Below are 55591 nucleotides of genomic sequence, written 5' to 3'. Positions count from 1 at the left end.
GAAGCCGAAGCCGAAGCCGAAGCCGAAGCCGAAGCCGAAGCCGAAGCCGAAGCCGAAGCCGAAGCCGAAGCCGAAGCAGAAGCCGAAGCAGAAGCAGAAGCCGAAGCAGAAGCCGCTGTGGAATTGACCCAGGAAGAGAACTCTGCTCCGCCGGAAGAAGCGCATCGTGAAGAGCCGCAGCAGGAAGAAAAACGCAGTGGATTTGTCCCCGCTTTGCTCGGTGGTGTGATCGCGGCGGGAATTGGATTTGCAGCTGGCAGCGCGGGCTTGTTTGGATCTGGCGATACAGATGCGCTTACCACGCTTGAGGCGAAGCTCAACGATCAGTCCACACAGATCGAGGCACTAACCAAGTCCCTGTCCGACACATCTGGCGTCGACAGCAAGATTGCAGCGCTGACCGATCAGGTGACACCGATCACCTCCGATCTGGATACGCTCAAATCCAGTGTCGATGAGTTGGCGGGCAAGATTGATCCTTTGGCCAGCCGCCTAAGTAAAATTGAAAGCGACGCGCTGACCCAAGGCGCGTCCCCCGAAGCGTCGGCAGCCTTTGAGGCCGAACTGAAGAAATTACAGGACTCACTGGCGGCGCAGCGGGCCGAAGTGGAAAAAATGGTGTCGGACGCACAAACGCTTGAGGCGAAAGCCTCGGCAGAGGCTCTGGCAGCGACCAACGCGGCGATCCTGTCGCGCCTGCATGGTCAACTGGATGCTGGTCAGCCTTACGCAGACCTTGTCGCCGAACTGAAGGCAGGCGGCGTTGATGTGCCTGAGGCGCTATCGGGCCCTGCCGATAAGGGCGTTGCAAGCGTATCGACCTTGCGGGCATCGTTCTCACCTGCTGCGCGAACCGCGTTGGCGGAGGCACGGGATGCGGACAAAGCCACCGGTCTGGTGGCATTCCTGCAGCGACAGACCGGGGCGCGTTCGGTCACCCCACAAGATGGCGATGGCCCGGATGCGATCCTGTCTCGTGCCGAGTCGGCTCTGTCCAGTGGCGACGTCTCAACGGCCCTGACCGAACTTAAATCCCTGCCCGAAGCGGCGCAGGCAGCTATGGCTGATTGGGAGCAGGCAGCACAGGCGCGGGTTTCCGCGGTGGATGCTGCCAATGCGCTTCAGCCTAGCGTGAACTCGAACTGAAGGACCTGCCATGCTGTGGTCACTGTTTAAGATTCTAGTTTTTGTTGCGATTATCGGTCTTCTGGCCGTGGGTGCCGGGCTCCTCATGGAAACCAGCGGTGGTGTACAGATCACAGCTGGCGGGACGGAGTACACTCTGGGGCCGTTGCAATCGGTCATCGCGCTGGGCGTTCTGGTTTTTGCAGTTTGGCTTTTGTTCAAGCTGCTGACCCTGTTGATCGCCACGCTGAAGTTCCTCAACGGGGACGAAACCGCCCTGTCGCGCTATTTCGACCGCAGCCGCGAGCAGCGCGGTTATCAAGCGTTGTCTGATGGGCTGATGGCGCTGGCCTCGGGCGAAGGTCGTGTGGCTTTGAACAAGGCCACCAAGGCGGAGCGGCTTTTGAACAAACCCGAGCTGACCAACCTGCTGGTGGCCCAGGCTGCCGAGATGAACGGCGATACCCAAAAGGCGGCTGACACCTACAAGAAACTGGTGACGGATAATGCAACTCGCTTTGTCGGTGTGCGCGGGATCATGAAGCAGAAACTGGCCGAAGGGGATGACGAAACCGCCCGCAAACTGGCCGAAAAAGCGTTGGCGATGAAACCGCGTCATCTGGAAACACAGGACATTCTGCTGGGTCTGCAGACCAAGGCGCAAGATTGGGCAGGCGCGCGGTCGACACTGACAGCCAAGTTGAAATCCGGCCACCTGCCGCGTGACGTGTTCAAGCGCCGTGATGCTGTGCTGGCCCTGTCCGAGGCCAAGGGGATTCTGGACGAGAACGCCACGGTTGAACAGCAAGAGCGCGCGATTGAGGCGAACCGCCTGTCTCCTGATCTGGTGCCGGCGGCTGCAATGGCAGCGCGCGCCTATATCGAGAAAGGCAAACCGCGCAATGCGACCAAGATCCTGAAAAAAGCGTGGGAGGTGCAGCCGCACCCCGATCTGGCCCATGTCTTTGCCGAGATTGCGCCGGATGAAACGCCACATGAACGGATCAAACGCTTTACCGCGCTAACCCGCATTCACCCTGAGAATATGGAAACCCGTCTGATTTTGGCGGAGCTGAACATCGTGGCCGAAGACTTCCCCGAGGCGCGCCGCGCGCTGGGCGATGTGGTCGAAAAGCAGGCGGATGCGCGCGGTTACACGTTGATGGCCGCTATTGAACGGGGCGAGGGGTCCTCGGACGCAGTGGTACAGGGTTGGCTGGCCAAGGCGCTGACTGCTCCGCGCGGGCCACAATGGGTCTGCGACAATTGTCATGACATTCAGCCCGAGTGGGCTCCGGTCTGTCAGAACTGCAGCAGCTTTGACACGCTAAGCTGGCAAACACCGCAAACGCCGGAAATCGCAAGCGCGACGGGTGTCCATATGCTGCCTCTGATTGTTGGTGCGTTGGAAGACAGCAGCGAGCCGGAAGCTGAGGTCGAGGTTGAAGTGGAAGACGTCGAGGAACCGGTTGATCCCGAGATCATCGAATTGGATGTGGAACCAGTCCGCCCCGACGTCGAACCCGTGGTCGAGAAACAGGCCTGACGCGCTATTCCTCAGGCGAGTTCCTGACATAAGTCCAGCGGTACGTCGGAGGTGTGGGGCCTTTGTTGCGGCCACCTTGCTGCATTTGCTCCCACGCATGTGCCAGTATGCCGACTGACCGGGAGAGGCAAAACAAACCACGCGCAAGCGGTGGTTCGAACCCAAGCTCTGCGTAGATGACAGCCGTGGCCCCGTCGATGTTCATCGGGACGGGTTTGCCTTTGCGACGTGCAAGCTCTGCTTCGATATCCAACGCGATTTTCCGGAAACGTCCGTCACAGGCGCCGCGTTCTACGGCCTCAGCGACCAGAGCCATCAGTCGCGGTGCGCGTGGATCGGTCGGTGTGTGAAACCGGTGGCCGAAACCCGGCAGTATCTTTCCGTGGTCGTCGATCCAGTTGTCAATCGCTGCACCGATCCCGCCCGAGTGGGACCCGACAAAGTGATACAGCTCAACCGCCTGCTCACCGGCGCCGCCGTGGATGTCGCCCAGCATGTTCACCGCGCTGGCCATTGCGTTGTTCAAAGGCAAACCGCAGGTCACTGCCATCCGAGCCGTCGCAATAGAAGGTGCCTGTGGTCCATGATCCACGGCGGCAACCAGGGCCGCTTCGAACAGATCTGCCTGTGCGGGTAACGGGCGGTTGCCGCGAACCAGAAACCAGATCATTTCAGCGAAACTGAGGTTGCCGATCAGGTCCTCGATGGGTTCACCGCGCAGGGCGATGCGTCCGGGTTCCATGTCAATGATAGATGTGCTCCACCAGTCGGAAACATCGCTCATATCACACCGTCCTTAGCCAGTTCCTTGATCTCATTCGGTGACAAGCCAAGTTCGGACCAGATTGAATCGTTGTCCGCGCCCAATTCCGGCGGTGAGACTTTCGGCATATTTCGCTGCCCGTCCATCACCACGGGGCTGCCTGCCAGCTGCATGTCCTCTCCGTGCACGTGCAGAGATCCAATCAGCCCCCGGTTAGAGAGTTGTTCGTCCGCCAACGCCTCGGGGACTGTCAGCACTTGCCCCGTGGGAACGCCCAAGCCATTCAATTCGCTGACCCACTCGCTCGCGGGACGCAATTTCAGGGATTTCTCCAGCTCACCCCGCAAAGCGTGGCGGTTTCGTTTGCGATCTTCGCGTGTTGCATAGTCAGGGTCATCAAACAGGTCCTCGCGGCCAAGATGCCGGGCAAGCGCCTGCCATTGTTCATCGCGATTGGCGGCGATGTTGATCGGGCTGTCGGATGTGGCGAAGGTACCGGACGGTGCCGAGGTTGTGTTTTCATTGCCATGCGCGCCGGGCATCACACCGCCGACAAGGTAGTTGGACACAACCCATCCCATGGTCGAGATCACGGCCTCGGACATGGCAATATCCAGAAACGCGCCACGGGGATTTGCGTTCAATGCGGCACTCACCGCAAAGGCGGCCGTCAGCCCCCCGACCGTATCAGCCAGCGGATAGCCAACGCGGTAGGGCGCGGTGTCTGGTGCGCCGGTGATCGACATGACCCCGCTGATGCCCTGAACGATCTGGTCATAGGCCGGGTCGTCGCGGCGCGGACCGTCCTGCCCGAACCCACTTATTGCGCAATAGATCAAGGCAGGGTTTTCGGTACGAAGAACGTCATACCCCAGACCCAACCGATCCATCACGCCGGGCCGGAAGTTTTCAACCAGAACATCCGCCGTTTTAACAAGCTGCTTTAGCAGAGCCTTGCCCCGACTGGATTTCATATCCAGCGTGACCGATTTCTTCTGCGCGTTCTGCGCCAGAAAGCTGACCCCCATACCGGCTTTGTTCCGGTCAGGATCAGCCCCAAGCACACGCGCCAGATCACCGCTATTGGGGCGTTCGACCTTGATCACCTCGGCCCCCATCAGAGCCAGTTGGTAACAACAATACGGGCCAGCAAGCACGTTTGTCAGATCAAGGATCCGAACACCCCTAAGCGGTTCAGTCCCCATCAGCCACACCAGCGGCCCGTGCCCGTGCACGACGTGCGCGGTAGCTGGGCAGCAGAACCAGCAGGACGGCAATGGCAAGCAGTCCCAGGGTCATCGGACGTTCCCAGATAAACGCGATGCCATCATAGAGCTGCATCGAACGCGAAAAGTTATCCTCCATCATGCCGCCAAGGATGAACCCGATTAGCAAGGGGGCCAGCGGATAGTCTGCGAATTTCAACGCCGTTGCGCATACGCCGAAACCCACCAAGATCAGCAATTCGGTGGCATTGTTCTGCCCAATATAGGCCCCCATCAGCGTGAAGAACAAAATGAACGGGATCAAATAGTTGCGCGGAACTGCCAGCACTTTGGCAATGTAGGGGATCAGCGGCAGGTTCAGGATCAGTAGGACGAGGTTGCCAATGAACATCGACATGATCACCGCCCAAAAGATCTGAGGTTCATCCAGCATAAGACGCGGACCCGGGGTGACGTTCAGGGCAATCAAGGCACCCAGAAGGATCGCCGTTGTCCCGGATCCGGGAATGCCCAGTGTCAGCAGCGGCACAAAAGATCCGGTACAAGCCGCGTTATTCGCCGATTCGGGTGCGGCCAGACCTTTGATCGAGCCTTTGCCGAATTCCTCCTGCTCATCCTTGGGGGCAATGTTCCGTTCCACCGCATAGCCGAGGAAACTGGCAATTGTCGCGCCCGCACCGGGCAAGACGCCAATAAAGAAGCCCTGCACCGATTGACGGCCAATGACCGGGGTGATGGCCTTCGCCTCGGCCTTGGTAATGCGCAGATCCTTGATCTTGCCGTCGTCCCCTTTCAGGTCCTTGGGTTTAAGCACCAGGAACAACGCCTCGGGCAAGGCGAACATCGCCATAGCCAGGGTGATGAAGCCAAATCCGGATTGCAGGTCCATGATGCCCATTGTGAAACGCGGAAGATTGAACAGCGCCCCCTCTCCGACGGTGGCCATGATCAACCCCATGGTCGTCATGATGATGGCCTTGGCCACTTGCCCCGAACCGGCAAAGGCTGCGATGGCCGAAAGACCCACCACCATCAGCGCGAAATATTCGGCGGAATGGAACAGCAGAGCGACCGAAGACAGCGCCGGAGCAAAGACCATCAGCAGGATAGCCCCTATTGTGCCGCCTGCGAAACTGGCGATTGCTGCGATGGTCAGGGCCTTGCCCGCCTTGCCCTGCCGGGCCATTGGATAGCCATCAAAGCTTGAGGCCACGGTCCCCGCGACCCCCGGCGCATTCAGCAGAATGGACGAGGTCGAACCACCAAAGATCGCGCCATAATAAACCCCCGCCAAAAGGATCAGTGCGGCGGATGGATCGCCCATCGAGATCGCAACCGGGATCATGATTGCGATGATCGACATTGGGCCCAGACCCGGAAGCATGCCGATAAACGTGCCGATCAGGCATCCGGCTACGACCATCAGCAGGTTTTGAATTGAGAATGCCGTTTGCAGGCCGATCAGAAGTCCTTCTAGCATGTCAGCCTCCGAACACGCCCGGCAGGGGGCGCATATAAATTCCAAGAACTTCCTGAACCAGATACCAGACGGATCCGGTTGCCACGAACGCGACAGGCAGCATGATGTGCCACTTGCGTTCGCCCAGAATGAAGGACCCGAGGATCAGGAAACTGGATGTCGCGATCAGAAAACCGACCGGGCGCAGGCACAGGGCATAGACAACCATCAGCACCAGAAGAGAAATTGCCTGACCCAGGTGATACTCCCCAAGTCTGCGGTAATCGATATCGGCCTCTTTGACTTCGCTCTTTTCCAAGCCAAGCAGGATGATTGAACACGCGACCACGCCCAGAATAGACAGCACCTTTGGAAACGTGCTGGGCCAAATCGGATTTCTCTGCATGAAAGGAGGAAGACTTCCGTCCATCGTGAACCAGGCGGTGTACCCATATGTTAGGCAAACACCTAGCAAAATAAGCGCGATCCAGCGATCCAGCGCCATAACGTCCCCTCCCGTGTATCTTGGTTCTTTGGGACGGCAGAGCGACCGAACGCTCTGCCGTAGATTGCTTTAGAGGAAGCCCAGCTTCTTCATCAGGTCGCTGATCTGCTGTTCCTGACCTTCCAGAAACGCTTCGAAATCGGCACCCGAGTTGTGGATGTTGACCCAGCCGTTACGGGCACGAACCTCTTCCCATTCGGGCGTATCGTACATCTTGGCAATGGCTTGCTGATAGGCGGCCAGCTTGTCCTCGGGCAGGCCGGGGGCAGCAAAGAACCCACGCCAGTTCACGAAAGTGGTGTCGATGCCCTGTTCTTTCATGGTCTGTGCGTCAGGTGCTGCATCAACGCGTTCCTCTGCGGTCACACCGATGATTTTAACCTCACCCGCGTTGGCCAGATCGACGGCTTCCGAGAAACCGGTCGACAGTGCGGCGATCTCACCCGACAGCAAGGCAGCCATAGCTTTTCCGCCCGCGTCATAAGGGATGTATTTAACGCCCAACGCGTCCTTGCCAGCGGCTTCCATAACCATTGCAGCGACCAGATGGTCCATGCCGCCCGGAACCGAGCCGCCACCGATTGCGGTCGCACCCGGATCAGCGTCATAGGCGGCCAGCAGGTCCGCCATCGAGTTGATAGGACTGTCTTTGCCCACAACAATCGCCGCGTAGTCGCCGATTGTGCCCGAGACCAGTGTCAGATCGCGGAAGTTATGTGGGAACACGCCAGTCAACGAACGGATCACGATGGGGGTCGAGTTGACCATCAGTGTGCCGTGGTTGCTGTCGGCGTTTTCGATCAGGAAGCCGATGGCCTTGCCACCGCCGCCGCCCGACATGTTCTCATAAGATGCTGTGCCGACCAGACCAGCATTGGTCAAGGCCTCGCCAGTTCCACGGGCGGTACCGTCCCAGCCACCGCCGGCGCCGCCGGGGATCAGAAAGTGGATGCTGTCGACGACTTCTTCGGATGCGGCAGGTCCAACCAGACCAATTGCTGCAACAGCTGCGATCAGGGCCCGACGGCCCAGGTTAAATGTTGTCATTATGTCCTCCCATTTGACAACTGGCCGCTCAGCGGCACAGATTATCCTGCACCTAAACACGTCAACCTGACATCAACCTGTCATGTAAAAAGAAACTGTCCGCAGCCCATGAAATTTCTGCTTGTCGAAGACAATCTCGACCTCGCGAATGCGATCAGGTCCCGTATGCAGCTGGATGGCCATGTCGTTGATCACGCAGCGAATTTAGAGGACGCCCGGGCCTTTGTTTCGACTGAGGAATACGATCTAATCCTTCTGGACATTATGCTGCCCGATGGGGACGGGCGCGAGTTCCTCAGACAGCATCGCGCCAGCCGTTTGGATACTCCGGTGATCGTTCTGACCGCGCGCAGTCAGGTTTCGGATCGAATCGGTTCGCTTGATCTGGGGGCGGATGACTACGTCACCAAGCCTTTCGATCATGCGGAACTTGAGGCCCGCTGCCGCGCCGTTCTGCGTCGGAAGTCCGGAAGCGCGAAATCGACGATTGAAATCGGCGGTATCGTTTTTGACCCGGTTGCTGGTCATTTGATCGTCGACGGTGCAACACTGTCGCTTCGCAATCGCGAGCTGAGAATGATCGAACTGTTCATCAACGCGCCGGGTCAGGTGTTTTCCAAGCAAAAACTCGCAGACAGGCTCTTTTCGTATGATGACAACGTGTCGGACAATGCGATTGAGGTTTATGTTGGACGCCTGCGCAAGCATCTTGAAAAATCCGGCATGAAAATCACTACGTTGCGCGGGCTGGGATACAGGTTGGATCATGACGACTAGTCCAACCGTTTCGGGATCATTAAGAAACCGACTGGTGTTGACGCTGATCGGCGGAGCAGCGGTCCTGGCGATCCTCCTGTTCCTGACGGTGCGCAGCTATGCTGCAAAGGTCGCCCAGCAGGGTCAGGACGACATTCTGGGGGCGTCCGTCTCTTCGATCCTTGATGCTGCCGCACTCAGGGATGGTCAGCTTGAGGTGGACATCCCCTATGCCGCGTTTTCTATGCTCAGCACGCCGTCGGATGACCGGGTGTTCTATGCCATTTATCAGGATGGAGAATTCCTGTCCGGCTACGATGATCTGAGCCTAACAGATGGCCCGATTGAAGGTAGATGGGCCTTTCAAACCGGCGAGGTGCGGGGCGAACGCGTCCGCCAGGTCAGCGCCAGCCGAACGCTTGTCGGCTTGGGCCGCCAGACTGAGATTGAGGTCGCGTTGGGGCAAACACAAGACGCGTTGTCGGATACGCTGGACCAGATTTCACGCAACGCGGCATATTTGGGGATCGGGTTCTTTCTGCTGACCGCCGCGCTGTCATTCTGGGTGACATCATCAACGATCGGCCAGTTGAACAAACTGACGACCTCGGTCACACGCAGAGGTCCGCAGGATCTAAGCCCGTTCAAGAAACCCGTGCCAAAAGAGATGGCGCCACTGGTGACGTCGCTGAATTCGCTCATGGGTCGTCTGGACCAATCGCTTAGCCAATCCGAGGACTTTATCGCCGAAGCCGCGCACCGGGTTCGAACACCGCTTGCCACCGTCAGGTCTTATGCCGAGGCAACCCTTCACCGCGTGGAACGGGAAGACAACCGCGAGGCCTTGAAGGCCATGGTACGTGCCATCGACGAAAGCTCGCGCGCGGCAGGGCAGTTGCTGGATCACGCGATGATCACCTTCCGAGCGGATCATCTGGAACGGGAAGAGATTGATTTGGTCGTTCTGATCCGCGATCTGGTGCAGCGCCTGATCCCGATTGCCGAAATGAAAGAGTTGACACTTTCCTTGTCGGGTGAGCCGTCGGTTCCGTACTCGGGCGACTCGATCCTGATCCAGAATGCTGTGCGAAATATGGTCGATAACGCGATGAAATACGCACCATCTGACAGTGCTGTTGAGATCACAATCATTGCACATCCCGAACCCCAGATTCAGGTGCGCGACTCGGGTCCTGGCTTTCCGCCTGATGAAATCGACACGTTGACGCGCCGGTTTGAACGCGGACAGAACGCGGTTGGGACCATCGGGTCCGGGCTGGGGTTGACGATCGCGCAGGATGTGGCAACGGCGCATGGAGGTTCGTTGATCCTCAAAAACCGATCAAAGGGGGGCGCATGCGTTATCTTATCGCTCTAGTTTTGATGGCTGTTCCTTGCCTCGGATGGGCCGACGATTGGGAAGACCGTCTGGTCTTTAATGAAAGCGCTGAAGGACCACGCCTTCGTGTGATTTCCAGCACCGATACTGTTTTGTTCGCTCCGGTGATCGAGGGTTTTGTCGCTGAAAACCCTATGGTTAGTGTCGAATACCTCGTTTCCGGAACCGCTGACATAAACAGGCGGGTCCGCGCAACGCCCGATGCCTTCGACGTGATCATTTCCAGTGCCATGGACCTGCAATTGAAGTTGGCAAATGACGGCTTTGCCCTGCCTATTGACGATGTACAGGTGCCACACTGGGCACAATGGCACCACAGCCTTTTCGCATTCACCTCGGAACCCGCGACAATCGTGATCAACCGAACCGCGTTTGAAGGACAGCCTATCCCCCAGACCCGGCAAGGTTTGATCGAGGCCTTGCGCAAACGACCCGAAGAATTTCGCGGCAAGGTCGGCACCTATGACGTGCGCCAGTCTGGTTTGGGATATCTGTTTGCAACCCAGGATGCGCGCGCGTCTGAGACGTATTGGCGCTTGATGGAGGTTATGGGCGGCCTGGATGTGCGGCTTTATTGCTGTTCGGGCGAAATGATCAATGACCTAGCGGATGGCTCGATCCTGGTTGCTTACAATGTTCTGGGCAGTTACGCCGCCGTCCGCACCGAGGGCAAAGACGCACTTGAGGTCGTGTTACCGTCTGATTTTCAAACAATTATGATGCGCACGGCAATGGTTTCGAATGCCACCCCAGAACCCAAAGCTGCGGAGATGCTGTTACGTTACCTCGTAACTGAGCGACCAGCCGTGGTCGAAGGGGCCAGCCCGCTTCCTCTTTTGCAGCCGAGTGATGGTTCAGACGGGCGCGAGACAATCGGTCTTGATCCCGCGTTACTGACCTTTCTTGACGGATTGAAACGAACAAAGTTCCTTTCTGCGTGGGAAGATGCCGTTATTCAGGAGTAACACCGCAACCTAAGCCCGGCGGGTCGGTAAAAAACCGAAAGCGGCACCGATCCTGTTGGAATTCCTTTCCAACATGTAATTGTCCCAACTAAATCCGTTTGCTAACGTCACCCACGCGTCGGGGAGGGCGTGTAAATCCAAATGTTGGACTACTCTCATAACACGTGGCTTGTGGCGGCGTCTTTGGCCGTTGCGATGATGGCCGGGTTCACCGGGCTTTATCTGACGCATGGGGCCTCAAAACTGGACGACCAAAAACGCAAGCTGGTCGTGGCGTTGGCCGCGATCATTCTGGGCGGTGGAATATGGTCGATGCATTTTGTGGCCATGCTGGGGCTGCAGTTGCCGATCCTGTTTTATTATGACGCCCTGATCACCCTGATTTCCGCACTGGTTGCGATCCTGATGGTTGGTTTGGCACTGCTGATACTGCATTTCCGTCCCCGTACGATGGGAACGATTGTCGGTGCGGGAGTGATCGTGGGGCTTGGAATTGTCGTTATGCACTATGTCGGCATGGCCGGGATGGAGCTGTGCCGCCCAGTCTACAACGCTTGGGATGTCGTGATTTCGACCCTAGCCTCGGTCGTTCTGTCGGTGCTGGCAATCTGGGCGGCCTATGACAACCGAACGCAACGCAATATTCTGCTGGGAACGGTGTGTTTCGGGTTGGCGGTCTTCACCATGCATTTCGTCGCCACCGGCCTGACTGACTTTGTCGCAAGCGATACCACCGGTCGCGCCGGACCTGCGCTAAACAATCAAGTGCTGGCGATGGGGGTCACGGTTTCAGTGTTCCTGATCTGTGGTGCATTCCTGCTAACGGGCATCACCTTCATCGAACCTGCGGCAGCAGAGATATCGCCCAGCGCGCCGGAACCTGCCCCGGAACCAGAGCCCACATTGCGGGCCGGGGTTCCATTTGAGCGGGAAGGACAAACCTTTTTCGCCCAGCCTTCCAATATCGCAGCCATCCGGGCCGAAGGGCATTACACCGTTCTTTATATAAACACCGAGAAACTGTTTTGTCCGTGGTCCATTACCGAAGCTGAATCGCGCTTGGCGCCTGACGGGTTTTTGCGGGCTCATCGCAGTTATCTGGTGAACCCCAAACAGGTCTCGCGGTTCGAGAGGCACAAGGATAACGGCACCTGCTATTTTGATAGTGTCGATGCGCTAGCCAAGGTGCCGGTCAGCCGATCCCGCCTGACGGACATTCGCGAGGCGCTGGGCCTTTGATCGCAGCTCGTGCAGCGCATTCGCATTTCGTGAAATAAGCCGCGCTCTCCGTTTCCACTGGCTGGAACGGATGGCTTCAGCGTTCTTTCCTTACCGCAGGTCCCCCAAGGCATACCGCTTGGACCCAGGGAGGAAAAACATGATACCAGCCGGTTTTGAGTATCACCGGCCAGGCGATATCGCCTCGGCCATTGGCATTTTGCAGGAACACGGAGATGAGGCGCGCGTGATCGCGGGCGGGCACAGCCTGATCCCGATGATGAAACTGCGCATGGCCGAAATGGGCCACCTAGTCGATCTGCAAGCTATCGAGGAGCTGAAGGGCATCGAGGTTGGTGCCAACACGGTTTCGCTTGGCGCAATGGTGACCCAGCATGAGCTGATCACTCATGACGGCTTGGCTACAGCCATTCCGTTGATCCGAGAGGCCGCGCTGCAGATCGCGGATCCTCAAGTGCGATATGTGGGAACTGTTGGTGGGAACGTCGCCAATGGTGATCCGGGCAATGATATGCCGGGGTTGATGCAATGCCTGAACGCGACGTTCGAACTGTCTGGCCCCGATGGTCGCCGCAGTGTCGCTGCGCGTGAGTTTTATGAGGCCGCTTACTTCACTGCGCGTGACGATGAGGAAATCCTGACCCGGATTTCGATCCCGGTGCCGGGCGCGGGTGTGGGTCAGGCCTATGAAAAGCAGAAACGCAAGATCGGTGATTATGCGACAGCGGCAGCTGCGGTGATGGTTGGCAATGGTCAGGCCTCGGTAGCGATGACCAATCTGGCGGACACACCCGTCTGGTCTGAAAGCGCAAGCAATGCGCTGGCGGATGGGGATGTCAGCGGTTGTGTCGCCGCGATGCTCGATGCGATCGACCCGGTGGCCGACAATCGCGGCCCGGTCGAATTCAAGAAACACGTGGCCGCTGTGATGCTGCGCCGCGCCATCGAACGCGCGCAAAGCCGCGCGGATTGAGGGGAGGAACAACGATGTCAAAAATGCACGTAAAACTCACCGTGAACGGCAAGCAGGTCGAAGGTCTGGCCGAGCCGCGCACGCTGTTGATCCATTTCCTGCGGGAAGATTTGAAAATCACAGGCCCGCATATCGGATGCGAAACCAGCCATTGCGGGGCCTGTACCGTGGATATCGACGGCAAGTCCGTCAAGTCCTGTACGACCTTTGTGGCACAGGTGAACGGGGCCGATATCACTACTGTCGAAGGGCTGACCAATGACGACGGCAGCCTCGGGGTTCTGCAAGAGATGTTCCGCGAACATCACGGGCTGCAATGCGGCTTTTGCACGCCGGGCATGATCACCCGCGCGCATCGTCTTCTGCAAGAAAACCCGAACCCGTCCGAGGAAGACATCCGCTTTGGCATGTCCGGCAACCTGTGCCGCTGCACCGGATATCAGAACATCGTCAAGGCGATCGCGGCATCTGCCGACATGCTAAACGCTCAGAAGGAGGCTGCGGAATGAACGACCAGACTCTGACCCCCGAAGAACGCGTCGCCAACCTCAAAGGGATGGGCAGTTCGCGCAAGCGCGTCGAAGATGTGCGCTTTACCCAAGGCAAGGGCAACTACGTCGATGACATCAAGATGGACGGGATGCTGTTCGGTGCCTTTGTCCGTTCGCCTTATGCCCACGCCCGCGTTGTCAGTGTGAACAAAGACGCCGCACTGGCCGTGCCTGGCGTTGTTGCTGTGTTGACGGCCGAGGACCTGGCTCCGCTGGGTTTGCACTGGATGCCGACGCTGGCAGGTGACAAGCAGATGGTGTTGGCCGATGGCAAAGTTCTGTTCCAGGGTCAGGAAGTCGCCTATGTCGTCGCCGAAAATCGGTACATCGCAGCAGATGCGGCAGAGCTGGTCGAGGTTGACTACGAAGAACTGCCTGTTCTGACCGATCCTTTCGAGGCGCTGAATTCGGACGTTGTCCTGCGTGAAGACCTTGCGGGTCAGACCGAGGGTGCCCATGGCCCGCGCAAGCATCACAACCACATCTTCACGTGGGAACAGGGCGACAAGGACGCCACCGAAGCAGTTCTGGGTGAGGCCGATGTCGTGGCCGAAGAGATGGTTTACTACCATCGGACCCACCCATGCCCGCTGGAGACCTGCGGCTGCGTCGCTTCAATGGATAAAGTCACCGGCAAGCTGACGCTCTATGGCACCTTCCAAGCCCCCCATGCGATCCGGACTGTTGTGTCGCTGATCTCGGGTCTGGCCGAGCACAATATCCGAGTCATCAGCCCTGATATCGGTGGTGGCTTTGGTAACAAGGTTGGTGCCTATGCCGGCTATGTCTGCTCGGTCGTCGCCTCGATTGTCACCGGCCAACCAGTGAAATGGGTTGAGAACCGGATGGAAAACCTGATGTCCACCGCCTTTGCCCGCGATTACTGGATGCAGGGCAAGATCGCTGCGACCAAGGATGGCAAAATCACTGGCCTTTGGTGTCATACCACGGCGGATCATGGTGGATTTGACGCCTGTGCCGACCCGACCAAATTCCCGGCTGGTTTCATGAACATCTGCACTGGGTCATATGACATCCCAACTGCCTATCTGGCTGTGGATGGGGTTTACACCAACAAGGCACCGGGCGGTGTTGCCTATCGTTGTTCCTTCCGCGTGACCGAGGCGGCCTATTTCATCGAACGGATGATCGAGGTTCTGGCCATCAAGCTGAACATGGACGCGGCCGAGCTGCGCCGGATCAACTTTATCCGCAAAGATCAGTTCCCGTATCAATCGGCGCTGGGTTGGGAATATGACTCGGGCGACTATCACACCGCTTGGGACAAGGCACTGAAGGCCGTCGATTATGACGGCTTGCGCGCAGAACAGGCTCAACGGATTGAGGACTTCAAAGCCGGAAAGACCCGCAAACTGCTGGGCATCGGCCTGACGCATTTCACCGAAATCGTCGGGGCCGGACCGGTTAAGAACTGCGATATCCTTGGGTTGGGTATGTTCGACTCATGCGAAATCCGGATTCACCCAACCGGTTCCGCCATTGCAAGGTTGGGGACCATCAGCCAGGGTCAGGGTCACGCCACGACTTTTGCCCAGATCATCGCTAGTGAGATCGGCTTGCCTGCCGACGACATCACGCTGGAGGAAGGTGACACGGACACCGCGCCTTACGGCCTTGGGACGTACGGCTCTCGTTCCACGCCTGTGGCGGGTGCTGCAACAGCGATGGCAGCGCGTAAAATCCGCGCCAAGGCGCAGATGATCGCGGCTTACCTGCTTGAGGTCCATGACGACGATGTCGAGTGGGACGTAGACCGGTTCTCGGTCAAAGGTGCGCCAGAGCGATTCAAGACGATGAAGGAAATCGCTTTCGCCGCTTACAATCAGGCGATCCCAGGGCTGGAACCCGGTTTGGAGGCCGTCAGCTACTATGACCCGCCAAACATGACCTACCCGTTCGGCGCCTATGTCTGCGTTATGGAGATCGACGTGGATACCGGCGAATGGGACGTTCGGCAGTTCTACGCACTGGACGACTGTGGAACCCGGATCAACCCGATGATCATCGAAGGGCAGGTCCATGGTGGCGTGACCGAGGCGCTGGCCATCGCGATGGGTCAGGAGATTGCCTATGATGAGATGGGCAACGTGAAGACCGGAACCCTGATGGACTTCTTCCTGCCCACGGCATGGGAGACGCCCAACTACACCACTGATCACACGGTGACGCCGTCCCCGCATCATCCGATCGGTGCCAAGGGCGTGGGTGAGAGCCCGAACGTCGGCGGTGTACCTGCGTTCTCGAACGCGGTGCATGATGCGTTCCGGCCCTTTGGGTTGGTGCAAAGCCATATGCCGCATGATCATTGGCGGATCTGGAAGATCGCCAATGGGTTGGGGATGCACGGGTAAACGGTTTCGAACCGGCTGTTGCCGGTCCGACCGAACGGAGGGGGTTTTACCCCCTCCGAACCTCCCCCGGGATATTTTTGGCCAGATGAAGATTGGATCCTGGTTTTGACTTTGAGTGATGTTCAGAATGGATTGGCCGCGCAGGGCTATGTTTCCGATGACCGGTTGGCGATGGCGCTGCATTTGGCACAGCAACTTGGGCGGCCATTGTTGTTGGAAGGTCCTGCTGGCGTTGGAAAGACCGAAGTGGCCAAGGCCCTCGCTGCGTGGCAGGACGCCCGGCTGATCCGGCTGCAATGTTATGAGGGGCTCGATGCCAGTCATGCCATTTATGAATGGAACTATCAGCGTCAGCTTCTGGCGATCCGAGCGAGCGAGGCGCAGGGTGGAACGAGCGAAGCACAGCTTTTCTCAGATGAATATCTGCTGAAACGTCCCTTGTTAGAGGCCATCTCGCAAGATGCCCCTCCGGTTTTGCTAATTGATGAAATTGACCGGGCCGACGAAGAGTTCGAGGCGTATTTGTTGGAAATCCTCTCGGACTTCCAAATCACAATTCCCGAACTGGGCACGATCCCGGCGCGTACAAAGCCGACCGTTATTCTGACGGCGAATGGCACGCGGGACTTGTCCGATGCACTGCGCCGCCGGTGCCTGTACAGTTTCCTTGACTACCCGTCGCGTGAAACCGAAATAGCAATCTTGACAGCCCGCATGCCCCAGGTTGAAGGGCAGTTGGCACGCCAGATTGTTGGCGTCGTGCAGGCTTTGCGCAAAGAAGACTTGGAGAAGACTCCCGGCATTGCCGAGATGCTGGACTGGGCGGCAGCCCTTTCAGGATTGGGTGTTAACGACATGGCGCAGTCCCGCGAAGAGGTTCAGGCGACTCTTGTCTGTCTTCTGAAAACAGCAGCCGATTATGACGCGGCCCCGCCTGAAGTGATGGATCGCCTGATTGGAAAGGTGGCGTGATGCAGGTCACCCGGTTCCCTTCTCGTGCCTCTGGTCTGGCGGACCGCATGTCTGGTTTCATTGCACATTTGCGCATGAACGGGATGCGCGTCGGACCGGCAGAGACCGGGGATGCCTTGGCGGTGCTGGCGGAAGTAGAGGCGACGGATCTGCCGCAGGCCAGACAGGCCCTGTGTGTATTGCTGGCCGGTGACGCGGAAGACTGGCGACGGTTTGACGATCTTTTCGATGCATATTGGCTAAATGCCGGGAAACAACGGACCGGAATGGCGCACACCGCGCATGTTCGGGTGCAATCCGCCCAGCCGATGATCTGGCAGCAAGAAAGCCAAGACATTCCGGAAACCAGTTCCGATTCGGATCAGGACGTAACCCCTGATCCGGGCGACGGGGAGGCCGTGGGGAGAGACGGTAAGCTGATTGCGACCCGTACGGCCAACCTTTCGCGTCGGGATTTGCGTGAGCTGATGGATGAAGACGTGCTGAAGCAGGCCGAACAGGCCGCAACTGCTCTGGCGCGTGCCATCCGCGATCGCCGCTCGCGCAGGCGGAAAAAAGCGTTGCGGGGGCCTGCTCTGGACATGCGTCGCATACAGCGCGCCAGCCTTGCAAGAGGCGGCGAGCCGATGGACCTGTATCGTCGCGCCCGCCCACCGCGTCCGATGCGGATCGTTGCACTGTGCGATGTAAGCGGCTCGATGACGGTATATTCGCGGGTTTTTCTGGCCTTCCTCAAGGGTCTGATCGGCAGTGGAACAGAGGCGGACGCATATCTGTTCCATACGCGCTTGATGCGCGTCACGGATGCGTTGCGCGACCACGATTCGCTGCGCGCAGCAGGGCGGTTGTCGCTGATGGCCGAAGGGTTTGGCGGAGGCACGGATATCTCAGGCAGTCTTGAGCATTTTCTAAATGGTTATGGCGCGCGCGCACTGAACGGTCGGACCATCGTACTGATCCTGTCTGACGGGTATTGCAGCTCGGACCCGCAAGCGTTGGGCGATGTATTGGCCCGGATTCGACGCAAGGCGCGACGGATCGTCTGGCTGAACCCGCTGAAGGGTTGGCGCGACTACCAGCCCATTGCCGCCGCAATGCAGGCAGCTGAGCCGTATCTGGACGCGCACCTGCCCGCAAATACGCTTGAGGCGCTGGCGGCGCTGGAACCGCAATTCCGTAAGCTGTGAAAGGAGCCCACATGGCAAGCTTCGACATATTCGACACGATTGAGCAGCTGCGCAAAACTGATGAAGCCTTTTGCGTGGCCACGGTGTTGCGGACTGCGGATGCAACTTCGGCGAAAGCCGGGGGCAAGGCTGCGATTACAAAAGATGGACGGATCCTGGGCCATTTGGGCGGGGGCTGCGTTCAACGTGCGGTTCGATCCTCGGCCCAGCAGGCGTTGGCCAGTGGTTCGCCGCAAATGATCCGGGTCAAACCTTCGGAAAAGGTGGTGAACATGGCCGATCCTGATGGCATTCAGACGTTCAAAAGCGGTTGCCCGTCCGGCGGCACTGTCGATCTGCTTGTCGAGCCGTATCAGCACGCACCGCGATTGGTGATTTTTGGCGAGTCGGTGATTGCAGTGGCTCTGGCGGTCCATGGGGCACTGGCTGGGTTTCGCGTGTGTCTCAGTGACGCGTCAGAGACAGAAGGTGACTTTCAACGGTTCACTCTGGATTCCGTCCAAAACCTGGGGGTCGAGCCGCGGGATTTCGTTGTCGTGGCTTCGCAAGGACAGGGGGATGCCGCGGCCCTAGCCGCCGCTCTGCAAACGGACGCCAAGCGGGTTTCGATGGTGGCCAGCCATCGCAAGGCCGAAACGCTGGTGGCCAAGCTGATATCGCAAGGTTTGGACCCGATACGAGCTGCGCGGCTGAAGTCACCGGCAGGTTTGAACATCCACGCGATCGACCCGCATGAGATCGCCGTGTCGATCCTGGCTGAAATTGTACTTTGGCGAAACAGTGACAAATCCAAAACGGAGTCCCATGATGAGAAACGTGCTTAAGCGCCTGAGGTCCCTGTGGCCCGCGCGTCCCGAACAAACTCCGGAAGAGGCGACAGAGACCGCACTTCTGGTTTATCCAAGATGCTGTTGAACAAAGGAAAATTGAATGGAACTGAGTGACGAAGTCCGCATCTCTGCACCGCGGGATGTGGTTTACAAGGCTCTGAATAACCCCGAAATCCTGCAGGAATGCATCCCGGGATGCGAAGAGCTGATCCAGAATTCACCCGAAGATCTGGAAGCCAAGGTGGTTCTGAAGATCGGCCCTGTCAAAGCCCGGTTTGCGGGCGCTGTGACGCTGGACAACAGCAATGCACCTGACGGGTTTTCACTGACGGGTGAGGGTAAAGGCGGCGCCGCCGGATTTGCCAAGGGCGGTGCCGACGTGACGCTGACCGAAGACGGGGACGAAACTGTTTTGGCTTATACTGCCAAAGTCGATGTTGGTGGAAAAATCGCCCAATTGGGCAGCCGCCTGATCGCTGGCACGGCAAAAAAGCTGTCGGGCAAGTTCTTTACCCGTTTTGGCGAGGTTGTTTCTGAACAATCCGTTACTTGAAGCCAAGTCCTACGCTGACGCTCTTTTTGGAATAAACAGACAAGATATGCGAAGCTGCCGCGACAGGGATAAACCCCTGTCGCGCTTTTCTTTCGGGCGTAAACTAAGGCTGGCTTACAAGGTTAAACTGATTTCAATAAAGTAATTTGTTTCGCAATTCTCAATTGGCTCTGTTGTCTTAGTTCCGGTACTTATTTGCGTCAGTTTTTGGTCGCGTGCTAGAATAGAAAATCGTCCGATCGGCCTTCAAGGTAGCCATGGTTTATGAAATGCTCGGTCGCTGCTTGATGGTCATTTCCGAATGCAGCCTGTAGGTCCGCATAGTTTGCCAGGTAAGTTTCAGCGTCAAAGGTGTCTTTGCTTCGCCCCTCCTGAACACCATGTGCAATAAAATGTGTCGATCCCGCATCTGAATCAGCCCCAAAGGCATTGATCAAATCGACGTGCGAAGCAATATACTCCAAACCATCGAATGCGGTTTCGCGACCCTCTGCGCGACCGTGGAAAATAAAGTGATTTGCACCTGCTTCGGCATTTGCTCCGAATGCTTGGATGAGATCAGAATACGACGCAATGTATTCCAACCCGTCAAAAGTGACTTTGCGTTGTTCAAAATACCCATGATCCGCGTAGTGCCGCAAACCCGCGTCGGCGTTAGTTCCGAATGCCGCTATTAAGTCGGAGTAAGACGCGATATATTCTAGTGCTTCAGTGCCATCGGCGAGATTGCGTGGGAGGCCATGTGGTGCGGCAGATGGTTGGTTTGAAGGAGAGGGTGTCTCGCCGCTGCCTCCGGACGCTGGGGCACCGACACCGGTGTCCAAATCGACTGATCCTCCGGTTCGGGCAAAATTCTGGGTTACAAATGCCCAAGTGCGCCCTTGATACTCTCCAATCTCGATACCGATTCCAACGTAGTCAAAATCGGGGTTCAGCAGGTTGGCCCTGTGTCCATCGCTGTTCATCAGTTGATTGTGAAGCCCGATAACCTCGTCATCGAAACCGTCAGGAGCTCGGACGGACCTTCCTGCTATGTTTTCTGCCCAGCTGTAACTTCCGCTAAAATTGAACCCGGCGTCATCCATGCGTGCTCCCGGATTCGAGTTGTTCACACCGGTATGAGAAAAAATGTCCGTCGCAATCATCCACCTACTGTGATCTTCGGACGCTTCGTTGAGATTAAGTTCCAGAACAAGCGGCGGCGCGCCAACTTTAGCTCTCTCCGCGTTAATCAGATCCAACATATCTCGTTCTAGAGAGTCTGCCTGTGACATCGACTTACCTAAAGTGTTTCGCGTTTTTTGTATTGTCGGTTGGGATAGCGGCAGAACTGTGGCACTAATAATCTGGATATAGATGTAGGAGAAAAACAGCGGGTCTCTGCTACATTTCGTTTGCAGTTAGGCGGAAAACCGCAAGAAAACCTATGTACCAGTGTGGCAATGATATACCGCGACTTGCCGCAGTTTCGCAGAGGATTCTCAAAGGTTCAAGGAATGCGCTAACAACGACCAAGCGCAAGTAAACTCGAGTAAATAAAACAGCATGCCGTGGCCTGCTTTTCTACTGAATGTAGGGGATTTGGTGCCCAGGAGAGGACTCGAACCTCCACGTCCATACGGACACTAGCACCTGAAGCTAGCGCGTCTACCAATTCCGCCACCTGGGCAGGTGTCGTGGAGGGGCGTTTAAGCCCACTGGCAGGGAGGGTCAACCAGATTCGGGAAGATTTTTGAAAGTTTTTTTCGCACATCTAAATTCAGTTTGAATTGGTTGGTCTTTTCACTGACGCGCGGCGTTATTGCGCCTTGTTTGACAAGCCTCAGAGCGCTAGATCGATAGAGGACCCACAAGCAGGAGCCCTCTCATGTCTAAAATGGTCACGATTTATGGCGGATCGGGATTTGTAGGCCGGTATATTACGCGGCGCATGGCGAATGAAGGGTGGCGTGTCCGTGTGGCGGTTCGGCGTCCGAATGAGGCGATGTTCGTCAGGCCCTACGGTGTGGTCGGCCAGGTCGAACCCATTTTGTGCAACATCCGTGATGATGCCTCGGTCGCTGCTGCAATGCACGGGGCAGACGCGGTGGTGAATTGCGTCGGCGTTCTGAACGAGCTGGGCAAGAACGCCTTTGACGCCGTGCAGGCCGATGGGGCCGAGCGGATCGCGCGTTTGGCGGCCGATCAGGGCATTTCCCAAATGGTTCATATCTCGGCCATCGGAGCGGACGCTGAGTCCGACAGCGAATATTCGCGAACCAAGGCGCATGGTGAGGCCGGTGTGCTGACCCATATGCCAGATGCAATTATTCTGCGGCCGTCTGTGATTTTCGGAACCGAAGATCAGTTCTTTAATCGTTTTGCCGGGATGACCCGGATGGGACCTTTCCTGCCGCTAGTCGGAGCCGAAACCAAATTCCAGCCGGTCTATGTGGATGATGTGGCCAAGGCCGCTGTTCAGGGCGTCCTGGGCCAAGCTGAAGCCGGTGCGTATGAGCTGGGCGGACCCGAGGTGAAAACCTTCCGCGCGTTGATGCAGCAGATGCTTGATGTGATCTACCGACGCCGAGTGATCATCGGAATGCCCTTCTTTGTGGCCCGGATCATGGCGGGCGTGTTGGACATCTTAAAGTTCGTCAGCTTCCAACTGTTCCCGAACCACATCCTGACGCGCGATCAGCTGAAGAACCTCCGCCGCGACAATGTCGTGTCCGACGAGGCCAAAGGGTTCGCGGATCTTGGGATCGAGCCAGCGACGCTGGAATCCGTGCTGCCGGATTACCTGTGGAAGTTCCGCCCTTCGGGTCAGTACGACGACATCCAGAACTCGGCCAACAATTTGCGGACCTGATCAGCTGTAGGCGATCAAAAGCAGGATTGCGCCCAGCATCACGCGGTAGATGACATAAGGTGTAAAGCTGACACTGCGCAGCAGGCGCATCATCAGGGTCAGAGCCAGCAGAGCTGAGATAAACGCAAAGAAGGCCGCGATTGCCCCGTCTCGGGCCAATTGGGCGTCAGCTTCGCGGATCACATCGACTGACAGCAGAACACCTGAGGCCAGAATGGTCGGGATCGACATCAACATCGCGATCCGCGCGCCATCCTCTCGCGTATAGCCCAATTGGCGCGCGCCGGTGATGGTAATGCCGGACCGGGATGTTCCGGGTATCAGGGCGAGAACCTGCCACAGCCCCATGATCAACGCATCGCGCAGACCCCATTCGCTTGCTTCTTTGGTCTGCGGCCCTTTTTGATCGGCCCAATACAGAACGAGGCCAAAAACCAGCATGGTCCAGCCAATGACCGCCATTGACCGAAACGCCTCGATCAGGCCGGTTTTGAACAGGATAGCCCCGACAATCACGGTGGGAATCGTGGCGATAATCAGACCCATTGCCAGCTGCGCCTGTGGTGTGTCGGCCCGTCCGGTCAACGCCTGCGGCAGCCCGGAGACCGCCTGTTTCACATCGGACCAGAAATACAGAATCACAGCGCCCAAAGTGCCCACATGCACGGCCACGTCGATGGCCAGGCCTTGATCGTCCAGTCCGGTCAGGCTGGGTAGCAGTATCAAATGACCAGATGAAGAGATCGGCAAAAACTCAGTGATACCCTGAATAATCGCCGCGAGAATCAATTGAAAAAGACCCATCTGCCCCGCCGTGTTGTGGTCACGTCTTTGTTTGCCCAATGGGTATAAGTGCTCTGTGGAAAAGGAAAGCGTGCATATAGGTCCGAATCGGAACTAAAAATCGCATTTAATTTCAAACCTCCACTAAATTTCCCCTCGATTTTCGAATTTAGGTCAGTACAGTTGACTTTTCATCCAATCTTTCATCTCTTAAAGAGACGTGACCAAGCCAATTCATGGAGTTTGACCCGTGGCCAAGCAACCGATGCTGAAATTTGTGCAGATCGACCGCGTCATGCCCGAAAAGCGTGCCGCCGATGACCGCAGAGAAGATTTTGATGAAATCTACGCCGAATTCGCAGCAGAGAAGGCCAAGGAGCAAGCCAGCCGATGCAGTCAATGTGGTGTTCCATACTGCCAGTCGCATTGCCCACTGCACAACAACATCCCTGACTGGCTGCATTTGACCGCGACGGGTCGTCTGGAAGAAGCCTACCAAACCAGTCAGGCCACCAACACATTCCCCGAGATCTGTGGCCGAATCTGCCCGCAGGACCGCCTGTGCGAAGGCAACTGCGTGATCGAGCAATCGGGCCACGGCACGGTCACCATTGGCACGATTGAGAAATACATCACCGACACCGCCTGGGACAAAGGCTGGGTGAAACCCACCGCTCCGGGTTCCGAGCGCAGCGAAAGCGTCGGCATCATCGGTGGCGGCCCCGGCGGTCTGGCTGCGGCTGACATGCTGCGTCGGGCGGGCATTCAGGTCACCGTCTATGATCGTTATGATCGCGCAGGCGGTCTGCTGATGTACGGCATTCCGGGGTTCAAGCTGGAAAAAGACATTGTTCAGCGTCGAAATGACCTGCTGGCAGATGGTGGAGTCGAGTTCGTGCTGAATTGCGATGTAGACGCCGCCAAGTTCGAGGAAATACGCTCCAAGCATGATGCAGTAATCATTGCGACAGGCGTGTACAAATCGCGCGATCTGTCTATGCCCGGCAGCGGTCTGGCTGGAATCGAAAAAGCCATCGATTTCCTGACCGCCTCGAACCGCAAAAGTTTTGGCGATGACGTCGAAGATTTCGACAATGGCCGCTTGAATGCCGAAGGCAAGAAGGTGGTCGTTATTGGTGGCGGTGATACCGCGATGGATTGTGTGCGGACCTCGATCCGGCAAGGTGCCACGTCGGTCAAATGCCTCTATCGTCGTGACCGGGCGAACATGCCGGGTTCGCAGCGCGAAACCCAAAACGCCGAAGAAGAAGGCGTGGTGTTCGAATGGCTGAGCGCGCCCAAGGGCTTTACCGGCGACGACACCGTCGCAGGCGTGATGGTGCAGAAGATGCGTCTGGGTCAGCCCGACGCGACCGGCCGTCAGGCACCTGAAGTGATCGAAGGCGCGGATTATGTCGAAGACGCCGATTTGGTGATTAAGGCGCTGGGCTTTGAGCCTGAAGACCTGCCCACCCTGTTCGGCCAGCCCGACCTGCCCGTCACCCGTTGGGGCACCGTCAAGGCAGCGTTCGAGACCGGCGCAACCGAGATGGACGGCGTCTATGCTATTGGTGACATCGTGCGCGGTGCGTCTCTGGTGGTCTGGGCCATTCGTGACGGTCGTGACTGCGCCGATGCGATTATTGATCGCTTCAACGCCAAGGCTGCCATCGCAGCCGAATAACCCTAGCCCAGCGACAGGAGGGTCTGATGCCCGAATTGCAAGGTCAATGCATGTGCGGCGCGGTCACGGTGACTGCAACCCCGGCGCGGGAATCGCTGGGAGCCTGCCATTGTGATCAATGCCGTCGCTGGACCAGTTCGATGCTGGTAACCTTCGCGGCAGAGCCCGGCTATGCCGCCTTGGGACCGGTCAAGACCTACACCTCGTCGGATTGGGCCGAACGGGCATTTTGCTCGGACTGTGGTTCGGCACTGTGGTACCGGATCACTTTGCCGGGCGAGATGCACGGACAAACCCAAATGGCTGCCGGTCTTTTTGACGACACCGGCAACCCGCTGAAACTTGAACTTTACATAGATAAAAAGCCCGAGGGCTACGCGTTCGCAGGAGAACGCCGGCAGATGACCAAAGCCGAGGTCGAAGCCATGTATGCCCTGCCGGAAGAAGGAGACAGCCAATGACCAAATATGATGCCGACTGGGTGCGGGCCGAAGAAGCCAAGCGCAAATGGATGGCCGAAAATGGTCTCTATTCCGAGGACGAAGAGCATTCTTCATGCGGCGTAGGTCTTGTGGTTTCGATTGACGGCAAAGCGTCACGTAAGGTGGTGGATGCCGGGATCGACGCACTTAAGGCAATCTGGCACCGGGGCGCGGTGGACGCAGACGGCAAGACGGGTGATGGCGCGGGTATTCACGTGCAGATCCCGGTTCCGTTCTTCTATGACCAGATCCGCCGCACCGGACATGAACCACGACTGGATCAACTGATTGCGGTTGGTCAGGTCTTTTTGCCACGCACCGACTTTGGCGCACAGGAACAGTGCCGGACCATCGTTGAAACCGAAGTTCTACGAATGGGCTATTACATCTATGGCTGGCGCCATGTGCCGGTCGATGTGACCTGCTTGGGTGAAAAAGCCAACGCCACCCGCCCTGAGATTGAGCAGATCCTGATCTCGAACTCAAAAGGTGTGGATGAAGACACGTTTGAGCGTGAGCTTTATGTGATCCGTCGCCGTATCGAAAAGGCGGCACTGGCTGCCGGTATTTCTGATCTGTATCTGGCCTCGCTCAGCTGCCGGTCGATCATCTATAAGGGCATGATGTTGGCCGAGCAGGTCGCGGTGTTCTACCCCGATTTGATGGACGAGCGCTTTGAAAGTGCCTTTGCCATCTACCACCAGCGATATTCGACCAATACGTTCCCGCAGTGGTGGCTGGCCCAGCCTTTCCGCATGCTGGCCCATAACGGCGAGATCAACACGCTGAAGGGCAACATCAACTGGATGAAAAGCCATGAGATCCGTATGGCGAGCGGCACCTTTGGTGACTATGCCGAGGACATCAAGCCCATCATCGCAGGTGGTTCGTCGGATTCGGCGGCTCTGGACTCGGTATTCGAGGTTCTGGTGCGTGCGGGTCGTTCGGCCCCAATGGCGAAAACCATGCTGGTGCCGGAAAGCTGGTCCAAGCAGGCGGTCGAGCTGCCGCAGGCATGGCGCGATATGTATTCCTACTGCAACTCGGTGATGGAGCCGTGGGACGGCCCTGCCGCACTGGCGATGACGGATGGTCGTTGGGTCTGTGCGGGACTGGACCGGAACGGGCTGCGCCCGATGCGCTATGTCGTAACTGGCGATGGTCTTGTAATCGCAGGGTCCGAGGCCGGGATGGTGCCGATTGACGAGGCCACCGTGACCGAAAAAGGCGCCCTTGGCCCGGGTCAAATGCTGGCCGTCGACATGAAGAAGGGCAAGTTGTTCCGCGACACGCAGATCAAGAACAAACTGGCCCGTGCGCTGCCATTTGGCGAATGGGTCGGCAAGATTCACGATCTGGATGCCACGCTGGCAGGCGTGACCGAAACCCCGATTTTTTCAGGAGAGGAACTGCGCAAGCGTCAGATCGCGGCTGGTTATTCGGTTGAGGAGCTGGAGCAGATCCTCGCCCCGATGGCGGAAGATGGCAAAGAGGCGCTGGCCTCGATGGGCGACGATACGCCCTCGGCGGTTCTGTCCAAACAATACCGCCCGCTCAGCCATTTCTTTAGGCAGAACTTCAGCCAGGTGACCAACCCGCCGATCGATTCTTTGCGCGAATACCGCGTGATGTCGTTGAAAACGCGGTTTGCGAACCTCAAGAACGTGCTGGATGAAGACAGCAGCCAGACCGAGATTGTGGTTCTGGAGAGCCCCTTTGTCGGCAACGCGCAATGGGACAAGCTGGTTGAAAGCTTTGATGCCCCGCTGGCCGAGATCGAGTGTAGCTTTGAGCCCGGCCAAGGCGCACTAAGCGACGCATTGGCCCGTGTTAGAGCCGAAGCAGAAGAGGCCGTACGGTCCGGCGCTGGGCATCTGGTTCTGTCCGACATGAACTCGGGCGAAGGTCGTGTGGCGATGCCCATGATCCTGGCCACAAGCGCGGTGCACTCGCACCTGACCCGTCAGGGCCTGCGGACGTTCTGTTCGTTGAACGTACGCTCGGCGGAATGTGTCGACCCGCACTATTTTGCCGTTCTGATCGGTTGTGGTGCGACCGTTGTGAACGCCTATCTGGCCGAGGATTCGCTGGCCGACCGTATTGATCGCGGCCTTTTGGACGGGACCCTGACCGAAAATGTCGCCCGCTTCCGCGAAGCGATCGATCAGGGCTTGTTGAAGATCATGGCCAAGATGGGAATCTCGGTAATCTCGTCCTATCGCGGCGGCCTGAATTTTGAGGCCGTTGGCCTGAGCCGTGCGATGGTCGCCGAATACTTCCCTGGAATGACCAGCCGGATTTCCGGCATCGGCGTCACCGGTATTCAGACCAAGGCCGAGGAGATCCACGCCAAGGCATGGGTCAATGGTCTGGACGTGCTGCCCATCGGTGGATTCTACAAAGCACGGAAATCGGGTGAGACCCACGCTTGGGAAGCGACCTCGATGCATATGATGCAGATGGCCTGTAACCGGGCGTCCTATGAGCTGTGGAAGCAGTACTCGGCCAAAATGCAGTCGAACCCGCCGATCCATCTGCGTGACCTGATGGACTTTAAACCGCTGGGCAAGCCAATCCCGATTGAAGAGGTCGAGTCGATCACTTCGATCCGCAAGCGGTTCGTCACGCCGGGCATGTCGCTGGGTGCGTTATCGCCCGAGGCGCACAAGACGCTGAACGTGGCGATGAACCGGATCGGTGCGAAATCCGACTCCGGCGAGGGTGGCGAAGACCCGGCACATTTTGTGCCGGAGCCCAATGGCGACAACCCGTCGGCCAAGATCAAACAGGTCGCTTCGGGCAGGTTCGGTGTGACCGCCGAATACCTGAATCAGTGTGAAGAACTGGAGATTAAGGTCGCTCAGGGTGCCAAACCCGGTGAAGGCGGTCAGCTGCCGGGCATGAAAGTTACCGACCTGATTGCGCGACTGCGCCATTCGACCAAGGGTGTGACCCTGATCTCTCCACCGCCGCACCACGATATCTACTCAATCGAGGATCTGGCGCAGCTGATCTACGACCTGAAACAGATCAACCCGCGCTGCAAGGTTACCGTGAAACTGGTGGCGTCTTCGGGTGTTGGCACGATTGCCGCCGGTGTGGCCAAGGCCAAAGCGGACGTGATCCTGATTTCGGGCCACAATGGTGGCACCGGGGCATCTCCGGCGACCTCGATCAAATATGCCGGTCTGCCGTGGGAGATGGGCCTGACCGAGGCACATCAGGTTTTGGCGATGAACAACCTGCGCGACCGCGTGACCCTGCGAACCGATGGTGGCTTGCGCACCGGTCGTGATATCGTCATGGCTGCGATGATGGGGGCCGAGGAATACGGTATCGGCACCGCTGCTCTGATCGCGATGGGCTGTATCATGGTGCGTCAGTGCCAGTCGAACACCTGCCCGGTCGGTGTGTGTACGCAGGACGAATCCCTGCGGGCAAAGTTCACCGGTAATGCCGATAAGGTCGTCAACCTGATCACCTTCTATGCACAGGAAGTGCGCGAGCTGCTGGCCAGCCTCGGTGCGCGGTCGATTGACGACATCATCGGGCGGGCAGATCTGCTGGCGCAGGTCAGTCGCGGTTCAGCGCATCTGGATGATCTGGACCTCAACCCGCTGCTGATCACCGTCGATGGTGCCCATAACATCGTCTACAACCGCGACAGAGATCGCAATGCAGTGCCCGATACGCTTGATGCGGAAATTGTGCGCGATGCTGCACGGTTCCTGAAAGACGGTGAGAAAATGCAGCTGTCCTATGCTGTTCAAAACACGCACCGAACCGTGGGCACACGGGTCTCCAGCCATATCGTGCAGAATTTCGGGATGCGGAACACGTTCCAGCCCGACCACCTGCATGTGAAACTGCAAGGCTCGGCCGGTCAGTCGTTGGGGGCTTTTGCGGCCCCAGGTCTGAAGCTTGAGGTATCTGGTGATGCCAACGACTATGTCGGCAAGGGCCTGTCCGGGGGCACAATCGTTGTACGTCCGCCGCAGGTCAGCCCGCTGAAAGCAGACGAAAACACCATTATCGGCAACACCGTTCTTTACGGCGCAACTGATGGCCACCTGTTTGCGGCTGGCCGCGCAGGTGAGCGGTTCGCGGTTCGGAATTCGGGCGCCACTGTGGTGATCGAGGGCTGTGGCTCGAACGGCTGTGAATACATGACCGGTGGTATTGCGGTGATCTTGGGTGGCATTGGTGCCAACTTTGGCGCAGGTATGACGGGCGGTATGGCCTATCTGTACGACCCCGAAGGCAAGGCCGAGCAGCTGATGAACATGGAAACGCTGGTGACCTGCCCGGTGACTGTCGACCATTGGGAAAATCAGCTGAAATCGCTGATCGAAACCCATCAGGCTGAAACCAACAGCCGTAAGGCCGCCGACATTCTGCAGCATTGGGAGGTCGAAAAGGCCAACTTCCTGCAGGTTTGCCCGAAAGAGATGCTGAACAAGCTCAGCCATCCTCTGACGACCGAGGCAACTGCTGTTCCCGCCGAGTAAGCGAAAGTTGTTAGACCAAATCAGAACCCCGCGTGTCACCAAGGACACGCGGGGTTTTCAATTTACGTCCCGGCCTTGCTTAAGATTGCATACCCGCGCAACGCTCAGATCAGGCAAGATAAACCGTTCCAAACCCGGCCACAGCGTCGTATAGCAACAAAATGGCAAGAACAGCAGCGCGCAAGTCGAGCAAAAAGAAAAGCAAGGCGTCGAAATCAAAAAGGCCACTGGTTCCGCGGATTCGTCGTTGGGTAACACGCATCGCCTTGGGCGTTGTGGCTTTTGTCGTGGGTTTGGTCCTGCTTTACTCGGTGGTTAATCCGCCGGTGACTCATACAATCTGGTCGGAATGGCGAAGATTGGGGAAGGTCGAGCGCGAGTGGGTGTCGATCGAAGAAATTGCCCCGGTTATGGGCAGATCTGCCGTGGCCGCCGAGGACGCGAATTTCTGCCTGCATTGGGGCTTTGACGTTGAAGCAATCCGCGAAGCGCTGGAAGACGGCGGCAGCCGGGGGGCCTCGACCATTACCCAGCAGGTCGTGAAGAACGTGTTCCTGTGGCAAGGGCGCAGTTGGGTGCGCAAAGCGCTTGAAACGTCGATTACACCCGTCGTCGAAATCTTCTGGAGCAAGCAGCGAATCCTAGAAGTATATCTGAACGTTGCCGAAACCGGTCAGGGGGTCTTCGGGGTCGAAGCGGCAGCACAGCGATACTATGGAACGAGTGCGTCCAAGTTGTCGTCAGTTCAGGCGGCCCGATTGGCGGCGATCCTGCCGTCCCCGCGCAACAGATCCGTCACAGATCCGTCGGTTCGAACCCGCAGACGTGCGGCATCCATCCGGGATGGGGCGGCCACCATCCGCGCAGATGGTCGCGCGGATTGTTTCGAGGATTGAAACCCTATGCCCCTCAAGGCTAAAGCTGGGGGGTATTCACTGGTTCGATTGGAAGCCCATGGCGCGTCTGTTTCATGTTCCCCTGTCCCCGTATTGCCGCAAGGTGCGCCTGTCGCTTGCGGAAAAGAAAATCGAAGTCGAACTGGTCGAGGAACGATACTGGGAACAAGACCCGGATTTTCTGCGCCGCAACCCAGCCGGCAAAGTCCCGGTGTTGCGACTGGATGGACAGGTCATGGCGGAAAGTGCCGCTATTTGTGAATATATCGAAGAAACCCGCCCTGAACCTCCGCTGATGCCGAAAAAACCAGAAGCACGGTACGAGGTGCGGCGTTTGGTTGGCTGGTTCGATGACAAGTTCCATCACGAAGTGACATCGAGACTGCTGTATGAGCGGGTGAACAAGAAGGTGACGGGCGAGGGTTATCCCGACAGTAAAAACGTCAAGGCGGGTGCAAAGGCTATCAAGTATCATTTGGACTACATGGCTTGGCTGCTGGATCACCGGCGCTGGCTGGCAGGTGATCAGATGACTCTGGCCGATTTTGCAGCTGCTGCGCACTTGTCTGCTCTGGATTATATCTCAGATGTAGATTGGAACCGTTCTCAGGCGGTCAAGGATTGGTATGCCAAGATCAAGTCGCGGCCTGCGTTCCGGTCCATATTGGCAGATCAGGTTCCTGGGTTCCGACCGCCACCGCATTACGCTGATCTGGATTTCTGATAGGGTAAGGGTGTAGCGGGCTGACTGCCCCCTCTTGGCCGGGGTGTGGGCCAATTCACCCCGAGGGTACTTATAGCCAGATGAAGAGCGGATCAGGTTTAAAAGAAAAGCTGGTGGCGCAGGCGTTGAGCGAGGGATTTGTCTCTTGCCGTGTTTGCCGACCTTGGGACGTGCCCGAAGTGCCGTCGCGCTTGCAGGCGTTTTTGGATGCCGGGTATCACGGGCAGATGGGGTGGATGGCCGAGCGGACCCATTGGCGCGGCGATCCGGCCGCATTGTGGCCCGAGGCGCGGTCGGTCATCATGCTGGCTGAGAGCTATACGCCTGACCATGATCCGACCGATATCCTGAACCACCCGGACAAGGCGGCGATTTCTGTTTATGCGCAGAACAAGGATTACCACGATCTGGTTAAGAAGCGGCTGAAACGGTTGGCGCGCTGGCTGATTGCGGAAGCTGGTGGAGAGGTAAAGGTCTTTGTTGATACCGCGCCTGTGCCAGAGAAGGCTTTGGGCCATGCGGCAGGTTTGGGTTGGCAGGGAAAACACACCAATCTCGTAAGCCGTGATTGGGGAAATTGGTCCTTTATAGGCTCTGTTTTTACAACGTTGGACCTGCCTGCGGACATGGCTGAAACAGACCATTGCGGCAATTGTCGAGCGTGTTTGAGCGCCTGTCCGACGGATGCGTTTCCCGCCCCGTATCAGTTGGATGCGCGGCGTTGCATTTCATATCTGACGATCGAACATAAAGGGCCGGTCGACGAAGAGCTGCGCCAAAAGCTGGGAAACCGAATTTATGGATGCGACGATTGTTTGGCCGCGTGCCCGTGGAACAAATTCGCCATTGCAGCGAGCGATGTGCGGTATGCCGCACGTGATGATCTGAAAGCGCCGCCGTTGGCCGAGCTTGCTGTGTTGGATGATGCGGCGTTTCGCGCGAAATTCTCGGGCTCGCCCATAAAGCGGATCGGGCGGGATCGGTTTGTGCGCAACGTTCTGTACGCGATTGGCAACTCGGAACGGTCAGATCTGATGCCCGTCGCGCAGTCGCTTGCCAATGATCCTGATCCAACGGTGGCGGACGCCGCGCGCTGGGCGGTGAAACGATTGTCATAAGTGACGCAAACAGGCTGGACGTGTCGGTCCAAACCGCTACACCCATCGACAGCGAACAGGAAGGAGATCCCGATGGCGTTGGCTTTGGGGGTGGATACAGGTGGAACCTATACGGACGCAGTGCTGATCCGGGATGAAAAAGAGGTGATCGCCTCGGCCAAATCCCTGACAACGCGCGCTGATCTGGCCATTGGGGTTGGACAGGCGATCTCGGCAGTGTTGGATCAAGCACAGGTGTCGCCGGAGCAGATCTCAATGGCGTCTTTGTCGACGACATTGGCGACGAATGCCTTGGTCGAAGGGCAGGGTGGTCGAGTCGCTCTGATTTACATCGGGTTCAAGGAAGCAGACCTTGAGAAACATGGGCTGCGGGATGCGCTGAAGGGTGATCCAGCGCTGGTGATTGGCGGTGGGCATAGCCACGCCGGGGGTGAGGCTGCTCCATTGGATGTCGATGCGTTGGAAGCATTTTTGGCGTCGCACAAAGACGTTTCTGGGTTTGCGGTTGCCGCGCAGTTCGCAACGCGGAACCCGGCGCATGAATTGCATGCCGCGCGTGTCATTGCCGAGAAAAACGGGGCTCCGGTAACGTGCTCTCATCAGTTGTCGGCCAAGCTGAACGGTCCGAAACGCGCGGTCACGGCGGTTTTGAACGCACGTTTGATTGGTATGATCGACCGTTTGATCGGGCGGGCGCAGGATCAGTTGATTGATCTGGGTATTACAGCGCCGATGATGGTTGTGCGTGGTGACGGCGCGCTGATGAGCGCCGAACAAGCGCGGGAACGCCCGATTGAGACGATCCTCAGCGGGCCGGCGGCTTCGATTGTTGGGGCAAGCTGGTTGACGGGGGCCGAGAATGCACTGGTGTCCGATATTGGCGGCACCACGACGGATGTTGCGCTGATTCGGGATGGCAAACCCGCGATTGACCCAGCGGGCGCGCAGGTCGGCGGATTTCGTACGATGGTTGAGGCGGTTGCCATGCGCACCCACGGACTGGGTGGAGATAGCCAGGTGCATGTGGTGACCGAAGGGCTGGGCGGCGGCGTATTTCTGGGGCCACGACGGGTGCTGCCGGTATCTCTGATCGCGTCAGAAGCACCCGAGGTTGTTCACGCCGTTATGGACACACAGTTGCGGGCAACAACCGTGGGAGAGCATGACACGCGGTTTGCCCGCCGTGTTCCCGGTATCAATGCCGACGGGTTGGGTGCGCGCGAAGAGGCCTTGTTGGACAGGCTCGGTGAAAATGTCCTGCCCCTGAGTGATCTGTTGCGCACCCGAATGGAGAACGGTGCCCTGTCGCGTCTGGTAGATCGCGGAATCGTTCAGGTGTCGGGTGTGACACCATCGGATGCCAGCCATGTTCTGGGTCGATTGGATGTCTGGGACGCGGAAGCCGCCCACAAGGCATTGGAACTGGTGGCGCGCAAACGTGTGGGGACGGGTGACAGGCTAGCCGGCAGCCCCGAACAACTGGCACAGATGATCGTGGATCAGTTGACCGAACAGACGTCTTTGACCTTATTAGAGACTGCTTTTGCCGAAGAAGCTGACGGTTTTGGTCTTGCACCTGCTGACTTGGCCCGGCACGTGTTGACGCAAAAAGGGCTGGCAAGGCATCGCGGCTTAATCGCGCTGGACGCATCGCTAAACGTGGATGTCGTGGGTCTCGGCGCATCCGCCCCCAGCTATTATCCGGCTGTAGGGGATCGCCTGCATTGCACCATGATCCTGCCGGAACACGCCGGTGTCGCCAACGCGATCGGAGCAGTTGTTGGTCGGCTTACGCTGCGTCGAACAGGAACCGTGACGTCACCGTCTGAAGGGCGTTACCGGGTTCATTTGGAGGAAGGGCCGCAGGATTTCACAGAATCCGACAAGGCTTTGGAACTGCTGGAGACGGTTCTGCGGGATCAGGCCGAGGTCGCCGTGCGGCAGGCCGGCGCCGCAGATATCCGGGTGGTCGTCGACCGCGACATCCGCACCGCGCGCATCGAAGCGCAGGACGTGTTTGTCGAAGCGATGATCACGGTCGAAGCCAGCGGACGCCCAAGGGTGGCCTCAGGTTAGCCCCCCTCGCGGGAAGGAGGGCCAATTCGGTTATTCAGCCGCGCTGCGCTTGGGCAGAACCCAATCGGGGCGCGGGAAGTGGCAGGTATAGCCGTTGGGAATACGTTCAAGGTAGTCCTGATGCTCGGGCTCAGCCTCCCAGAAATCGCTGACGGGTTCGACCTCGGTCACAACCTTGCCGGGCCAGATCCCGCTGGCGTTCACATCGGCAATCGTGTCCTCAGCCAACTGTTTCTGGGCGTCGTCCACATAGTAGATGGCCGAGCGATAGCTCATCCCGCGATCATTGCCCTGACGGTTAACGGTTGTCGGGTCGTGAATCTGAAAGAAGAACTCGAGCAGGTCGCGATAGGTAATTTGCGCTGGGTCGAAAATGATCTCGATCCCTTCGGCATGGGTGCCGTGGTTGCGATAGGTGGCGTTGGGCACGTCGCCGCCAGTATAGCCGACGCGGGTGCTGGAAACGCCGGGCAATTTACGGATCAGGTCCTGCATGCCCCAAAAGCAGCCCCCGGCCAGAACAGCGCGTTCATTGGTCATTGGATATCCTCCACATGGATCAGGTATTCACTGTACCCTTCGGCCTCCATCTCATCGCGATGAATGAACCGCAAGGAGGCGGAGTTGATACAATAGCGTAGCCCGCCGTGTTCGCGTGGACCGTCGGGGAATACGTGCCCAAGATGACTGTCGCCATGTTTCGAGCGGACCTCGGTCCGGATCATGCCAAGCGTGCGATCTTCAATCTCTTCAACATGCTCGTGCACGATGGGCTTGGTAAAGCTTGGCCAGCCACATCCGGATTCGTATTTGTGGGTCGAGGCAAATAGCGGTTCGCCCGAGACGATATCGACGTATATGCCCGGTTCCTTGTTTCCCAACAGCTTTCCAGTGCCGGGGCGTTCGGTCCCGCTGCGTTGGGTGACGTGAAATTCTTCAGGGGAAAGAGCGGCAATGGCCTCGGGGTCTTTGGTGTAGCGGGTCATGGCTTCTCCGGTGTTGATATGACTTGGACCTTTATTTGGGCATACTGGGGCAAAAATCAAAATCATATTTCAGCCTGCTCGCGTTCTCGTGCGGGTGATCCGAATGCCAAACGCACGCGTAATTCACAATAAAGGAGGTAACACCATGTTGAGACTGCTTCTGTTATCCGTCCTATTGCTGGTTGCCCGCGCTGTTCAAGCTGCACCTTTGACCGGTGAGTTTGACTCGATTGACGGCGGAACCCTTTCTCTTGAGGGGTGGAGAGGTCAGCCGGTGCTGATTGTGAACACGGCATCCCATTGCGGGTTCACGGGGCAATACGCTGGCTTACAAAAAATCCATGACACCTATGCTGATCGAGGTCTCGTGGTTTTGGCCGTCCCTTCGGATTCTTTCAATCAGGAACTGGGGTCAGCGAAAGACGTGAAACAATTCTGCGAGATGAATTTTGGTCTGACCTTGCCCATGACCGACATCACCCCAGTCAAAGGCGTCGGTGCCCATCCGTTTTATAGGGCTGTTGCCCAGCAAACGGGCTTTGTCCCCAAGTGGAATTTCAACAAGATCCTGATTGACCCAGCGGGCGAGGTTGTCGCGACGTATGGCTCGAACGTCAAACCGGATTCACCGAAGCTCTTGCGTCAGGTCGAGGCATTGCTGCGCTGATCGGTCTGCCGAGACAGCTGCACTGCCAGAATTCCCAGCGTTGTGATGCCCACGCCAACCGCATCCATCGGACCAAGCTTTTCACCCAGCAGAGCAGCAGCGACCGCGACGCCAAAGACCGGGTTCAAAAAGTGAAAAGTTGCGGCTCGGATCGCGCCGATCCTGTTCAACAAATGGAACCAGATCAGTGTCGCCAACAAGCCAGGGAACAGTGTCGTATAAGCAAAGGCCAGCATCCACGGTACGTTCGGGTGAATGTAGATCGTCTCGAATATGGGGGCCGCGAAGAACAGAATTGCCGCGCCCACCAGCATCTGTAGCCCGACCACCATCATGAAATTGCCGCCGGATGTTGCCCCGCGCACTGCCAGTGTCGCAAAGCTGAGCGCCAGCGCGCCCAGCCCGCACAGCATGACGCCAAACAGGTCGGCGCCCGCGCTAATCCGGCTGCTCATGATCAATGCGACGCCAGCGAAACCCGCCAGCAATCCGAACACGCCCAGTGGTCGAAGTTTTTCGTGAAACAGTGTCCAGCTGGCTAATGCCACGATCAGGGGCATTGTTGATGCAATAATCGCCGCAACAGATGCTTGTACGGTTTGCATTGCGTAGAAATTCAGACCCAAATAAAGGGCATTTTGGCATATTCCAAACAGAATAGTCGCGTACCATTGCGCGCGCGTCAGCCTCCAGCTTTGGCCCATCACCCGTGCAATTGCGACCCCCAACAACCCCGAGATCAAAAATCGCAGCGCCAGTGAGAAAAGGGGCGAGGCATCGGCGACGATGATCCGCGCCGAGGTAAAGGCTGACGACCAGATGAAGGCAAATGCCAGCCCCATGGCTATGGCGCGCAGATCCATGATGACGCTCTCCCAAACGCCGCGACTGTTTCGGAATTATCTCAAACGCGCAAGCGCCGCGCGTCAAAAAAACCACAGGCCTCATCAGTTACATTCGGCATTGCGGTGTTTGTTGATTGATCAGTCAATTAAAGGTATGCGAACCGCACTCTGACTAACCAAGGGAGGTATGTTGGTGCTTTTGGAGTATATTCTGTCTTTCGGCGTCCTGCTGGCATTGGGCCTCGTCGCTTTCTTCGTCGTGAAATGGTGGAACCTGCGTTGCGTGGGCGTCACGCCAGTGCATCTGTTCACCTTCATCGCGATCCTGTTCACGTCCGGTCTGGATGTCGGCCTGATCATGTTCCCGCTGACCGAGTTTGGCGGATATGCCGAGGAACCGGCCTATGCCTTTGCGAACCCGCTGGCCATCGAGTTCGGGTTCTGGGGCTTCCTGATCTGGGCCTTCTACTTCCTGACGGCGTTCTATTTCTGCGTCATCGAACCCCGCGTGAAGTTCTTTGAGATCCCGCTGGTCAAGTTGATCAACAACGTGGTGATTATTGGCACCTGCGCCTTCACCGCCAGCCTGTTTCTGATCTACCTGCCTGGCTATCTGCCTGAAGTCGGAGACGGCGAATCCGTGGTTTCAACCTTCTACATCATTGTATTTGTGGTCATTCTGGCAGCGGCCTATTCTTCGACCGACCTGAAATACGTGCGTATCCTGTCCGTGGGTTCGACCTTCCTGTTCCTTGCGCTGATCATCGGAATGTGGGTCGCGGCTGGCATGGGCATGACCGGATTTGTTGAAACCGGCAGCAACATCAGCGCTTACTTTGCCAACCTGCACAAGTTTGTCCTGCCGCTGACCGACTATCACGCCTTCTATTTGTTCTGGTGGTTCGCGTGGTCGATCATGATTGGCCAGTTCACCTCTCGCTTTGTCGGTGGTCTGAAAACCTGGCAATTGCTGGCGGCGCTGCTTATTTTCCCGTCGATCCCGTTGGGAATCTGGTTCACCGTTCTCTACTACTATCACCTGAACGGCATCAGCACTGCGGGCATCACCAACATCGCGATGGTGATCGTGGGCGTGACCTTTGTGATCAACTCGCTGGACTCGCTGATTAGGCTCTATACAGACAACCTGAACCTGACAGTCGAGCGGTTCGGCAAGGCGATCTACGTTGCAGGCAACGTCGCCCTGCTGTTTGTCCTGACCCTGTTGTTCCAGAGCCAGTGGCTGCAGATCCAATGGATCGGAGCGGTGGTCGTTGGCCTCTATTTGGCCTGCGTGGTCTACATCCTGATCACCAAGCGCAAAGAGGTGTTGAGCATCGATTCAATGCCCGAAGATCGTGATCTGGACTTCCACAAGGTTGAGACGGTTCACTGATTGCCGAACGGAGTTAAAGAACAGACGGGCGCCTAATCCGGCGCCCGTTTTCCGTGGTCTTGAAGTTCTATTTTGGAAAAGTCAGAACCGAAAACGGAACGCAAAACCGACAAGCGGTGCAGTGTCGTAAGATTGCCGGCTAATCTCACTTCCATTTTCGTCATCCAGAGTAAGCCGACCATCGAATTCAGCTCCGGCAAAAACGTTTAGAGAAACTCCGGGATTTGGGCTGTAATCCAAGGCCAATACAACCGGGATGCTCTTGTCTTCCCCAACGCCATCCGGCGCAAGACCTTGGTCATCCAGGCGAAAGCGGATGCGTTCAGAGCGCGCAGCCAAAGACAGGTTTATTGTGTCAGTCATGGCATAACTCAGTGTCAGCCCCGGTCCTCTGGTTGCGCCAATCCCTGATCCCGTATTCAGATTCCAACGGTCATTGATGTCCCAATCCACCAGAAGAGCCGGAAAAAAGTCCACGCCTTCTTCCTCAAGTTGGGAAAATACGCCGAATGCAGGTCCAATCGTCAAGCGGCTACTGACTTCCCAAGCCAGACCGGCAAAAACCCCGTAAGTCCGCCCATCAGACGCGTCTATACCACTTTGGTAATCCCATCTGATTTGTGGAGATATTAACAGTTGCGCCGTTTCACCGACGCGCGCGCGTACCGGAAACGAGACCCGGATATCGCGTATGTCGGTCCATGGTTGATTGTCAGTCTGATTGAAGTCGTAGTCAAATTGCCCAAGGCTTATGGACAGGCCGAATGACGTACCATCGCCGGTATTATACAGCGAACCGCCACGAATAAAGGCACGACTTGCAGAGAAATTGCCACCTCCGCTTAAGGATGCGTTGCCTTGATACGCCGCAAGCCCATCAACCTGAAAGCCCCAACCCACAGGTTGCGCAGCCAACTGAGTTGTCCAGGTTAGAGAAAAAGCAATCGCGAGAGACGAGATTTTGGAGAAGAAGTGCGTCACGTTTTTCAAACCGATCGATGAATTCAAATGTTGTTATTCAACAACTAGACGGGTAACCCGCAAAGTACATCGAAATCTATCGGGTGTGCCAAAATTCGTCCCAACAGGCGAACAAAGAAAAAGGGCCCCCCGAAGGCGACCCTCTATCGTTTGCAGTGAAAGCTGAGATTAGCCGTTCACGCTGTCCTTCAGAGCTTTCGCGATGGTCATCTTGACCACTTTGTCGGCTTCTTTCTTGAACTGCTCGCCGGTGGCGGGGTTGCGCACCATGCGCTCGGGGCGCTCGCGGCAGTAGATTTTGCCAACGCCTGGCAGGGTCACTGCGCCGCCGGCGGAAACTTCGCGGGTGATCAGGCCAGTCATGGCCTCCAACGCTGCGTTTGCAGCTTTCTTGTCGGTTCCCATTTCCTCAGCGAGAGCAGCCACCAGCTGAGTCTTTGTCATAGGCTTTGCCATTTCTTGGTCTCCTTAACGTGCCCGATACATAGGGCCTCACCGCGTAACTGTAACGGGATATTGTGGTCGAACACAACGAATAGTAGCGCTGAAAACCCTAAAAATATGGGGAAATCGTTGCTTTTTTGCGTCAGAGAAAGGCTGTTTCGTCGAATGAACGCAATTTCCGGCTGTGCAGACGCTCTAGCGGCATGCCACGCAAGTGCTCCATCGCCCGAATTCCGATGGCCAGATGGCGACTTACCTGAGTGGTATAAAAGGCAGAAGCCATACCCGGAAGCTTTAATTCGCCGTGCAGTGGTTTGTCTGACACACACAAGAGCGTGCCGTATGGAACGCGGAACCGATAGCCGTTTGCGGCGATGGTTGCGCTTTCCATATCCAGCGCGATAGCGCGGGATTGGCTGAGCCTCTGCACCGGGCCGGACTGGTCGCGCAGTTCCCAATTGCGGTTGTCGACCGAGGCGACGGTGCCGGTCCGCATGATCCGCTTAAGCTCGTACCCTTCCAACTCGGTGACCTCGGCCACCGCGCTCTCAAGCGCGACCTGAACCTCGGCCAGTGGCGGGATCGGAACCCAGACTGGCAGGTCATCGTCCAGCACCTTGTCCTCGCGCAGATAGGCATGGGCCAGAACAAAGTCGCCTAGCGCCTGCGTGTTGCGCAGACCGGCACAGTGACCGACCATCAGCCAGGCGTGGGGCCTCAGAACGGCGATGTGATCTGTTGCCGTTTTCGCGTTCGACGGCCCAACCCCGATATTGACCAGTGTTATCCCGGACCCATCCTCGCGCTTCAGGTGATAGGTCGGCATTTGCGGAAGCTTCAGCGGTTGAGCTAATTCTTCCTCGGAGTCAGTGATCTCGACATTCCCGGTCGAGACGAAGCTTGTATAACCGCTGTTCGGATCGGCCAATTGCGCGCGCGCGTAATTCTCGAACTCGGAGACGTAGAACTGGTAGTTCGTGAACAGGACATGGTTCTGGAAATGGCTGGGATCCGTCGCGGTATAATGCGCAAGCCGGGCCAGCGAATAGTCGACGCGTTGGGCAGTAAACAAGGCCAGCGGGCCGGCTTCATCCTCGTGGTCGTACACCCCGTTGACGATATCATCGTTGGTCGTGGTCAGGTCGGGAACGTCAAAGACATCGCGCAACGTGAACCCGGCCGCGCCCTGTTGCGGGACGTGCAGATCGGGATTGTTGGCAACCGCGAAATGCACAGGGATCGGTGTGTCGGACGGCCCAATCGTAACCGGCTGGTCGTGGTTCTTGATCAACAACGCGATCTGTTGAGTCAAATAGGACCGAAACAAATCCGGCCGCGTAACCGTTGTGGCATGAATACCGGGTTCTGAGACGTGGCCAAAACTCAGACGGCTGTCGACATGCGCATAGGACGACGTTCTGATGCGAATTTCCGGGTAATAGGCTCTAAACCGCGCCGTTGGTGCGCCATGCTCAATGGCTGCCGAGAAACTGTCGCACAGAAAGCGGGTTGCTTGTTCATAGAGCGCTTCCAACCGAGCGACCGCCGCTTTGGGGTCGGTGAATTGTTCCGGTTTGGGTGCGTCGGGTGTTTTTATTATTGTCATGCAAGTGGTTCCAGAAGATCGATTTTTTCAAAGGTGCGCACATCCACCAGGCCCAGATCCGATATCCGCAATTCCGGAATCACGACCAGTGCCAAAAGTGAGTGCTGCATATATGCGTTGTTGAGTGTACAGCCGCAGGCCACCATCGCGGCGACCATGTCTTCAGCTTTGGCGGCCACAGTTGCGGCGGGGCTGTCTGACATCAGGCCTGCGATGGGCAGTTCGACCAGCGCCAATTCTTCCCCATCGCGGAAGATGGTGATGCCGCCACCCACTTCGGCCAGCCTGTTTGCGGCCAGTGCCATCTGTTCGCGATCCGTGCCGACAACGATCATGTGATGGCTGTCATGCGCCACGGTCGAGGCCATGGCCATTTTGCCTTGATATCCGAATCCGGAAACAAAAGCGTTCGTCACGCCGCCCGTCGCCCGGTGGCGTTCAACCAGTGCAATCTGGCAGACATCGCCGTCGCCCTCGACTAATCCTTCGATGATCGGCAGTTCAGCCTTCAGAGCTTTGGTCGGAGCCTGGTTTTCCACCACGCCGATCACGTTGGCCTGCACGCGGTTTGCCCCTGCAGGTGCTTGGATTTCGAAATCGGCAGCGGTCAGGGTATGCCCCAGATGCACGGTGTTCCGGGCGGTATCAGGCCAGTTGAGGTGCGGGCAGTCGACGGTGATTTTACCGTTTTCGGCCACGATCTGACCGCGCGCAATCACGGTCTCGATGGGCAGTTCTTTCAGGTCCGAGCTGAGGATGACATCCGCGCGCCGCCCCGGTGTGATTGAGCCGATCTCACGCTCCAGCCCGAAGTGGGTCGCCGTGTTGATCGTTGCCATTTGCAGGGCAATCAGCGGATCACATCCGCAAGCGATGGCGTGCCGAACCACACGATTCATATGGCCGTCATTGACCAGCGTGCCTGAGTGGCAATCGTCGGTGCACAGGATAAAGTTGCGCGGGTCCAAACCTTTTTGTGTGACAGCCGTGATCTGACTTTCCACGTCATACCAGGCCGAGCCCAGCCGCATCATCGACCGCATGCCTTGCCGGACCCGAGCAATCGCGTCTGCCTCGCAGGTACCTTCGTGATCATCCGCCGGTCCCCCGGCCACATAAGCCGCAAAATTAGGCCCTAAATCAGGAGAAGCGTAGTGCCCGCCCACAGTTTTGCCCGCGCGTTGCGTGGCGGCGATTTCCGCCAGCATCTTTGGGTCGCCGTTGATGACACCCGGAAAGTTCATCATCTCGCCCAAACCGATGATGCCCGGCCAGTTCATCGCCTCGGCCACGTCTTCGGCGGTGATCTCGTACCCTGTGGTTTCCAACCCCGGTGCAGATGGGGCGCAGGACGGCATCTGGGTGAAGATGTTCACCGGCTGCATCATCGCCTCGTCATGCATCATGCGTACACCGTCCAGGCCAAGGACGTTTGCGATCTCATGCGGGTCGGTGAACATGCTGGTCGTTCCATGCGGAATGACAGCGCGGGCAAATTCAGCCGGTGTCAGCATGCCCGATTCGATATGCATATGGGCATCACACAGGCCGGGGATCATATAGCGCCCGGTGGCCTCGATGACCTGAGTCTCTGGGCCAGTGCAATGTGATGCATCGGGTCCGACATAAGCGATGCGTCCATCAGCGATCGCAATGTCATGGTTCGGAAGGGTTTCGCGACTGTGCACATTTACCCAGATTCCGCCGCGAATGACCGAATCTGCAGCTTCACGACCTGCGGCTACGGCAATCAGACGGGGGGCGACATCGGGCCAACTAGGGAAGGGTGTGTGTTCCATGGCCCAACTTTCCCGAATGCGCAGGAAGGTTCAACCCCTTGTGAACAGGTATCATCAAACCGTCACGCAGCGCGTCAGCGCTGCCCGGCCCAACCAGAGGAGACGCCCGGCAGGGCATCGATGATGGGTGGGAGCAGCACCCGGTTATTTCTGTGGATCAATCTCCAGCTCGCGGCGAACCCAATTGGCAAACGCTATGGCGCCGGGACTTTCTTCGGCGCGCGGCGACAGAAGCAGATAATAGGCTTCGGGCATGGGTGCGCGATGGGCGAACGGGGCTATCAAACGACCTTGCGCAATCAGGTCACTGGCAATGGTGTCATGCGCCAGACACAGCCCTCCGCCAGCCATGGCTACGGACAAGCTGACCAAGTAGGTCGTCGAATAAGTGATTGCAGGATTTGCCCAATTTAGACCCTGTTCTTCCGCCCAACCTAGCCAATTCGACAGCAGGTTCGAGCAGTCAAAAAGCGGGTGTTGTTGCAGGTCTTCCAACGTCACGTGATAGCCCGGCGCACAGACTGGATAGTAGTGATCAGTTCTCAGTAATTCGGTTCGAACCGTATCTGACGGTCGAAGAGAATAACGGATTTCCACGGCGGCCCCTTCGGCCATTTCGCGCGGCTCCCAAAGCTCGGTGAAGATATTCAGCTGAGCATCGGGATGTAACGCCCGGAAACTCGGCAGTCTGGGCGCCAACCAATTCACGGCAAAGGTGATGTTGCTTTGAACTTGAACCGCGTTCTGCTGGGCGCCGGTCACGGCCTGAGTTCCACGTACCAGTGTCCGAAATGCCTCGCGCACCACCGGAAGATACGTGATGCCCGCTTCGGTCAGTTCCAACGCACGTGGTCGACGCAAAAACAAAGGCTGGCCAAGGTACCCTTCCAAGGACTTGATCTGCTGGCTGACCGCGCTTTGCGTCATGTTCAGATCCCGGGCTGCGCCGGTAAAGGACAAGTGCCGCGCCGCCGCCTCAAACGTGCGGAGCCAACCCAGCGGAGGAAGTGGTTTCTGCATGCGTATAACCTTGCCATTAGTTCAGCTAATGGAATAGTTGCGTTTTTTTCGTTGGTCAATTTTTGACGCTACAGGCACGATTTCCGAAAGTTCTCAGCTATCCGCAAAGGAGCCCGGAATGACTGTTACAAACCTGCGCGCCAATATCGACCACTGGGCCGAACGTGTTGATCTGGCTGCAACCTTTCGCTGGGTCGAGCGGCTGAACATGCACGAAGGTGTCGCCAACCATTTTAGTCTGGCGGTGAACCCGGAAGGCACCCAGTTCCTGATGAACCCGAACCAGATGCATTTTGCGCGAGTCAAAGCATCAAATCTGCTGCTGTTGGATGCCAATGACGCCGAGGTGATGAACCAACCCGGTGCCCCGGATCCGACGGCTTGGGGTCTGCATGGATCAATTCATCGTCACTGCCCGCACGCACGTTGCGTCATGCACGTGCATTCGATCTTTGCGACGGTCCTTGCATCGTTGGCGGATAGCACATTGCCGCCGATCGATCAGAATACGGCCACGTTCTACGACCGATACGTCGTGGATGAAGAGTTCGGAGGCCTCGCCTTTGAAAGCGAAGGTGAACGCTGTGCGTCGATGCTGTCGGACCCCAAGAAAAAGGTCATGATCATGGGCAATCACGGTGTTCTTGTGATCGGCAGTGACCCGGCGGATGCTTTTAACAGGCTTTATTATTTTGAACGCGCAGCGGAAACCTACATCCGAGCGCTGCAGACCGGCCAGCCATTGCGCGTCCTGCCAGATGAGATTGCCGAAAAGACTGCGCAAGAATTGGAACACTATCCCGATCAGGCCCAGGCTCATCTGCGAGAGATCAAGGCCTTACTGGACGATGGCGGCTCTGACTACGCCACATGACAACCTCATCAGGGTAACGACCATGTCTGACACTCCACAGAATCCGGAATCCGCTCGCTGGCACTATCATCCTGAAGGTCCGGTGGGGCTAAACCCCTTGTTCAATTGGCCACCACGTCCGTCAGCTGTGCTGAAATGGTACAGCGGGGCGTGGCTGCAGATCACGGCATTAACCTTGTGCCTTGCGCTGGCGGTTACCGCCTATGCTTTCTTTTTCCCGTCTTTTGAAAGCATGCAAAGTTTTGCTCCGGGTTGGATGTTTCGCATTTGGCTGCTGAACATGGTGCCCCAGATCATGATCGCTGGTGGACTGCACTGGTGGCTGTACATGCGAAAAGGGCAGGGCATGTACAAAAAGTTCGACCGCCGCGACCTGACCCGCAACAATGGTACGTTTACATTCCGCAATCAGGTTCTGGACAATATCTGGTGGACGCTGGGCAGCGCGATGACCGTCGCGACCGTTTATCAGTGGATCATCTACTGGGCGATGGCCAACGGCTATGTGCCATCCGTCACATGGTCCGGCGCGCCGGTCTGGTTCGTTGTGTGGATGGTGTTTATCCCGATGTGGTCAGGTCTGCACTTTTATTGGGTGCACCGGCTGGAACATCACCCGAAGCTCTACAAATACGTGCATGCTGTGCATCATCGTAACGTGAACATTGGGCCTTGGTCGGGAATCTCGAACCACTGGTACGAGAACTTGCTGTATTTCACGACATATTTCATCCACCTGATCGTGCCGTCGCACCCGTTGCATGTACTGTTCCACGCCTCCTTCCAGCAGATCAGCCCCGTGTTGTCTCATTCCGGGTTTGAAAAACTAAAGGCAGGGGATACGGATGCCGCTCGTGCCGGTGATTTTTTTCACCAGCTTCACCACCGGTATTTTGAATGCAACTACGGCACCTCTGAAATCCCGTTCGACAAGTGGTTTGGCACATTTCATGACGGATCGGCCGAGGCGACGACCCGGACAAGAGCGTACAAGAAACAGATGTATACCTAATCGGACCGCAGCGCGCGCGGCGTGATCCCAAACTCGGCTTTGAAGGCGCGGGTCAGGGCGCTTGGGTCTTCATAGCCCGCGCGCAGGGCAACTTCACCGATGCTCAGGTCGGTTTCCGCCACGAGTTTGCGCGCAAGATTCAGGCGCAGGCGGCGATAGACCTGAGCAGGGCCTGCACCCAGTTCGCCTTGCATGCGTACAGACAAGGCTTTCTGCGACCGGCCCACCCGGTTTGCGATTTCAGATACGGGCAGGGGGTTTTCAAGATGTTCCTGCATCAGGGCTAACGCTTTGTTCACGTAACCGCTGGTCGCACCTGCGCCTCCCTTGTGCGAACGCGCGGAATCGCGGGTCATAAACAGCTGCGAAACTTCGAGCGCCAAGGCCTGCCCCTGATCCCGCCCAATCAGGTGCAAGACCAGATCAAAGGCCGCCATTGCCCCGGAACAAGTGATGCGATTGCGGTCGACGACATAGCGCTCGCGCCGCGCATCGATATCGGGAAACCTCTCGGTGAATCCGGTCAGCTCTTCCCAGTGAATCGTGGCGCGATGGCCGTCCAGCAGCCCTGCCTGCGCCAAAAGCCAGCTGCCAGTGTCGAGGCCTACCAGCACTTTGAACCGCTGATCCGCAGAACGCAGACCCGAAAGGGTCCGCCACCCGCCATGCGCGCGGAATCCATAAGATGGCATGACCATCAGCATGTCCCCACTGGCGGTCTGGAGTGGGCGATGCGGCGCGACCTGCAGCCCGGACGAGGATGTCACCGGATCACCCCCCAACGCAAGGAACTGCCAATCATACAATTTGCGACCAGCCAGAGTGTTTGCAGCCCGCAGCGGCTCGACCGTATTGGCCAGACAATGGTTCGAGAATCCGTCGAACAGAAGAACCCCGATTTGCTGCGGTGCAGAGGGTGATTTAGTCCATTCTTGCATGGTAAACTTCTATTTCTGCACGTTTCAAATGGCAAGCCGCGTCAGAATATGCCGCAACGCCAGATGTGGAGACGCCCGATGCAATATGGATTGTCCGACGAACAAGAGATGATCGTCTCTACGGTTCGCAGCTTTGTGGAAAACGAAATCTACCCGCATGAGGCGCTGGTCGAGCGCACCGGCGAAGTCCCGGAGGAGATCGCGGATGAGATCAAGCGCAAGACGATTGAGCTGGGTTTTTATGCCTGTAATTTTCCCGAAAGCGTCGGTTGTGCAGGGTTGAACCATCTGGAGTTCGCGCTGGTCGAACGTGAGCTGGGCCGCGGGTCCATGGCGCTGAATCACTTCTTCGGGCGTCCTCAGAACATCCTGATGGCGTGTGAGGGCGAGCAGGTCGAACGATACTTGATGCCCGCCGTGCGTGGCGAAAGGATGGACGCGCTGGCAATGACCGAACCCGGTGCCGGGTCAGATGTTCGTGGAATGAAGTGCGCCGCGGTGCGGGATGGCGGAGACTGGGTGGTCAATGGCACCAAGCACTTCATCTCGGGCGCGGAGCACGCGGATTTCATCATCGTTTTTATCGCGACCGGCGAGGATCAGACGCCGAAAGGCCCCAAAAAGCGGATTACGGCGTTTCTGGTGGATCGCGGAACGCCCGGTTTCACCATCCGGGACGGGTACAAGTCGGTTAGCCATCGCGGTTACAAGAACATGGTTCTTGATTTCGATGATTGCCGTCTGCCGGACGCTCAGGTTCTGGGTGAGGTTGATGGCGGCTTTGAAGTGATGAACACCTGGCTTTATGCGACTCGTATCACGGTTGCTGCCATGTCCGTAGGCCGCGCACGCCGCGCTTTCGACTATGCGCTGGACTATTCCGCCACGCGCGAACAGTTCGGCCAGAAGATCGGCAAGTTTCAGGGCGTGTCCTTCCAAATCGCGGATATGATCACCGAGATTGACGCGGCGGACTTGTTGACGCTGGCCGCAGCCGACCGCCTGGACAAAGGCCTGCCTGCCAACCGCGAAATTGCTTCGGCTAAGCTCTATGCCTCGGAAATGCTCGCGCGGGTCACCGATGCCGCCATCCAAATTCACGGCGGCATGGGTCTGATGGACGATTACCCGCTTGAGCGGTTCTGGCGCGACGCGCGGGTCGAGCGTATCTGGGACGGGACCAGCGAAATTCAGCGCCACATTATCAGTCGCGATCTTCTGAGGGCACTCGGTGCGTGATGGAGGGGGCCGCCTGATGTCTTCCCTGTCACGCGTTTTGCACCCCACATCCATCGCTGTGATTGGCGGCGGCGCCTGGTGCGTCTCAGTGATCGAACAGGCCCGGAAATTCGGGTTTCAGGGCGACATCTGGCCGGTCCACCCAAAAGCCGGTCAAATCGCGGGTCTGAGTGCTTTTGCACGCCTTGAGGACCTTCCAGCGGCCCCCGACGTAGCCTTTGTTGGCATCAACCGTCATGCAACGATCGAGACGATCGCGGTCCTTTCGGCCATGGGGGCCGGGGGTGCAGTGTGTTTTGCCTCGGGATTTACCGAAGCGCATGCCGAGGACGATCAGGGTGCAGATTTGCAGGTCCGTTTGGTGCAGGCCGCAGGCGAGATGCCGATCCTGGGGCCAAACTGTTATGGCTTCGTCAACGGGTTGGACCGCGCCGCTGTTTGGCCCGATCAGCACGGCATGCGACCGGTAGATCGCGGTGTGGCGATCCTGACGCAAAGTTCGAACATAGCGATCAATATGACGATGCAGCGCCGGGCCTTGCCGCTGGCCTTTATGCTGACCAGTGGGAACCAGGCGCAAACCCATCAGGCCGACATCGCCTCGGCCCTTTTGGATGATGACCGGATCACCGCGGTAGGTGTCCACATTGAAGGCTTCGGTGACCTGCGTAAATGGGAGGCGCTGGCCAAAAAGGCGCGGGATCGTAACGTGCCGATTGTTGCGCTGAAAGTGGGCCGGTCCGCCCATGCACAGGCGGCGACGATTTCTCACACTGCATCATTGGCCGGAGGCGACGCGGGCGCGCAGGCATTTCTGGATCGCCTTGGGATCGCGCGTTTGGATGACATTCCCAGTTTCCTGGAATGCCTCAAGCTGCTGCACGTGACCGGGCGCTTGGACAGCAACGGTTTGGGGTCGATCAGTTGCTCAGGTGGTGAAGCAAGTCTGGCTGCGGACATGGCCGAGGGGCGCAATCTGCACTTCCCGCCGTTGTCGCAAGTACAAAAAGCTGACCTGCGCGATGCCTTGGGGCCGATGGTGGCCTTGGCGAACCCGCTGGATTATCACACCTATATATGGCGTGACACGCCAGCCATGACCCGCGCTTGGACTGCTATGATGGGGCCGGAACAGGCCCTGACTATGGCTATTCTCGACTATCCGCACACGGATGCGACGGATTGGGAATGCGCCACGCAGGCCGCTTTGAATAGTGTTGCTCAGACGGGGCGCCCCTTTGCGGTAACGGCGACTCTGCCGGAGCTTTTGCCCGAAGACGTTGCACAGCGATTACTCGATGGCGGTGTTATCCCTTTTGCCGGATTGCATGAAGCGCTTGCGGCAATTGAGGCGGCCGCGCGGTCGCAAGCAACAGAGGCCGAACCGGTCCTGCTGCCCTCGGATACCGTTGCGGATCATGTTCTGACCGAAGCAGAAGCCAAAAAGGCGCTGGCGGAATTCGGTGTGCGTGTACCGCTCAACGTTGTGGTACCGGCGAACCTGGCGAAACAAGCCTCTACCGCGCTGACTGGTCCATTTGCGATCAAGGGCGTCGGGCTGGCGCATAAATCGGAACATGCGGCCGTGCGCCTTGAGGTTCTCGCCGACGCTGTGGGTGAAGTCGCGGCGGATATCGGAACTGATGACGTCCTTGTTGAGGAAATGGCTGTCGGCGGCGTGGCAGAATTGTTGGTCGGCGTCACCCGAGACCCGGCCCACGGGTTCGTTCTGACGCTGGGTGCCGGAGGTGTGTTGACTGAAATCCTGCGTGACACGGTTTCCCTTTTGATCCCCTCCTCTCGCGACGCTGTGAAAGAGGCGCTGGGCAAATTGAACTGCGCGCCTTTGCTGGCGGGGTATCGCGGCAAACCAGCGGCAGAGATTGAGGCCATCCTGGACACTGTCGATGCGGTGCAGGCCTACGTTATTGCCAACGCAACCCATGTCAGCGAAGTTGAAATAAACCCACTGATCTGCACACCGGACCGTGCCATAGCGGTGGATGCTCTGATCCGAAAGGCAAGTAAATGAACCCGGTCAAAACCAAGCGCGATGGCGCTATTCTGGAAGTCACTTTGGACCGTCCCAAAGCGAACGCGATTGATTTGGCGACCAGCCGCGTCATGGGCGAGGTGTTTCGTGACTTCCGTGATGATCCTGATCTGCGCGTCGCAATCCTGACCGGGGGTGGAGAGAAGTTCTTTTGCCCCGGCTGGGATTTAAAAGCAGCCGCTGACGGAGACGCAGTCGACGGAGACTATGGCGTTGGTGGCTTTGGCGGGCTGCAGGAACTGCGGGACATGAACAAGCCGGTGATTGCGGCGGTCAACGGGATTGCCTGCGGCGGCGGGCTGGAACTGGCTCTGAGCGCAGACATGATCATCGCGGCGGATCACGCCAGTTTTGCATTGCCGGAGATCCTGTCCGGCACAGTGGCAGATGCCGCCAGCGTCAAACTGCCCAAGCGCATCCCTTATCACGTGGCAATGGAACTGCTTTTGACCGGACGCTGGTTTGACCCCCAAGAGGCTAAGAACTGGGGATTGGTGAACGAAATCGTGCCGGGCGATCAACTGATGGATCGGGCATGGGAACTGGCGCGTCTTTTGGCCAGCGGTCCGCCTTTGGTTTATGCCGCAATCAAAGAGATTGTACGGGATGCCGAAGACTCCAAGTTTCAGGATGCCATGAATCGGATTACCGGGCGGCAATTGCCGACGGTTGATACCCTCTATGGCTCTGAAGACAATCTAGAAGGCGCCCGCGCTTTTGCTGAAAAGCGTGATCCCATGTGGAAAGGTCGATAGTCGGCCTAAGCGCGTTCAAACAGGGCTATCAGCGCTGTGTCATCCTTATTGGGGCCGGATGCAAGATCGCCATAGATGCGAACTTCGGGCAGGGCCAGATTGCGTATCTGGTCTTGCGCCAGACGGTGCAGGGCTTCGGCAAATCCCAGCTTTTCATAATGTTGGGCATTGATCGACAGCGCGAATTGAGCACCGGGGCGGGCCACACGCAGCAGCGCAGTCAAAGCTTCTGGCCCAAGGTGGCCATGGGTGAACGAACCGGATGAAACGATTCCGGAGTAGCTTTCGCGCGGCACCGGGATGCCTTCGTTCAGATCGGCCTCAATGGCGTCGCGGTAGATATCCTTGCGCATGGCCTGATCCAGCATCTCGGCGCTGATATCGGTGGCATCTATCGGTCCCACACCCAGCCGGGCCAGAACCGCGCCGCACAGGCCGGTGCCTGCACCGACATCAAGAACAGGCCCTTGACCGCCGGCGCCGACAAAGGCGCGGGCGGTATGGATGTGCAGCTGATAGTCCTCGCGCGTGGCAAAGCCTTCGTCGTAATCCCCGGCCCATTCAGCATAGAGACGCTTGTGGTCTTCCGGGGAATCCAGCGCGTAGGCGGCATGCAGGTCTGGCGTTTTGTCACTCATACCCAAAAGAAAGGCGCATTGGGGGATTCGAATCAAGTATCCTTGGCGGAGTTCTTGCATCTGGCGAAATTGCGGATCATCTAAGAGCGTATGACAGGCACACTATTTTCCTTCGGTCACGGGTACTCGGCACAGGCCTTGTCCCGTCAGTTGCAACCCCATGGTTGGCGTATCTTCGGCACGACGCGTGATCCGGCCCAATCGCCGGTGGTCAAGGCATCCGGCGCAGAGCCGGTGATTTGGCCGGGGCAAGTGCCACAGCTGGATGGGGTGACGCATCTTTTGATCTCGGCCGCGCCAAACGCGGACGGAGATCCGGTTCTGGCTGCATTGGCGGATGAGATTGCGGAAAGGGCGGCGCAATTCAAATGGGTTGGCTATCTGTCGACCACGGCCGTGTATGGCGATCATCAGGGCAACTGGGTCGACGAAGCCACCCCCGCGACGCCAACGGCGCAGCGCGGCAAATGGCGGGTGCAGGCGGAAGAGCAGTGGCGGAACATCCCCGGCTTGCCGACACACATTTTTCGCCTTGCAGGCATCTATGGTCCCGGTCGTGGGCCGTTTTCCAAGCTCAAGCGTGTGGGTATGCGACGTATCATCAAGCCGGGGCAGGTCTTTTCCCGAATTCATGTCGCCGACATTGCCCAGGTTCTTGCCGCGTCCATGTCCGCGCCCAATCCGGGGGCGATTTACAACGTATGTGATGATGAACCCGTTCCACCGCAGGATGTCATCGCCTATGCGGCCGAATTGCAGGGATTGTCATTGCCGCCCGAAGTACCCTTCGACGAGGCCGACATGACCCCCATGGCGCGCAGCTTTTACAATGAGAACAAGCGGGTCAGAAACGATCGGATCAAGGATGAGCTGGGTGTAAACCTGATGTATCCGAACTATAGGGTCGGATTGAGGTCGCTGATGACCGGTGACTGAGCTACCGGCCTGATTTCCGGCGATGCGCACCGGGTGCTTAGTGATAGTTTTTGGTTATCAAAACCATCCATAAAGAAAACTTATTTGCATGGTGCGAATTTGCTAGGTCTGACGGCGACAAGACAAGAGTCGCCGATACCTTTGACAGAATGTGCGCAATCCAAGCCGTGCATCTAAAAGAGGTAAAAGTGTCATCTATATATGTTCTTGATCGCCCGCGTTTTTCACCGCGCGAACGAGCCGGATTTTAGCCAGGATTGGAGATCGACATGGACGGAAGTGATAACCCTAAAACAGGCGGATGCCCTGTAATGCACGGCGCAGGAACCCGGTCAAACCGGGATTGGTGGCCGAACCAGCTGAACCTGTCGATCCTGCACCAGAATTCGCCTGCGTCGAACCCGCTGGGGCCTGATTTCGACTACGCTGAAGAATTCAAGAAGCTGGACATGAAGGCGCTGAAAGAAGACCTGTACGCGCTGATGACCGATTCTCAGGATTGGTGGCCTGCCGACTACGGTCATTACGGCGGTCTGTTCATCCGGATGGCCTGGCACAGCGCCGGTACATATCGCACGGCGGATGGCCGTGGCGGTGCCTCGACCGGGAACCAGCGCTTTGCGCCACTGAACAGCTGGCCGGATAACGGCAACCTTGATAAGGCGCGCCGTCTGCTGTGGCCGATCAAGCAGAAATACGGCAACCAGATTTCCTGGGCCGACCTGATGATCCTTGCCGGCAATTGCGCCATTGAATCCATGGGCGGCAAGACATTTGGCTTTGCTGGTGGTCGCGCGGATATCTGGGCGCCTGAAGAAGACATCTATTGGGGTTCCGAAACTGAGTGGCTTGCCCCCACCGACAACCCGCACAGCCGGTACACTGGTGAGCGCGACATGGAAAACCCACTCGCCGCCGTTCAAATGGGTCTGATCTACGTGAACCCCGAGGGCCCGGATGGTGAACCAAACGTGTTGGCCTCGGGCCGTGATATCCGCGACACCTTTGGCCGGATGGCGATGAATGACGAGGAAACCGTCGCGTTGGTTGCTGGTGGCCACACCTTTGGTAAGGCGCACGGCGCGGGCGATCCTGATCTGGTCGGCCCCGAACCCGAAGCGGCACCGATCGAAGAGATGGGCCTTGGCTGGATCAATAAGTTCGGTTCGGGCGTCGGTGACGATACCACGACCTCGGGCATCGAGGGCGCGTGGACCGCAAACCCGATCAAATGGGACAACGGATACTTTGACCTTCTGTTTGGATATGAGTGGAACCTGACCAAAAGCCCCGCAGGCGCGTGGATCTGGGAGCCGATCGGGGTCAAGGAAGAAGACATGGCCCCGGCGGCCGGTGATCCGACCAAGAAGGTCAAAACCATGATGACCACCGCCGACATGGCGATGCGCATGGATCCGATCTATGGCCCGATCTCGAAACGCTTCCACGAGAACCCGGAAGAGTTCGCAGATGCCTTCGCGCGCGCCTGGTTCAAGCTGACCCACCGCGATATGGGGCCGCGGTCGAACTATATCGGGTCGGAAGCCCCGACCGAAGAGCTGATCTGGCAGGACAACGTGCCTGCGGTGGATCACGATCTGGTCGATGCTGCCGATGTAGCGGATTTGAAAACCAAGATCGCTGCATCCGGTCTGTCGGTGTCCGAGCTGATCTCAACCGCATGGGCCTCGGCCTCGACCTTCCGCGGGTCGGACAAGCGGGGCGGTGCCAACGGCGCCCGTATCCGTCTTGCGCCTCAGAAGGATTGGGATGTCAACGAGCCAATGAAACTGTCCAAGGTGCTGGACGCGCTGACAGGCGTTCAAGAGGCGTTCAACGGCGCGCAGTCAGGCAACAAGAAAGTGTCGCTGGCCGACCTGATCGTTCTGGCCGGTGCCGTCGGCATCGAGCAGGCTGCCAAAGCTGGTGGTCAGGATGTCGAGGTTCCGTTCACCCCGGGCCGCACCGATGCATCGCAAGAGCAGACCGATGTGGACAGCGTCGCAGTCCTGGAGCCCGCAGCAGACGGTTTCCGCAACTACCAAAAGGCCGACTACACCGTCTCGCCCGAAGAGTTACTGGTCGATCGCGCACAATTGTTGACCTTGTCCGCACCAGAGATGACGGCACTTGTCGGTGGCCTGCGTGTTTTGGGCGCCAACTTCGGTGACGCCAAGCATGGGGTGTTCACGGATCGTGTGGGTGTACTCAGCAATGACTTCTTCACCAACATTCTGGACATGGGCACCGAATGGAAACCTGCCGGCAAGGGCGTTTATGAAGGTCGTGACCGCGCCAGCGGTGAGATCAAATGGACCGGTACACGCGTCGATCTGGTCTTCGGTTCCAACTCGCAACTGCGGGCGCTTGCTGAGGTCTACGGTCAGACGGGTGCCGAGGGTAAATTCGTCTGTGACTTTGTCTCGGCCTGGAACAAGGTGATGAACGCGGATCGATTTGATCTGAAGTAAACCGACGATCATCGCAGAGGTAGCGCCGCCCGAGGGGACTCGGGCGGCGTTTTCTTTGGGTCGAGTCCCGCGGGCATACCAAGCATTGGGTACGATTCCGTCCAAAGCCTTGACTAACCCGCGCGTCACGCATCGCCCAGCCCTGTTTCTTACCCAAATTATTAAGCTAACTTATTGTTTTCATTAACATGGGCGAGTTTCTGCAGAGAAATATGAAGTTTTTTCAAAATGGGGGTTGCAGGTCCCAGACCTAATCCGTAAATACCCCTTCACCGGCGCTGCTGAGGCGGTGCTGACGGGTCGGAGAGACGGCCGGACGGGTTGGAGAGACAGCCGGACGC

Annotated in this window: 47 protein-coding genes and 1 tRNA gene; 30 read left to right on the top strand and 18 right to left on the bottom strand. The window is 57.6% G+C overall.

What is annotated here, in order from left to right; translation table 11 throughout:
• Positions 1-1146: COG4223 family protein (locus tag AC2FI8_RS22130; RefSeq protein ID WP_496780971.1), on the top strand; the 1146-nt coding region annotated here is incomplete at its 5' end.
• A 10-nt stretch (positions 1147-1156) separates the two neighbouring features.
• The gene (locus AC2FI8_RS22125; protein ID WP_496727306.1) at positions 1157-2671 is read left to right on the top strand and encodes a heme biosynthesis protein HemY; all 1515 of its coding nucleotides are present in this window, start codon (positions 1157-1159) and stop codon (positions 2669-2671) included.
• Between the two features lie 4 nt (positions 2672-2675).
• Here the strand turns inward: AC2FI8_RS22125 and AC2FI8_RS22120 are convergent, their stop codons facing one another.
• The 5 genes from AC2FI8_RS22120 to AC2FI8_RS22100 form a co-directional block, all read right to left on the bottom strand.
• A complete protein-coding gene (locus AC2FI8_RS22120; RefSeq protein ID WP_496727307.1) occupies positions 2676-3455 on the bottom strand; it encodes a citryl-CoA lyase in 780 nt (259 codons plus the stop codon).
• The gene (locus AC2FI8_RS22115) at positions 3452-4639 is read right to left on the bottom strand and encodes a CaiB/BaiF CoA transferase family protein (protein WP_496780970.1); all 1188 of its coding nucleotides are present in this window, start codon (positions 4637-4639) and stop codon (positions 3452-3454) included. The genes AC2FI8_RS22120 and AC2FI8_RS22115 overlap by 4 nt, the downstream gene beginning before the upstream one ends.
• The gene (locus tag AC2FI8_RS22110; protein WP_058275183.1) at positions 4629-6140 is read right to left on the bottom strand and encodes a tripartite tricarboxylate transporter permease; all 1512 of its coding nucleotides are present in this window, start codon (positions 6138-6140) and stop codon (positions 4629-4631) included. Before AC2FI8_RS22110 ends, AC2FI8_RS22115 begins: the two co-directional genes overlap by 11 nt.
• Before the next feature lies 1 nt (position 6141).
• Complete coding sequence (locus AC2FI8_RS22105; protein ID WP_496727345.1) at positions 6142-6624, bottom strand: tripartite tricarboxylate transporter TctB family protein; 483 nt, start codon at positions 6622-6624, stop codon at positions 6142-6144.
• 69 nt (positions 6625-6693) lie between these two features.
• Entirely contained in the window at positions 6694-7671 is a 978-nt protein-coding gene (locus AC2FI8_RS22100; protein ID WP_058275185.1) for a tripartite tricarboxylate transporter substrate binding protein, read from the bottom strand.
• 108 nt (positions 7672-7779) lie between these two features.
• Here AC2FI8_RS22100 and AC2FI8_RS22095 point away from each other — a divergent pair, with 108 nt between their 5' ends.
• From AC2FI8_RS22095 to AC2FI8_RS22045, 11 genes are all read left to right on the top strand, one after another.
• Complete coding sequence (locus tag AC2FI8_RS22095; RefSeq protein ID WP_496741847.1) at positions 7780-8448, top strand: response regulator transcription factor; 669 nt, start codon at positions 7780-7782, stop codon at positions 8446-8448.
• The gene (locus AC2FI8_RS22090) at positions 8438-9805 is read left to right on the top strand and encodes a sensor histidine kinase (RefSeq protein WP_496780969.1); all 1368 of its coding nucleotides are present in this window, start codon (positions 8438-8440) and stop codon (positions 9803-9805) included. Before AC2FI8_RS22095 ends, AC2FI8_RS22090 begins: the two co-directional genes overlap by 11 nt.
• Entirely contained in the window at positions 9784-10791 is a 1008-nt protein-coding gene (locus tag AC2FI8_RS22085) for an ABC transporter substrate-binding protein (protein ID WP_496780968.1), read from the top strand. Before AC2FI8_RS22090 ends, AC2FI8_RS22085 begins: the two co-directional genes overlap by 22 nt.
• A 141-nt stretch (positions 10792-10932) precedes the next feature.
• The gene (locus AC2FI8_RS22080; protein ID WP_496780967.1) at positions 10933-12030 is read left to right on the top strand and encodes an MHYT domain-containing protein; all 1098 of its coding nucleotides are present in this window, start codon (positions 10933-10935) and stop codon (positions 12028-12030) included.
• Positions 12031-12169: 139 nt separating this feature from the next.
• Complete coding sequence (locus AC2FI8_RS22075) at positions 12170-13003, top strand: FAD binding domain-containing protein (protein WP_496737342.1); 834 nt, start codon at positions 12170-12172, stop codon at positions 13001-13003.
• Positions 13004-13017: 14 nt separating this feature from the next.
• A complete protein-coding gene (locus AC2FI8_RS22070) occupies positions 13018-13512 on the top strand; it encodes a (2Fe-2S)-binding protein (RefSeq protein ID WP_496737340.1) in 495 nt (164 codons plus the stop codon).
• Complete coding sequence (locus AC2FI8_RS22065; RefSeq protein WP_496770718.1) at positions 13509-15926, top strand: aerobic carbon-monoxide dehydrogenase large subunit; 2418 nt, start codon at positions 13509-13511, stop codon at positions 15924-15926. Before AC2FI8_RS22070 ends, AC2FI8_RS22065 begins: the two co-directional genes overlap by 4 nt.
• Before the next feature lie 105 nt (positions 15927-16031).
• Positions 16032-16898 (top strand): AAA family ATPase, encoded by an 867-nt coding sequence (locus tag AC2FI8_RS22060; protein WP_496780966.1) that lies wholly within the window; start codon positions 16032-16034, stop codon positions 16896-16898.
• A 47-nt stretch (positions 16899-16945) separates the two neighbouring features.
• A complete protein-coding gene (locus AC2FI8_RS22055; RefSeq protein WP_496780965.1) occupies positions 16946-18085 on the top strand; it encodes a vWA domain-containing protein in 1140 nt (379 codons plus the stop codon).
• 11 nt (positions 18086-18096) lie between these two features.
• Positions 18097-18909, top strand: coding sequence for an XdhC family protein (locus AC2FI8_RS22050; protein WP_496780964.1), 813 nt, complete (start codon positions 18097-18099; stop codon positions 18907-18909).
• A 106-nt stretch (positions 18910-19015) separates the two neighbouring features.
• Positions 19016-19468 (top strand): SRPBCC family protein, encoded by a 453-nt coding sequence (locus tag AC2FI8_RS22045; RefSeq protein WP_496770726.1) that lies wholly within the window; start codon positions 19016-19018, stop codon positions 19466-19468.
• 218 nt (positions 19469-19686) lie between these two features.
• On the opposite strand, the gene AC2FI8_RS22040 is transcribed toward AC2FI8_RS22045, so the two are convergent.
• Both AC2FI8_RS22040 and AC2FI8_RS22035 read right to left on the bottom strand, forming a co-directional pair.
• Positions 19687-20712: a CAP domain-containing protein gene (locus AC2FI8_RS22040; RefSeq protein WP_496780963.1), complete on the bottom strand. Its 1026-nt coding sequence runs from the start codon at positions 20710-20712 to the stop codon at positions 19687-19689.
• 338 nt (positions 20713-21050) lie between these two features.
• Positions 21051-21137 (bottom strand) — tRNA-Leu (locus AC2FI8_RS22035).
• Between the two features lie 198 nt (positions 21138-21335).
• Between AC2FI8_RS22035 and AC2FI8_RS22030 the strand changes: the two genes are divergently transcribed.
• Complete coding sequence (locus tag AC2FI8_RS22030) at positions 21336-22319, top strand: complex I NDUFA9 subunit family protein (protein WP_496780962.1); 984 nt, start codon at positions 21336-21338, stop codon at positions 22317-22319.
• On the opposite strand, the gene AC2FI8_RS22025 is transcribed toward AC2FI8_RS22030, so the two are convergent.
• Entirely contained in the window at positions 22320-23123 is an 804-nt protein-coding gene (locus AC2FI8_RS22025; RefSeq protein WP_496780961.1) for an undecaprenyl-diphosphate phosphatase, read from the bottom strand.
• Between the two features lie 229 nt (positions 23124-23352).
• Between AC2FI8_RS22025 and AC2FI8_RS22020 the strand changes: the two genes are divergently transcribed.
• The 7 genes from AC2FI8_RS22020 (at position 23353) to AC2FI8_RS21990 (ending at position 34590) form a co-directional block, all read left to right on the top strand.
• Positions 23353-24786 (top strand): NAD(P)-dependent oxidoreductase, encoded by a 1434-nt coding sequence (locus AC2FI8_RS22020; protein WP_496780960.1) that lies wholly within the window; start codon positions 23353-23355, stop codon positions 24784-24786.
• A gap of 26 nt (positions 24787-24812) precedes the next feature.
• The gene (locus AC2FI8_RS22015) at positions 24813-25247 is read left to right on the top strand and encodes a GFA family protein (RefSeq protein WP_496727322.1); all 435 of its coding nucleotides are present in this window, start codon (positions 24813-24815) and stop codon (positions 25245-25247) included.
• Positions 25244-29776 carry a glutamate synthase large subunit gene (gene gltB, locus AC2FI8_RS22010; RefSeq protein ID WP_496780959.1) on the top strand — a complete coding sequence of 1511 codons (4533 nt, stop codon included), beginning with the start codon at positions 25244-25246 and terminating at the stop codon, positions 29774-29776. The genes AC2FI8_RS22015 and gltB overlap by 4 nt, the downstream gene beginning before the upstream one ends.
• A gap of 161 nt (positions 29777-29937) precedes the next feature.
• Complete coding sequence (gene mtgA, locus AC2FI8_RS22005) at positions 29938-30672, top strand: monofunctional biosynthetic peptidoglycan transglycosylase (protein ID WP_496741446.1); 735 nt, start codon at positions 29938-29940, stop codon at positions 30670-30672.
• 58 nt (positions 30673-30730) lie between these two features.
• A complete protein-coding gene (gene fzlA / locus AC2FI8_RS22000) occupies positions 30731-31396 on the top strand; it encodes an FtsZ-binding protein FzlA (RefSeq protein WP_058275204.1) in 666 nt (221 codons plus the stop codon).
• 80 nt (positions 31397-31476) lie between these two features.
• Positions 31477-32514, top strand: a complete 1038-nt coding sequence (gene queG / locus AC2FI8_RS21995) for a tRNA epoxyqueuosine(34) reductase QueG (protein WP_496780958.1) — start codon at positions 31477-31479, stop codon at positions 32512-32514.
• Between the two features lie 72 nt (positions 32515-32586).
• Positions 32587-34590, top strand: a complete 2004-nt coding sequence (locus AC2FI8_RS21990; protein WP_496780957.1) for a hydantoinase/oxoprolinase family protein — start codon at positions 32587-32589, stop codon at positions 34588-34590.
• A 30-nt stretch (positions 34591-34620) separates the two neighbouring features.
• Here AC2FI8_RS21990 and msrA read toward each other — a convergent pair whose 3' ends face one another.
• On the bottom strand, positions 34621-35130 hold the full coding sequence (msrA, locus tag AC2FI8_RS21985) for a peptide-methionine (S)-S-oxide reductase MsrA (protein ID WP_496770561.1): 510 nt from the start codon (positions 35128-35130) through the stop codon (positions 34621-34623).
• Positions 35127-35576 carry a peptide-methionine (R)-S-oxide reductase MsrB gene (gene msrB, locus AC2FI8_RS21980; RefSeq protein ID WP_496741454.1) on the bottom strand — a complete coding sequence of 150 codons (450 nt, stop codon included), beginning with the start codon at positions 35574-35576 and terminating at the stop codon, positions 35127-35129. The genes msrA and msrB overlap by 4 nt, the downstream gene beginning before the upstream one ends.
• A gap of 145 nt (positions 35577-35721) precedes the next feature.
• On the opposite strand from msrB, the gene AC2FI8_RS21975 reads away from it, so the two are divergent.
• Complete coding sequence (locus AC2FI8_RS21975; protein ID WP_496770563.1) at positions 35722-36243, top strand: glutathione peroxidase; 522 nt, start codon at positions 35722-35724, stop codon at positions 36241-36243.
• Here AC2FI8_RS21975 and AC2FI8_RS21970 read toward each other — a convergent pair.
• Positions 36219-37106, bottom strand: a complete 888-nt coding sequence (locus tag AC2FI8_RS21970) for a DMT family transporter (protein ID WP_496780956.1) — start codon at positions 37104-37106, stop codon at positions 36219-36221. The two genes, AC2FI8_RS21975 and AC2FI8_RS21970, sit on opposite strands and share 25 nt — an antisense overlap.
• Before the next feature lie 181 nt (positions 37107-37287).
• Between AC2FI8_RS21970 and AC2FI8_RS21965 the strand changes: the two genes are divergently transcribed.
• Positions 37288-38484 carry a BCCT family transporter gene (locus AC2FI8_RS21965; protein ID WP_496780972.1) on the top strand — a complete coding sequence of 399 codons (1197 nt, stop codon included), beginning with the start codon at positions 37288-37290 and terminating at the stop codon, positions 38482-38484.
• An 81-nt stretch (positions 38485-38565) separates the two neighbouring features.
• Here the strand turns inward: AC2FI8_RS21965 and AC2FI8_RS21960 are convergent, their stop codons facing one another.
• The 5 genes from AC2FI8_RS21960 to AC2FI8_RS21940 all read right to left on the bottom strand — a co-directional run bounded on the left by AC2FI8_RS21960 (position 38566) and on the right by AC2FI8_RS21940 (position 44334).
• Positions 38566-39399, bottom strand: coding sequence for a hypothetical protein (locus AC2FI8_RS21960; protein ID WP_496780955.1), 834 nt, complete (start codon positions 39397-39399; stop codon positions 38566-38568).
• Between the two features lie 234 nt (positions 39400-39633).
• On the bottom strand, positions 39634-39921 hold the full coding sequence (locus AC2FI8_RS21955; RefSeq protein ID WP_039533371.1) for an HU family DNA-binding protein: 288 nt from the start codon (positions 39919-39921) through the stop codon (positions 39634-39636).
• Between the two features lie 130 nt (positions 39922-40051).
• Positions 40052-41515, bottom strand: a complete 1464-nt coding sequence (locus AC2FI8_RS21950) for an AMP nucleosidase (protein WP_496780954.1) — start codon at positions 41513-41515, stop codon at positions 40052-40054.
• On the bottom strand, positions 41512-43314 hold the full coding sequence (gene ade, locus AC2FI8_RS21945; RefSeq protein WP_496780953.1) for an adenine deaminase: 1803 nt from the start codon (positions 43312-43314) through the stop codon (positions 41512-41514). The genes AC2FI8_RS21950 and ade overlap by 4 nt, the downstream gene beginning before the upstream one ends.
• Positions 43315-43458: 144 nt before the next feature.
• Positions 43459-44334 carry a LysR substrate-binding domain-containing protein gene (locus AC2FI8_RS21940; protein WP_496780952.1) on the bottom strand — a complete coding sequence of 292 codons (876 nt, stop codon included), beginning with the start codon at positions 44332-44334 and terminating at the stop codon, positions 43459-43461.
• Positions 44335-44452: 118 nt separating this feature from the next.
• On the opposite strand from AC2FI8_RS21940, the gene AC2FI8_RS21935 reads away from it, so the two are divergent.
• On the top strand, positions 44453-45208 hold the full coding sequence (locus tag AC2FI8_RS21935; RefSeq protein WP_496780951.1) for a class II aldolase and adducin N-terminal domain-containing protein: 756 nt from the start codon (positions 44453-44455) through the stop codon (positions 45206-45208).
• A 22-nt stretch (positions 45209-45230) separates the two neighbouring features.
• Positions 45231-46220, top strand: coding sequence for a sterol desaturase family protein (locus AC2FI8_RS21930; protein ID WP_496780950.1), 990 nt, complete (start codon positions 45231-45233; stop codon positions 46218-46220).
• On the opposite strand, the gene AC2FI8_RS21925 is transcribed toward AC2FI8_RS21930, so the two are convergent.
• On the bottom strand, positions 46217-47158 hold the full coding sequence (locus AC2FI8_RS21925) for a GlxA family transcriptional regulator (protein ID WP_496780949.1): 942 nt from the start codon (positions 47156-47158) through the stop codon (positions 46217-46219). The genes AC2FI8_RS21930 and AC2FI8_RS21925 overlap by 4 nt on opposite strands.
• Before the next feature lie 78 nt (positions 47159-47236).
• On the opposite strand from AC2FI8_RS21925, the gene AC2FI8_RS21920 reads away from it, so the two are divergent.
• From AC2FI8_RS21920 to AC2FI8_RS21910, 3 genes are read left to right on the top strand one after another with little or no spacing between them, the layout of a single operon-like run.
• Positions 47237-48397, top strand: coding sequence for an acyl-CoA dehydrogenase family protein (locus AC2FI8_RS21920; protein ID WP_109313076.1), 1161 nt, complete (start codon positions 47237-47239; stop codon positions 48395-48397).
• 16 nt (positions 48398-48413) lie between these two features.
• Positions 48414-50429, top strand: a complete 2016-nt coding sequence (locus AC2FI8_RS21915; protein WP_496780948.1) for an acetate--CoA ligase family protein — start codon at positions 48414-48416, stop codon at positions 50427-50429.
• Complete coding sequence (locus AC2FI8_RS21910; protein ID WP_496780947.1) at positions 50426-51205, top strand: carnitinyl-CoA dehydratase; 780 nt, start codon at positions 50426-50428, stop codon at positions 51203-51205. The genes AC2FI8_RS21915 and AC2FI8_RS21910 overlap by 4 nt, the downstream gene beginning before the upstream one ends.
• 5 nt (positions 51206-51210) lie before the next feature.
• Here the strand turns inward: AC2FI8_RS21910 and AC2FI8_RS21905 are convergent, their stop codons facing one another.
• Complete coding sequence (locus AC2FI8_RS21905) at positions 51211-51843, bottom strand: class I SAM-dependent DNA methyltransferase (RefSeq protein ID WP_496780946.1); 633 nt, start codon at positions 51841-51843, stop codon at positions 51211-51213.
• 90 nt (positions 51844-51933) lie between these two features.
• On the opposite strand from AC2FI8_RS21905, the gene AC2FI8_RS21900 reads away from it, so the two are divergent.
• On the top strand, positions 51934-52779 hold the full coding sequence (locus tag AC2FI8_RS21900; protein ID WP_496770585.1) for an SDR family oxidoreductase: 846 nt from the start codon (positions 51934-51936) through the stop codon (positions 52777-52779).
• Positions 52780-53048: 269 nt separating this feature from the next.
• Positions 53049-55250: a catalase/peroxidase HPI gene (gene katG / locus AC2FI8_RS21895; protein ID WP_496770588.1), complete on the top strand. Its 2202-nt coding sequence runs from the start codon at positions 53049-53051 to the stop codon at positions 55248-55250.
• Positions 55251-55591 lie beyond the last annotated feature (341 nt).

It is taken from the genome of Ruegeria sp. CDSB029 (genome assembly GCF_059611125.1).
Note: the sequence above shows the minus strand (reverse complement) of the source record. Positions and strands in the feature narration are given on the sequence as shown.

What these genes read in the sequence shown, in the direction of transcription:
- AC2FI8_RS21920 (WP_109313076.1), top strand. Translation starts at nt 47,237, where the DNA reads ATGCAATATGGATTGTCCGACGAACAAGAGATGATCGTCTCTACGGTT.
- AC2FI8_RS22040 (WP_496780963.1), bottom strand. Translation starts at nt 20,712, where the DNA reads ATGTTGGATCTGATTAACGCGGAGAGAGCTAAAGTTGGCGCGCCGCCG.
- msrA (WP_496770561.1), bottom strand. Translation starts at nt 35,130, where the DNA reads ATGACCAATGAACGCGCTGTTCTGGCCGGGGGCTGCTTTTGGGGCATG.
- AC2FI8_RS21940 (WP_496780952.1), bottom strand. Translation starts at nt 44,334, where the DNA reads ATGCAGAAACCACTTCCTCCGCTGGGTTGGCTCCGCACGTTTGAGGCG.
- AC2FI8_RS21950 (WP_496780954.1), bottom strand. Translation starts at nt 41,515, where the DNA reads ATGACAATAATAAAAACACCCGACGCACCCAAACCGGAACAATTCACC.
- AC2FI8_RS22110 (WP_058275183.1), bottom strand. Translation starts at nt 6,140, where the DNA reads ATGCTAGAAGGACTTCTGATCGGCCTGCAAACGGCATTCTCAATTCAA.
- AC2FI8_RS21910 (WP_496780947.1), top strand. Translation starts at nt 50,426, where the DNA reads ATGAACCCGGTCAAAACCAAGCGCGATGGCGCTATTCTGGAAGTCACT.
- AC2FI8_RS21990 (WP_496780957.1), top strand. Translation starts at nt 32,587, where the DNA reads ATGGCGTTGGCTTTGGGGGTGGATACAGGTGGAACCTATACGGACGCA.
- ade (WP_496780953.1), bottom strand. Translation starts at nt 43,314, where the DNA reads ATGGAACACACACCCTTCCCTAGTTGGCCCGATGTCGCCCCCCGTCTG.
- AC2FI8_RS22080 (WP_496780967.1), top strand. Translation starts at nt 10,933, where the DNA reads ATGTTGGACTACTCTCATAACACGTGGCTTGTGGCGGCGTCTTTGGCC.
- AC2FI8_RS22105 (WP_496727345.1), bottom strand. Translation starts at nt 6,624, where the DNA reads ATGGCGCTGGATCGCTGGATCGCGCTTATTTTGCTAGGTGTTTGCCTA.
- mtgA (WP_496741446.1), top strand. Translation starts at nt 29,938, where the DNA reads ATGGCAAGAACAGCAGCGCGCAAGTCGAGCAAAAAGAAAAGCAAGGCG.
- AC2FI8_RS22090 (WP_496780969.1), top strand. Translation starts at nt 8,438, where the DNA reads ATGACGACTAGTCCAACCGTTTCGGGATCATTAAGAAACCGACTGGTG.
- AC2FI8_RS22050 (WP_496780964.1), top strand. Translation starts at nt 18,097, where the DNA reads ATGGCAAGCTTCGACATATTCGACACGATTGAGCAGCTGCGCAAAACT.
- AC2FI8_RS21930 (WP_496780950.1), top strand. Translation starts at nt 45,231, where the DNA reads ATGTCTGACACTCCACAGAATCCGGAATCCGCTCGCTGGCACTATCAT.
- AC2FI8_RS22100 (WP_058275185.1), bottom strand. Translation starts at nt 7,671, where the DNA reads ATGACAACATTTAACCTGGGCCGTCGGGCCCTGATCGCAGCTGTTGCA.
- AC2FI8_RS22015 (WP_496727322.1), top strand. Translation starts at nt 24,813, where the DNA reads ATGCCCGAATTGCAAGGTCAATGCATGTGCGGCGCGGTCACGGTGACT.
- AC2FI8_RS21900 (WP_496770585.1), top strand. Translation starts at nt 51,934, where the DNA reads ATGACAGGCACACTATTTTCCTTCGGTCACGGGTACTCGGCACAGGCC.
- AC2FI8_RS21925 (WP_496780949.1), bottom strand. Translation starts at nt 47,158, where the DNA reads ATGCAAGAATGGACTAAATCACCCTCTGCACCGCAGCAAATCGGGGTT.
- gltB (WP_496780959.1), top strand. Translation starts at nt 25,244, where the DNA reads ATGACCAAATATGATGCCGACTGGGTGCGGGCCGAAGAAGCCAAGCGC.
- fzlA (WP_058275204.1), top strand. Translation starts at nt 30,731, where the DNA reads ATGGCGCGTCTGTTTCATGTTCCCCTGTCCCCGTATTGCCGCAAGGTG.
- AC2FI8_RS22045 (WP_496770726.1), top strand. Translation starts at nt 19,016, where the DNA reads ATGGAACTGAGTGACGAAGTCCGCATCTCTGCACCGCGGGATGTGGTT.
- AC2FI8_RS22065 (WP_496770718.1), top strand. Translation starts at nt 13,509, where the DNA reads ATGAACGACCAGACTCTGACCCCCGAAGAACGCGTCGCCAACCTCAAA.
- AC2FI8_RS22025 (WP_496780961.1), bottom strand. Translation starts at nt 23,123, where the DNA reads ATGGGTCTTTTTCAATTGATTCTCGCGGCGATTATTCAGGGTATCACT.
- AC2FI8_RS21975 (WP_496770563.1), top strand. Translation starts at nt 35,722, where the DNA reads ATGTTGAGACTGCTTCTGTTATCCGTCCTATTGCTGGTTGCCCGCGCT.
- AC2FI8_RS22055 (WP_496780965.1), top strand. Translation starts at nt 16,946, where the DNA reads ATGTCTGGTTTCATTGCACATTTGCGCATGAACGGGATGCGCGTCGGA.
- queG (WP_496780958.1), top strand. Translation starts at nt 31,477, where the DNA reads ATGAAGAGCGGATCAGGTTTAAAAGAAAAGCTGGTGGCGCAGGCGTTG.
- AC2FI8_RS22115 (WP_496780970.1), bottom strand. Translation starts at nt 4,639, where the DNA reads ATGGGGACTGAACCGCTTAGGGGTGTTCGGATCCTTGATCTGACAAAC.
- AC2FI8_RS22030 (WP_496780962.1), top strand. Translation starts at nt 21,336, where the DNA reads ATGTCTAAAATGGTCACGATTTATGGCGGATCGGGATTTGTAGGCCGG.
- AC2FI8_RS22125 (WP_496727306.1), top strand. Translation starts at nt 1,157, where the DNA reads ATGCTGTGGTCACTGTTTAAGATTCTAGTTTTTGTTGCGATTATCGGT.
- msrB (WP_496741454.1), bottom strand. Translation starts at nt 35,576, where the DNA reads ATGACCCGCTACACCAAAGACCCCGAGGCCATTGCCGCTCTTTCCCCT.
- AC2FI8_RS21955 (WP_039533371.1), bottom strand. Translation starts at nt 39,921, where the DNA reads ATGGCAAAGCCTATGACAAAGACTCAGCTGGTGGCTGCTCTCGCTGAG.
- AC2FI8_RS21970 (WP_496780956.1), bottom strand. Translation starts at nt 37,106, where the DNA reads ATGGATCTGCGCGCCATAGCCATGGGGCTGGCATTTGCCTTCATCTGG.
- katG (WP_496770588.1), top strand. Translation starts at nt 53,049, where the DNA reads ATGGACGGAAGTGATAACCCTAAAACAGGCGGATGCCCTGTAATGCAC.
- AC2FI8_RS22075 (WP_496737342.1), top strand. Translation starts at nt 12,170, where the DNA reads ATGATACCAGCCGGTTTTGAGTATCACCGGCCAGGCGATATCGCCTCG.
- AC2FI8_RS21905 (WP_496780946.1), bottom strand. Translation starts at nt 51,843, where the DNA reads ATGAGTGACAAAACGCCAGACCTGCATGCCGCCTACGCGCTGGATTCC.
- AC2FI8_RS22085 (WP_496780968.1), top strand. Translation starts at nt 9,784, where the DNA reads ATGCGTTATCTTATCGCTCTAGTTTTGATGGCTGTTCCTTGCCTCGGA.
- AC2FI8_RS21915 (WP_496780948.1), top strand. Translation starts at nt 48,414, where the DNA reads ATGTCTTCCCTGTCACGCGTTTTGCACCCCACATCCATCGCTGTGATT.
- AC2FI8_RS22070 (WP_496737340.1), top strand. Translation starts at nt 13,018, where the DNA reads ATGTCAAAAATGCACGTAAAACTCACCGTGAACGGCAAGCAGGTCGAA.
- AC2FI8_RS21935 (WP_496780951.1), top strand. Translation starts at nt 44,453, where the DNA reads ATGACTGTTACAAACCTGCGCGCCAATATCGACCACTGGGCCGAACGT.
- AC2FI8_RS22120 (WP_496727307.1), bottom strand. Translation starts at nt 3,455, where the DNA reads ATGAGCGATGTTTCCGACTGGTGGAGCACATCTATCATTGACATGGAA.
- AC2FI8_RS22095 (WP_496741847.1), top strand. Translation starts at nt 7,780, where the DNA reads ATGAAATTTCTGCTTGTCGAAGACAATCTCGACCTCGCGAATGCGATC.